Raw genomic sequence first — 42,266 nt, forward strand, 5'->3', positions numbered from 1 at the left:
TGAAGAGTGTGTCACCGGTCAAGAAGTTTCGGTTTTGGCTGTTACCGATGGCTTGACGGTTCGTCCCTTACTACCAGCTCAGGACCATAAGCGAATTGGGGAAGGGGATACCGGTCCGAATACCGGAGGGATGGGAGCTTATGCTCCTGCACCGATTGTTACCCCAGAGCTAAGCACACGGATTGAAAAGGAAATTCTTAATCCTACCCTTGAGGCTTTAAAGGTCAGGGGAATTGATTATCGGGGGGTTCTCTATGCAGGATTGATGATTACTCCAGAAGGAAACCCAACGGTTCTGGAATTTAATTGTCGCTTTGGGGATCCAGAAACTCAAGCTATCCTACCCTTGCTAGAAACTCCCCTAGATCAAGTGCTTCTGGCTTGTACCCAACAGCGACTGGCGCAATTACCAACTATTACCTGGAAGCAAGGGGCTGCGGCTTGTGTGATTGCTGCCTCGAAGGGGTATCCGGGAGCTTACGAAAAGGGTAAGGTAATTACTGGTATCGAACAAGCTGAGCAACACGGAGCAGTAGTTTGCAGTGCTGGTACTACCTTGAAGCAGCAGGAGCTAGTTACCAGTGGTGGTCGGGTTTTGGGGGTTACCGGCACCGGTGAAACAATAGCGCAAGCTTTATCAGTTGCTTATAGCGCTATGGATTGTATCCAGTTTGAAGGGATGTATTACCGTCGGGATATTGGTTATCGGGTTTTGCAGGATGTTGATTGATGCGATTAGCCCGAAGGGCGTTGGCTAGCGTTCGCCTTTGGCGTGGCCTACGGCCAATCGCATTCCAGAGTTATTGCTGAGTTATTGCTGCCATTGATACCACCAACACCAGACCAGCAACACTTCCTCAACGGCTATTACCCATGCTCAACCCATTAAGGCATACTAATATCGCACACTACCCGAAAACCAATGTTGACGTCGATATCGTCTGCTGGGATATAGCTGAAGCGGCAAGCCGAGCGGCATATCCCAGGAATGATATCCCAGGAACCACCACGTAAAAGCCTGGAATGATGATCATACTCATTAATACTATTGAGCCAAGCACTACCATCAACCGGAGCGCTTAGGTAGTTTGGGTACCAATGGTCACTACACCACTCCCAAACATTCCCATGCATGTCATACAAACCAAAGGAATTGGCTACACCAAAGCTACCTACACCAGTAGTTTGTTTTCGATATACCCCTTCTGGCTCAGAGCTGTATCTACAGTTGCCATCGTAATTGGCGACATCGGTGGTAATAGTTTCACCAAAGTGGAATGGGGTACTGGTACCAGCCCTACAGGCATATTCCCATTCCGCCTCACTCGGAAGCCGATAGTTTCGTCCAGTCAGCTTAGATAATATAGCACAAAATTTCATCGCCTCATACCAAGACACCTTTTCCACTGGCAGAGTATCGCCTTTGAAGTTGGAGGGCTGGGGGTTTAGGGAAGGGGAGACTTGGAATAAGGTGGCTACAGCGCGCCACTGAGCCTGGGTAACCGTAAACTTTCCCATGAAGCAGGGAGAGACTCTGACCCAATGCTGTGGACTTTCATCATCGCTATGTCCCTTCTCAGTTTCTGGTGAACCCATCAGGAATCTTCCTCCAGGGATGTACACCATATCTAGCCCTAAACCATTGCCTAAGTCTTCTGTGAAATATTTGGCTTGGTGACAGCGGCGCTTTACAATGTCACCGTATTTATCTAGAGTTACCACATCGAAGTCAAAGGATTTTAAGATTACTCCCATGACAGATGAGGGGTCAGAGTTTTGAAATTGGTTAAAAAATCCAGCTACAGCTATTCCTAAACTGCCAAACCCCCCCACGTGATTTGATGGCGGTCTATTAACAGTAGAATCATCTGGTTTCTGGGATGGCCGTGGAGGATTAAGTTCGGAGTTTATTGCTTGTAACTTTTCCCAAAGAACCTGAGTATCCTTAGGACGTTGATAAACTCGCACCATCAGACTATCCAGAAAATCCCCTAACTCCGAAGAAATTTGTGGTGCATGGGGTCGCCACATTAAGATATCATTACCAGCATCATACAAATTTGAGGGTTCTTGCCCTGTCAGCAAATAAACAAATGTCCGTCCTAGGGCGTAGAAATCCGATTGGGGTACTGCTTGACCATGGATTTGTTCTAGGGGAGTATACCCAGGGGAAATCATACTGGTAACATTCCCAGCAGATTGTTTTATAATATAGGTTTCGGTAACTTGGCGCGCTGTGCCAAAATCAATTAATACTAGTTGTCCATCTGGACGCAAAATAATATTAGAAGGTTTGATATCTCGATGGAAAAAGTTTTCCTGATGAACTGCTTGGAGAATATCAACGATTTGAAATAACCAATCCAAGGCTAATTTTTCATCAATTGGGCGATTTCCTCGTTTTTCTTGATACTCCTCTAAATTAAGCCCAGAGATTTTTTCCATGACCAAACAGTATAGGGGGGTTTGGTGGTTTCTGGGAAAGAAGGTAAAATTTTCCTCTGCTTTAGGAATACCTGGATGATTGAGCTGACTCAGAACTCTGGCTTCTTGCTCAAAAAGTTCCACAGCTTTGGGTTCATCGTTAATCAAAATTTTGAGAACCTTGGGAATTCCCTTGTGAGTCACCTCATAGATTCGTCCAAAGCCACCTTCTCCGAGTAATCGGCTGACCCGATAACGTCCCGCCAGCAATAACTCAGAACCGCAGCTTGAGCAGAATAGGTCTGTATCAGGGTTACGGGGCTGAGTACACCCAGGATTTATGCACAGGCTCATTGGGGTCAAAGATGGGTCGATCTACTTGAAAGTTTAGCTTTAAGTTTGTTAAGTATAAGTTTGAAGTAGAATGCGTTCGCGTAGCGGCTCGTACCGAGCATCGCGTAGCGTGGCTTACGGCCAATCGCTTTTAGTATAGTTAAGGGTTACACAGTGGTTTTTAGCCTAATCAGGTACACAGGATTTTTTCCCTGTTCCCTAAAACCAGGAATTATGTACCTCACCAAATTGAAAACTGCTATAGCAAGTCTAAATATTAGCCTAAATATTACAACTTAATCGTTGGTCATGAATACTGCCACGAACAGATAGCTATGGGCAAGATAGCTATGGGCAAGATACTTATAGGCAAGTCTACAGACTAGATTGTCCGCAGCTCGATGCCGGGAAACCAGCACCTGCGGTTCTAACATCCCAGGAAAAGCGCGATCTATCGCGATCTATACAGTGATATCTATAACAGTGCGATCGCACTCCCATCCAATTGGTGATGAACCCTATATAGAAAAACAATAGCGATAGAGCTATCCTAGCAATGCTTTAGATCTAGGATAGACAAGGAGTGATTGGGTGATGGGGAGAAATTCAGCTCTCAAGTATATACTAGACACTGAAGTTCTCAAAAAATCTTCATAAAGAAACTTATACCCACTGATACCAGCGGTATCGATGGTCTCAATGATAACCTTCATGGGAAAATATGAATCCAGGAATTGACCTCCAAAGCAGTTTTATTCAATCGCTGAGTGATCTAGGCATCCCCGCTGGTGCAGCTAAAGCCATTTGGATGCCATTACCCCTATTTCTAATGATTACCGTTGCCACCGTAGGGGTTTTGGTAGTGGTCTGGTTAGAACGAAAAATTTCTGCTGCTGCTCAACAGCGCATTGGTCCAGAATACGCTGGACCTCTAGGGGTACTCCAGCCTGTAGCAGATGGCATCAAACTGGTCTTCAAAGAAGATGTTATTCCAGCCAAATCTGATTCTTTATTATTCACCCTCGGACCAATCCTGGTTGTACTGCCTGTATTTATCTCCTACCTAATTGTACCGTTTGGACAAAACTTGGTAATTACCAATGTGGGCACAGGGATATTCCTGTGGATTGCTTTGTCGAGCATTCAACCGATTGGTTTGTTAATGTCTGGCTACGCCTCTAATAATAAGTATTCCTTACTCGGAGGCTTAAGAGCTGCAGCTCAGTCTATCAGCTACGAGATTCCTCTAGCATTAGCGGTTCTAGCTGTTGTCATGATGTCCAACAGCCTCAGCACCATTGACATCGTTGATCAGCAATCCGGATACGGCATTCTCGGTTGGAATGTCTGGCGTCAACCAGTAGGTTTCCTAATTTTTTGGATTTCGGCCTTGGCAGAATGCGAGCGACTCCCCTTTGACTTACCCGAAGCAGAAGAAGAACTGGTGGCTGGTTATCAGACAGAATACGCCGGGATGAAATTTGGTTTGTTCTATGTTGGTTCCTACGTCAATCTCGTGTTGTCTGCCTTGCTCGTAGCAGTGCTCTATCTGGGTGGGTGGGAGTTCCCCATTCCTCTGGATAAACTCGCCGGCTGGCTAGGGGTGAGTGAAACCAGTTCCTGGTTGCAGGTGATTACTGCTTCTTTAGGGATTACCATGACCCTGCTAAAGGCTTACTTCCTGATCTTTACAGCTATTCTGTTACGCTGGACACTGCCTCGGGTTCGGATTGACCAATTGCTTAACTTAGGGTGGAAGTTTCTACTACCAGTAGCTTTGGTAAATCTTCTATTAACTGCTGCTCTTAAATTGGCATTCCCAATTGCATTTGGTGGTTAGTTACTAGTTATATCAAGTCCGTTTAATTGCTACTTTTTTATTGAAAAAAAGTCAAAAATAAGGATAAATCCATACTAATAAGAAGTAGTCAAACGGACAGGGTATAATTGAAAAAAAAAGATATAAATCACAAATCAGAGCTCAGGACTAGAATCAAGAGAGAGACACTAAAATATTATGCTAAAGTTCCTCAAACAGGTTGGCGACTACGCTAAAGAAACTGTGCAAGCTGCTCGCTACATTGGTCAAGGGATATCGGTGACTTTTGATCACATGCAACGGCGTCCAATTACAGTACAATACCCTTACGAAAAACTAATCCCCTCTGAGCGCTATCGCGGTCGGATTCATTTTGAATTTGATAAGTGTATTGCCTGCGAAGTTTGTGTGCGGGTTTGTCCGATTAACTTGCCAGTGGTAGATTACGAATTTGATAAAGCTACTAAGAAGAAAAATCTCAAGCACTACAGTATAGATTTCGGAGTTTGTATTTTCTGTGCTAACTGCATTGAATACTGCCCCACTAACTGTCTATCAGCGACGGAAGAGTATGAAATTTCTACCTACGACCGTCATGAGTTGAACTATGATAATGTGGCTCTGGGACGCCTGCCCTATAAAGTTACCCAAGACCCGATGGTAACTCCTCTACGGGAATTGGCTTATCTACCAAAAGGGGTTATGGATCCTCATGATTTGCCAGCAGGTTCTCAACGGGCTGGTATGCGTCCAGAGGAAATTCTCGAGCAAATGGAATCAAAGGAAGAAGACCTTAAGAGTTAGTTCTTAGTCATTGGTCTTTTCAAGCTTAAACGCGATCGCGTGGCCTATTGGCCAAGGTTGACAGTTAATGGTTAAAGGTTAAGGCTTGAATGTTGAATGTTCAAGCTCCTAGTTGAAAGCGCTGCCGTGGGCTATGGGCCAAGGTTTTTCGCCTTTGGCGTTCGGTGAAGGGTAGGTTGGAAACGCTCCCGTGGGCTATGGGCCAAGGTTAACTATCTAAATAGTTAATACTAACTGTTAACTAGTGGCGCTTAACTAGTGACTGTTGACTGTGACCAATGACTTATCACTAATCACGATTAGCAAAAAATATATCACGAGGAGATAAGTTAAACATGAATCTAGCCCAAGGGGTTCAGTTAATTTCTGTTGCCATACTATCGGTGATGATGATTGGGGCGGCTTTAGGGGTTGTCCTTCTTTCCAACATTGTATACTCAGCGTTTTTACTGGCTGGTGTTTTCATCGGTATTTCTGGATTGTATATTCTCCTAAATGCTGACTTCGTGGCAGCAGCACAGATATTAATCTATGTTGGGGCGGTCAATGTCCTAATTTTATTTGCCATCATGTTGGTGAATAAGCGAGAGGATTTTACACCAATGACTAAGCGCTGGGTGCGCACTGGGTCAACGGCTATAGTCTGTATTGGTTTGTTTGCTCTTCTGAGTACAATGGTTTTGGTAACGCCATGGTCAGTCGAAATTGATCCAGCTATGGTTGTTACTAATACTGCTGTGGAGATTGGTCAGCATTTTTTCAGTGACTTTTTATTGCCGTTTGAGCTAGCTTCTGTACTTTTGTTAATGGCAATGGTAGGGGCAATTATCATAGCTCGTCGGGATTATATTCCTGAGGAATTGGTGTCGAGAGATCAGGAAATTGCTACAGCTTTGACATTACCTGAGCGTCCTCGGGAGCTTGCTTCTGTCCCAGGTGATTCTAAATAAGACAACAGTTTAGTGTTTGTTAGTGTTTGGTTGAAGGTTGACTGTCAACGAGCAAGGAGCAAAAACCAACCATTAATTACCCATTGAAAAGCTACTATTACCTACATAAAACATCATAATTTATGGAACTTCAACTCCAATACTTTTTACTGCTTGCTGCGGCTTTGTTTTGCATCGGTATTTATGGTCTAGTGACTAGCCGCAATGCCGTGCGGGTGCTGATGTCCATTGAGCTAATGCTGAATGCGGTGAACCTGAATTTAATGGGGTTCTCTAATTTTCTAGACTCAGCAGGGATTAAGGGTCAAGTTTTTACTGTGTTTGTAATTACCGTAGCAGCTGCAGAAGCGGCGGTGGGTTTAGCTATTGTGCTGTCGATATATCGTAATCGGGATACGGTGGATATGGAACAATTTAATCTGCTGAAGTGGTAGATTCAACAAAAGCTAAACATAGGGCGTTGCTAAATTATGGAATGATTGAGGGTAAGTGGTAAGTGGTAACTGGTAACTGACCCAACTAGACTTGATATTATTCCTTAGATCAGCAACGCCAAAATCTAGCATTCATCAATCAGCTGACCTATTCTAGTTCACCAATCAAATTGGATTGCTATCTCAGCGGACTTACGCACCCAGACTTGTAAAATGTGTGTAATTCTCTATTTCCCCTTCCCTGATCGGAAGTTCCCTATTGGCTACAACCTTGATTTTCCGTTTCAGCTGCGTAAGTCCTATCCAAGAATCAACATCACATTGACCTAAAGATTTCTACAATAACTTTGGCTAAAAGTATTCCACATCTTATTCTAAATCTTAACTGATGTCACTGGACTCATCCTTAACACCAGCCCAGATCCGTCATCTATGTCGCTTGGGCGAATTTAACACACCTACCCCCGGTGTAGGATCAGGATATGTCCAAGCCAATTTAGTCGTATTACCCAAGTCTGTAGCCTTCGACTTTCTGCTATTTTGCCATCGCAATCCAAAGCCTTGTCCTTTATTAGATGTGACTGATGTAGGACAATATGAAGCCCGGATAGTTGCTCCTGGCTCTGACTTGAGAACCGATTTACCACGTTATCATATTTTCCGTCACGGTGAACTGGTAGAGGAGGTAACAGATATCAGGGGATATTGGCGCGATGATTTTGTGGCTTTTGTAATTGGTTGCTCGTTTTCCTTTGAATCGGCTCTGTTGAAAGCTGGTTTACCTGTTAGACATATCGAAGAAGGCAAAAATGTTCCGATGTATACAACTAGCCTTTCTTGCTTGTCCGCAGGAGTTTTTTCCAGTTCCTTGGTCGTCTCAATGCGTCCTTTATCGGCGGATGAAGCGATTCAAGCGGTGAAGATTACCAGTCGTTATCCGAAAGCCCATGGCGCACCGGTTCATCTAGGAGAACCGGGTTTGATTGGCATTTCTAACCTCAATTCTCCTGATTTTGGGGATGCTGTTACAATTGAGGAGGAGGAAATTCCAGTATTTTGGGCTTGTGGTGTGACCACTCAAATTGCCCTTGGTCAAGCAAAACCAGAAATAGCAATTACCCACGCTCCAGGACATATGTTGATCACGGATATTCAAGATGATTCTTTAGTCGTTCCCTAAACTGTCAGTTCTATAATCAGAATACTGCTGATTTTTAGTTAACTTGAGAAAAGTGTGATCATAGACGGGGGTTTAAAACTGACTGCTTAGCAAAAACTCAAAGATTAGTTAATTTTGTAAATTGGCTTGAGAATCTGGTGTGACTATTTCGGTGAACTCATAAAATAAAAACGACTTATGGTACCCCTAAGAGACGAAAACCCAATCACAATCACGCCATATATTACTATCCTTCTGATTGTTATTAATATTTTAGTCTTTATCTATGAACTTAGCTTAAATAAACTAGAACTCGACACGTTTTTTAGGCTTTATGCTGTGGTACCTCAGGAGTTAACCGCTAGCTTCGAGGGTTTTCCAGTGGGCCAGCCTGTGCCAGAACCCTTGACTCTCATCACATCCCAATTTCTCCATGCTGGCTTTCTTCATGTTGGCTCCAATATGTTATTTTTGTGGATTTTTGGTAACAACATTGAAGAAAAACTTGGGGGGATAAGGTTCTTAATTTTTTATCTCACTTGTGGGGCTTTAGCCGCGTTAGCCCAATGGTTTTTTTCAGCTCTATCTCCTATCCCTGCTTTAGGAGCTAGTGGAGCAATTGCTGGAGTGATGGGTGCCTATATTCTCAGGTTTCCTAATGCTAAAATCCTGACTCTAGTGCCCCTATTTTTCATATTTTTCGTAGCTAGGATACCAGCTGTATTTTATCTAGGGTTTTGGTTTCTACAGCAAGCGTTTAATGGCATAGCTAGTCTGGGAGCCCAGGCTCAAGTGGGAATGGAGGGGGGAGGAATTGCTTACTGGGCTCATGCTGGTGGATTTGTGTTCGGAGCTATCCTTGGTCCAATCTTAGGTTTATTTGATGATTAGTGATTGGTGGGGACGCTGTTAATTTTTTTAGCAAGATTGTCAAATATGTGTTGAAAATAACATATTTTAGAATAAAATGTAGAATCTGGGGATAAAATACATTACCCCTGTCTTGGATTCCAGGTAAGAAGCCTTTTCTAAATGAGCGCGAGAACACTGTTTGACAAAGTTTGGGATTTACATAGTGTTGGCACGTTGCCTTCGGGTCAGACTCAACTATTTATTGGTTTACACTTAATTCATGAAGTTACTAGTCCCCAAGCCTTTGCGATGCTGCGGGAACGGGGATTGAAGGTGCTGTTTCCGGAACGAACTGTGGCAACGGTAGACCATATTGTTCCGACGGAAAACCAAGGTCGTCCGTTTGCTGATGTCTTGGCAGAGGAGATGATGCAAGCGTTGGAAAACAGTAGTAAGGAGTTTGGGATTCGATTTTATAATATCGGCTCTGGGAATCAGGGCATTGTCCATGTGATTGCTCCGGAACAGGGATTGACTCAGCCAGGCATGACGGTGGCTTGCGGGGATTCCCATACTTCGACTCATGGTGCGTTTGGTGCGATCGCATTTGGAATTGGTACCTCTCAAGTCCGTGATGTCTTAGCTTCCCAAACCTTGGCATTGTCTAAGCTTAAGGTTCGCAAAATTGAGGTGAATGGTAGTTTACCCCCAGGCGTTTACCCGAAAGATGTGATCTTACACATCATCCGTAAATTAGGGGTCAAAGGTGGCGTTGGCTATGCCTATGAATATGCTGGTACTACCTTTGAACAGATGTCAATGGAAGGACGGATGACTGTGTGTAATATGTCCATCGAGGGGGGCGCTCGGTGTGGCTATATTAACCCGGATCAGGTAACCTTTGACTATCTTAAGGGGAAAGATTTTGCTCCCAAAGGTGCAGATTGGGATCAGGCGGTAGCTTGGTGGAACAGTATCCGGTCCGATGACGATGCCGTGTATGATGATGTGGTTAAATTTGAAGCGGCAGACATTGCGCCTACAGTGACCTGGGGGATTACACCAGGTCAAGGAATTGCGGTTAATGAAACTATTCCGATACCGGAGAATTTGCCAGAAACGGAAAGAGCGATCGCACAACAAGCCTATGAGTACATGCAGCTAACTCCAGGCACAGAGATTCAAGGCACAAAGGTGGATGTGTGTTTTATCGGTAGCTGCACCAATGGTAGACTGACTGACCTGCGAGAAGCGGCTAAATTTGCTCAAGGTCATCATGTGGCTGAGGGAGTCAAAGCCTTTGTGGTTCCAGGTTCGGAACGGGTCAAGCAAGAAGCGGAAGCAGAAGGACTCGATCAAGTCTTTGTGGAGGCTGGGTTTGAGTGGCGAGAGCCCGGATGCTCGATGTGTTTGGCAATGAATCCGGACAAACTCCAAGGGAGTCAGATTAGTGCTTCCTCTTCTAACCGTAATTTTAAAGGTCGTCAGGGGTCTTCCACAGGACGGACGTTGTTGATGAGTCCAGCAATGGTTGTAGCCGCAGCGGTTAAAGGGGCAGTGGCTGATGTTCGGGAGTTGATGGTATAGGAGCAGGTCTGATGAGTAGTGAAGTAAAGATGATTACCGGAACAGGAATTCCTGTAGTAGGGAATGATATCGACACCGACCGGATTATCCCAGCTCGATTTTTGCGCTGTGTGACCTTTGATGGTCTCGGACAACAGGTTTTTGTTGATGACCGCGCTCAAGCTAATGGACAACATCCCTTTGACCAACCCCAGTATCAAGGTGCAACGGTTTTAGTAGTAAATGGTAACTTTGGCTGTGGATCTTCACGGGAACATGCCCCTCAAGCGATCGCAAGATGGGGCATTCAAGGTATTGTCGGAGAAAGTTTTGCCGAAATCTTTTTTGGTAACTGCTTGGCGATGGGGCTTCCCTGTGTCACAGCTGACTCAGAAACCGTGAAGCAATTACAAACAAGCCTCCATCAGAATCCTGAAATCCCGATGACCTTGGATTTGGAAGAGATGCAAGTCTATTGTGGTGAGTTGCAGGCTTCTGTGTTTATGGACGATGGACCAAGAAACATGCTGCTGACTGGGACTTGGGATACTTGTGGACAACTGGTTGGTCAAGTAGAAGCGGTTCGGGCGACAGCGGCTAGGTTGCCTTATATGGATTGGGGAGTTGTTTCCTAGTAGCCGATTAACTAGTAGCTGGTTAACTAGACATCACTTGAGAATAGATCACAACATTTTGATCTATTGTTGTATAAACTCAAGTGATGTCAACTATTATACAAATGTTAAATTAGTTCCTAGCCAGTCACAAGCCTCTAAAGCAGAATATCTAAACAATGAAAGAACAACTAGAGAAACGTCTTCAACAACTCAAAGCTGAGTACGAATCTGGTCAAAAAGTTTTGGCTGAATTAGAAACTAAGCAAGCTAATGTCAAGCAAACGTTGCTGCGCATCGCTGGCGCGATTCAAGTGTTAGAAGAAGAATTGGCAAACGTTGAACAGGAAAATAATTTTGTGGATTCTAAAGTTGCCAGTGAAATAGTTAACAGTGACCAGTGAATAGATATGGGTTAACAGATCAAAAGTGGTTCTCCCTTGGCGTTCGGTTTAGGTTAGGTTTGTAGGTTGAAGAATGAAAAAAAGCTTGAGTCTAGCTGCGGTTTTGTATATACTCACCTGTTGTGTGGCTTCTGGTTTAGTATCTCAAGCTACTGTTGAGTCGGAATCTCGTCAACTAGGCCATAAACGATTAATTACTAGCAAATTAATTACTAGCACTATATCCGAATCATTAAAGGATAGGGCTGAGTCACTGATGATAGCCCAATTTCCCCTACCAGAAATTAGTGACCCAGCCGATAAAAAGCGTTTCGACCAGGTGATGGAGTATACGATCGCAAACCACTTGTCTGAGCGTCCGCTCCCAGAGATCATGCAAGCGATCGCACAGCAATTTCTGGGCGCAAGCTACAAAGCTCACTTATTAGACCAAGCTAGCCAAGAAACCCTAGTTATCACTCTCAATAAATTTGACTGCGTCCTGTTTGTCGAAACCATTCTAGCCCTAGCGCGAGGGATAGCCGTAAAGGATTATTCTCAGCAGACCTTTGTCAATCACCTTCGTGACCAGCGTTATGGGGATGGTAATCTCAATGGCTATTGCAGCCGATTACACTATTTCTCTCAATGGATTGATGACAATCAGAGAAGGGGCACAGTTAAAAACATAGCGCTAGAGTTAGGAGGAGTATCCCGCCAGAAAACCCTTAACTACATGAGTAAACACAGGGGTAAGTACCCATCTTTGGTCAGGTATGAGTCAAATTACCAGTGTATTGTAGCCATGGAAGCTAATCTGAAGCAGACAACTGTTAATTTCATTCCCCATGATCAGATTAGGAAAGCCTACAATCAACTGCAACCAGGGGATATCATTGGCATTGCTACTACTATTCCTGGTCTAGATGTCACCCACACTGGGTTAGTGTATCGTACTGCTGACGGGAATATCGGTTTTATTCATGCATCACCTGCTGGTAGAGTCACCATTGCCCGTGATTTACAACGGTATGCCAGACATGTTAGACATTCCCTTGGGATTGTAGTTGCTCGACCTGTTGATCCAAGTTTTTGATCCAGGTTTTCCGATAAAACTAGCGAAACTTTCACCAGGGGCAATCTAGCCTCAAATCCTTGCACCATAAGCACTCCAAAATCTAAATTAAGCAGCCAACTGAAAATACGGCGTTGCTGATTATGGGTATGGTTTTGCCCCCCTAGCCCCCCAATTTTGGGGGGAATAAGACGTTCAAGCGATGCAGCGCGGTCTTGGGGAGGCAGCGCGGTCTTGGGGGTTCCCCCCATGAGCGACTGCCGTGGTTTCCCCCATGAGCGACTGCATCAAGACAAGTCCCCCGAGCGAGGGATTGCTCGCTCGGGGGATTTAGGGGGCTTTAATAAAACCAGATTATCGCGAATTCATTCCTTAATTCAGCAACGCCGAAAATACTTGAGTAATACCGCTATTCCCAGACGATTAATAGCTGTTTTCTTGGTTAATAAGTTTAATTCAGTAGGAAGAATTGTCCAGTGTTCGATTAGTTCTTCGGATAGTATATAGTTTATAGTTCATCTGTTCTGCAACGCAAGACCTGCTCCCTAAGCTAGAGAGAGCTTATTGCCCTCAACCCGACCAAGGATTCTCTCACAACCAATAAATTCCCTTGTATCGAACTTACTAGACGAGTTAAACTATCACAGTTTCCGTTCTACAGTAAGGTATTAGATAAAACTCGATGATGATACCTGCTGGTGTAAGTGAATTAAAACAAGCTTTTCATCAGCATCTTGCAGCTCATACCTCTGTTACTGGTCCTTCTTCCTATCTTTTGCTGTTTTATGCCGCTGAATGTGGACTCAAGAGTATTTGGTTGAGAAGAAACAACTTACGAAGCACAGACAAGATTCAAGATCGGACACTTTTAATAAAAGATGGTCATAATTTAGATAGATGGCGTAAAGAGCTGGGAATTCCTGCTAGTCGATTTACCGCGAAAACCCAAACTAAAAATAAATCAACTCCTTCGTTCCATCTCGCCAGTGGTGGTTCTAGTCTAGATCTAGAAAAAGCTCATCAAGCTTGGCGATATGGCCTTCGCATAGAGAAAGAAGATGAAGAATACTTAGTCAATTGGCTCCATCAGCTTTGTAATTGGATTAAAGAGAATATATAACGATGATTCCATCAGATATTCGATTATACACCTGGGTAGATGTAGAAGAAGTTTTGTTGCGATCGCAAGAGCAAGAGCAATGGCCAGAAGACTTAGTTTGGGCTAGAGGGTATTGGGATGAATTAGTTCTCGGTATTCGTCCTGGTACTCAAAGCTCAGTCAAAACATGGCTCCAGGAAGTCTACGATCCTCGATTTCAAGACAATGGCCAACAGGGTAATGATTGTATTATCCTCGAAAGTTCTGAGGGCAATCAGCGCACCTTACCGATTATTTTAGAAGAAACAGAGGAAGAACCCCCAACTCCTAAACTTATCCCCAATCTAGCTAGACCTACTGTTATTTGGCAACGAACTGAGAAGCTTCAACCACCGGATATTTTCCCAGATGATTTACCTCCGGTGGTTACTTTTCATTCTTTTAAAGGTGGTGTCGGTCGCACAATTCATGCTCTTGCCCTAGCACAAGCTTTAATCAACGCCAAGCAACAAGTTCTTTTAATTGATGGAGATTTAGAGGCTCCTGGAATTAGTTGGTTATTAGAATCTAGGTTGCCTTCTCCTCCTATTTGTTTTGCCGATTTTATTGCCTTAATTCATGGAGACCCTTCTCCAGACCCAGAGCAAACCATTGAGTTAGCAACCCAAAAACTTCAGAATGCTTTAGTAGACGGAATCTATATCTTACCTTCCTTTCGTGTTAATAGCAGATTAACTGGTTTAGCCATTAAACCAGAACATCTAATTAAAGGCCATAAAAATCCTTTTATATTAACGGATAGTTTAGCTCGTTTGGGAAAAGCCTTAGGAGTCAATGTTGTTTTAGTGGATTTGCGAGCAGGACTCTCGGAATTAGCAGCAGGATTAATCTTAGATCCGCGAGTCTATCGGATCTTTGTCTCTACTTTAAGCGGACAATCAATCAGCGGAACTGCGAAGCTTTTAGAATTAATTGCTAAACTAGCACCCTCAACGCGAGAGCAAGACCCTTCCCCTGCTTTGATTTTGACTAAAGTTCCTAAAAATGAAATAGATAAAAATTTAGCTATCGAATCAGAACAAAAACTTTTAGAAGCCATTCAAACCTTGCTAGGGGAAGATAGTGAACCAATTAGAATTACCACCCCATTTACTGAAAGGTTACAGATTTTATCTAATTCTTGGCAAGAGGTTTGGCAGCACTTGGGAAGTTCTCAATTAATTGATTTACTACATCCTTTATTGGAATGGCTGCCTGATAATTTAAATAAATCCAATCAAGCAGATGAACCTATAAGTTCACAGCCTCAAAGAGAAAGCTTGAGAAATATAGCAGATAAAATGATTTATGCAGAGGGTGCTGAGACTGCTGAGTTTCTGGTTACTGAGTCTTTAGAAAATTTAGCTAATGATTATCGAAACCAGATTCCAATCACTGTCGTTATTGGAGCAAAGGGTTCGGGTAAAACTTATACGTTTATGCAAATCATACACAGAAAAGAATGGCAAAAATTTATAAAATATGTCGTAAAAAATAATGTAGATAACAATAATGTAGATAACAATAATGTAGATAACAATAATGTAGATAACACAGTATCTAGCACAGCATTGATCGCACCGATTATTGCTTCAAATAATCTCAAAGGTAAAACAAAAGAAATAGTAGATGAGGCCCGGAAATATTGTGCTGAACAGATAGGGTTGACGCCTCCCGTCGATGACAGTGAGATTAAGGACTATATTCGTGAAGGATGTCAACAGAATTTACATGAAGGTGAATGGCGCGATCGCTGGTTGGATGTCATTGCCAAGAGTCTAGGTATGACAGGTAAAGGTCGCGATTTACCTAAGTATATAGCAGAGAAAAAACAAAAGATAGTAGCTGTAATTGATGGCTTAGAAGACTTATTTCAACAATTTGATCAAGACAAAGCTCAACAAACTGCTTTACGAGCGTTATTGCAAGAGGTTCCTCAATGGCTAGAACAACAACCCTTTCGTTGTTTAGGAATTATTATTTTTGTCAGACAAGATATTTTAACCGCTTCTGTCCGTCAAAATTCCGGTCAAATGATGTCTCGCTATAAGCCTTATAGGTTAAGGTGGAATCGAGAAACTGTATTGAGATTAGTTGCTTGGGTTGCCGATAAAGCTAAGATTTCGTTAAAGTTAAAGCCAGCAGGAATTCAAGATATGAATGAAGCAGAACTGACGGAAGCATTAACACCTTTGTGGGGCAAAAAGCTAGGAAGCGATCGCTCTAGACAAGCACGTTCTGCTCCCTTTGTCATTGCCGCATTATCTGACTACAATGGACAAATTCAGTCTAGGGATGTAGTGCGTTTTCTTAAAATTGCGGCAGAAAACTCCATTGATGATGATTATTGGCAAGACCGAGTTCTAGTTCCCAAAGCAATTCGAGATTCTTTGGCTGATTGTAGCAAAGAAAAAATTGAAGAAATAGAGAGCGAAAATGAACCGTTAAGAACGGTATTTAAGAAATTACGTGAATTACCTAAAGTACAGAAAAAAAGCCCTTTTCAACTAGAAAGTATTAGCTTATTTCCAGAAGAAATTAGCCTCCTTAAGCAAAATGGGGTCATTATTGCTGACGGGGATGACTATTACATTTCAGAAATATTTCGTTTAGGATTAGGGTTTTCCCAAAATGCTGGCAAACCAAAAATTATGGCTTTATATCGTCGAGCTAGACAAAGACTCTAGATGATCATTATTAAGGGATTATTGACCTCTCCCCTCCTTCAAAGAAGGTGATTGAAACGGTTAAGGGGGCAGGGCTGTTTCAAAATTCAATAACTTAGATTCAATAACTTAGAGCGAGAGAGGGGAATAGGTTAAACGTATTGGTTCAATAAACAATGAACCCTAACGAATCAACACTCTTCCCCAGACTCTTGCTTTACGAACTAGGCTCTAACAACTAATTCGACCATTTTTGGGCAACTAACTCAGCCAAATCTACAACCCGCTGAGAGTATCCCCACTCATTGTCATACCAGGCAACAACCTTAACCATATCGCCACCCATGACCATAGTTAAGCTAGAATCCACAATTGAGGAAGCATCATGACCCCTGTAATCACAGGAAACAAGAGGTTCATCGCCGTAAGCCAAAATTCCCTTGAGTGGACCTTCAGCTGCTTCTTTGAGCACTTGATTGACCTGCTCAGCAATGGTACTTTTCTCCACTTGAACTACCAAGTCAACGATAGATACATTGGGAGTTGGTACCCGCAGAGCAATACCATTGAGTTTCCCTTTCAGTTCGGGAATCACTAGAGCTACTGCTTTAGCCGCACCAGTAGAGGTAGGGACAATGTTGAGCGCTGCTGCCCGAGCCCGACGTACATCCCGGTGGCTGGCATCAAGAAGCCGCTGGTCACCAGTGTAGCTGTGGGTTGTGGTCATTGTTCCTTTGATAATGCCAAACTGTTGATGCAGTACTTTGGCAAAGGGAGCTAGACAGTTGGTAGTACAGCTAGCATTGCTAATCACATTATTTCCTTCGTCCATGTAGTCTTCGTGATTAACACCCATGACGTAGGTGGGAACGTCTCCTTTGCCAGGAGCAGTGATGAGCACTTTCTTAGCACCAGCAGCTATATGCTTGCCAGCCCCATCCTGATCTCGGAAAACACCAGTCGCTTCGATAACTAGGTCAACACCCCAAGAGTCCCAGGGCAAGTTCAAGGGGTTCCGGTCGGATACACACTTGACAGTTTTTCCATTAGCTGTTATGGAATTTTCATCACAACTGATATCTGCATCAAGTTTGCCCAGCATGGAGTCGTATTTGAGCAGATGGGCATTTGTCTTGGGATCAGAGGTATCATTGATTCCCACTATCTCTAACTGGCTATTCTCCCGAGTCAGCCAGCATCTCATAAAGTTGCGTCCGATGCGTCCAAAACCATTGATCGCTACTCTAATCACTGCTTCTTGCCCTCTGTAATTCAAAGTAAATATTTTCTTAATGATCCCAATAATATCGCAAAGGCTGAAACAATTTGAAACTTTTACTGAACTAATCTGGTTTGATGTACTCGTTTTGAAACTAGATGGGTATACTTATCTCCAAAGCTGGAGGTTTTGGGAGCACAGTCTCCTTTGGGCATGGCACAGATCTGATATTGCCTCGGCAACCTGATTTTACTCACGCCATGTCTTCATGCAGTCGCTCCCAAAGCCCCTCTCCCCTAACCAGTCTCAACCGATTAGTTTGGTATGTAAGTCCTAAACCCCCATGGTTAGGAGTGATGGAGATCAGCTCAAAAAATCACCACTAGCTCTGCTCTAGTGCTATTTTATGGGTGTTTATGGGTCTTAGGACGTTTTTCCGGATTGAGAACTCTTGTTGACGTGTAATATATACGACAATCGAGGTACTCAAAAATCAGTTATGTAACAGTTACGTTATCAAACTTCAGGTATTATTCTCTTAATTTACAGTACATATGTACTTATTTACCAAAAATTATTCCTGGAATTGTTTTTTCCTGATATGATAGCGCGTGTTATTGGCAAATTAGGCGTGTGCGGTGTGGTGTGTAAGGAGTTAAAATGCCAAAGACTGTTGATTTCAGTAATAAACCATTTCATTTCATTGGTATTGGGGGAATTGGGATGTCAGCTCTTGCCTACATCCTAGCCAAACGCCAATTCCGAGTATCTGGCTCGGATACTCGGACAACCCATATCACGCAACGTTTGCAAGCAGTAGGTGCTCATATCTTCAAACAGCAGTGTGCTGCCAACTTAGAATTTTTCCAATCAAGGAACGCACCAGCTTGTGAAGACTTAGCAGCTAAAAGGGTTAGCACGACTTTGAACCCAAAAGCGATCACAGAAATCTCACAATCAAGTCCGACTATATCTTTAGCTGAACCCTGTTTAGGCTTGCCTCAAGTTATCTGTTCCACAGCAATTAACCCATTAAACTCTGAGTATCAGGCAGCTTTAAAGCTAGGTTGCCCGATTTTCCATCGCTCAGATTTACTAGCCGCGTTGATTGAAGACTATTACAGTATAGCAGTCGCTGGAACTCATGGGAAAACTACAACTAGCAGTTTGCTCGGGTATCTACTGTGGCAAGCCGGTTGTGACCCCACCCTGATTATCGGTGGTGAGGTGGATGCTATCGGTGGTAATGCCAGGCTAGGAAATGGCTCATTACTGGTTGCTGAGGCTGATGAATCCGATGGTTCATTGGTTAAGCTCTCCGCCGAGATAGGTATAGTAACCAATATTGAGCTGGATCATCCAGACCATTACCAGAAGTTAGAGGAGGTTGTTGAAATATTCCAGGCTTTCGCGAAGCGCTGTAAGAAGTTAGTCGGATGTATTGATTGTGAGACAGTGCGTACGCAACTAAAACCGAATATCAGCTATAGTCTACGGCGAGATATGGGAGCCGACTATAGCGTTGATGATGTAACTTATGAAGCTAATGGCACTACCGCCAGAGTTTGGGAAGGCAATCAGGTTTTAGGTCGGTTGGAGCTGAAATTGCTGGGTAAACATAATCTCAGCAATGCGTTAGCCGCAGTAGCAGTAGGACGAAATTTGGGATTGGAGTTTGAGGCAATTGCCTTGGGTATCGCTAGCTTTGAGGGAGCCAAACGCCGATTTGAGCTGCGGGGCAAGTGCAATGATATTAGTTTTGTGGATGACTATGCTCACCACCCCAGTGAAATTAAGGCAACCCTAGCTGCCGCAAGAATCCAGGTCAAAGCTGACCAGCGAATAATTGCAATTTTCCAACCTCACCGATATAGTCGTACCCTGAGGTTTCTTCCCGAGTTTAGTGTTTCCTTTAGTAACGCTGACTTAGTTGTTATCAGTGATATCTACAGTGCTGGAGAACCAGATTTAGGAGAAATTAGCGGGGAAAACCTTTATCAGGCGATCGCATCTAACCATAAGGATGTGCATTACAAACCAACTCTCGAATCAGTGGTAGAGTTTCTCAACCAAATTCTTCGTCCTGGGGACTTAGCCCTATTCTTGGGAGCCGGTAATCTGAATCAGATTATTCCTAAGGTCATGGGGTTTTACCAACAGCCTGACAATGGCTTAGTTAACCAAAATTTAGCCCAAAAGCATCAATAATTGTGAATCAAGCTAGGGAATCTTAACTATAGACCTACCTCAGAAGGTCAGTATGATCTCAAGGGTCTACTATACTCGTGAATCAACTTTCCACGAACTCCTCTGGGTACTCTACCCCCTAGCAACTTCAGCCAATGTGACTGCCAAAAACCGATCGGCATTATTTTCATTGCCTGTAGCTCCTAATCTCTACCCTGATTTTCCTGATGATAACTAGCGTGCTAACCCAGAAAAAAACTCCTTCCCAGTTAAAGTTGTATATTCCAGGAACCAATTGTCCACTTCAGTCCCAGGTATCCTTAGCCAAACTCACCTCATTTCGTGTGGGAGGTCCAGCTCATTGGTACGTCGCCCCTCGGAGCCTAGAAGACCTACAAGCTAGTTTCCAGTGGGCTCACTCCCAAAAATTACCCCTAACCCTGTTAGGGGCTGGTTCCAACCTTCTAGTCAGCGATATCGGTTTGCCGGGTTTGGTAATTTGTACTCGCTATCTGCGCCATACTCACTTTGATGCAGATACAGGGAGAATTACCGCTAGTGCTGGTGTACCGATTGCCAAACTGGCATGGCAGGCTGCCAAACGAGGCTGGGAAGGGCTAGAGTGGGCTGTGGGCATACCTGGAACCGTTGGTGGTGCTGTGGTGATGAATGCTGGTGCCCACAAAAATTCCACAGCTGATATTCTATTTCATACAGATGTTCTATCCCCTGATGGCTCAATAGCCCAACTCAGATGCCAAGACCTAGGCTTTAGCTATCGCACCTCAATCCTTCAAGGTAGCGATCGCATAGTCAGCCAGGCAACATTTCAGTTAAAACCGGGTGCTGACCCAAAACAGGTGCGCTCATTGACATCGGATCATTTGGCAAGACGACACACTACCCAACCATACCACCTACCTAGCTGTGGCAGTGTGTTCCGCAATCCTGACCCCTATGCTGCTGGCTGGCTAATTGAACAAATTGGTCTAAAAGGCTACCAAATTGGTGGTGCTAGAATCGCTGAACGCCATGCCAACTTTATACTTAACTGTGGTGATGCTAAGGCTAGTGATATCTTCCGCATGATCCACCATATACAGGAGCAAGTAGAAAAGCACTGGTCACTGTGTTTAGAGCCAGAAGTGAGGATTTTAGGTGATTTTACCAAAAAACTAGCAGTTGAAAGCCCTATGTCTTTAGAGCAGGGATAAAAACCAGCGAGGGGATTTATCCCCTCCTATCGTTCCAGTGGATATCCCAAAACCGATCCTGTTGGGGAATCAGTTCAAAGCTGATCAGCTTGGTGATCAATTTTTAGTTGTTGAACTTCCCCAACCTAAGAGGATGGGGATTCCCAGGCACAACCTAACGGCTGTTAACTCCATGGGCGTGACTTTCCCTCGTTCCGTTCGCGTAGCGTGGCCTATGGCCAGGGTAGCCGGGTAAGATCGATACCCAGTTTTTTCTATATTAACGCCATTGAGGGAAAAATTCATCCCCACCTTAAGAAGGATGGGGTATTCTTTTTCCGTCAAACTCCCTTCTTCGATAAAAAATCGACGAAGCTGAAAATCCCGTCTATGGGCGAGCTTTGACACAACCGCCGGATTGTGGAGCCAATGAGCGTCGGCAGGTTATGAGTAATAGTTTTAAGTCACTTGAAATAAGGCTCGACTCTCCTTAGGGCAATTCAAGGGATGAAAGCGAGATAGTGGCTAAAGCCACTGTGAAAAAAATATTTCTAGAGTTCTGGAATCTTTACCGCAATTCATCTAGAATTAGCTATAGAGTACAGGCTGAAAAACCGCTAGGACAACTGGAATAGGGTTAGTAAACAGCACAATAAAATGTCGCAGAGTCTACCAAAAACTCTTATTATTTGTTAGACTTAAATTAGGGTAACACCGACAGGGATTATTATGTAACTTAAATTAAAGCCTAAAACCAAGGTAAGATAGTTGCGCTCTCTATCCCGGTGGAACAAACTTTTTTGACATTTACATTTTTATGGCGCTCGCGGGATATTCCGTCAGAGCTTTGGGAGATACCCCCTGGCTGACAAATCAGCTTGCATTGGCGGGCTAGGATCTGCCTTGGTAGATTCTGGTAGCTAAAAAGTATCGGAAAAGTCAAATAGCATCACAATAGATAAACGATAGATACAGAATAGATAAGTAAGCATATGCGCTACGCGCACGCGTGCGCGTTCAGCAGTCAGCAGTCAGCCGTCAGCCTTGAGCTGATAGCACCTCAAGTAGCGTGGCACAGGCTTTGGCCTTGGCCTTGGCCTTTGGCCACGCGGGGCGCGTTTGGCCACGCGGGGCGCGTTTGGCCACGCTGTGGGAACGACGCTGGGACGTATCCCATAGGCTGATAGCTGACCGCTGATAGCTGATAGCTGATAGCTGATAGCTGATAGCTGATAGCTGATAGCTTACATAGATAAAGGTTAATCACCACAAGATTTATAATGTCAGCGCGCCCCTTGCCCACAGACTGGGCTTAGTGCCAACCTGGGCAGCGGTTAAAACCGCGCTTGACGTTTGTTTTTCCTCCCCGGTCATTAGACAGGGGGTTTCTAAACTTAACTGGGATTTTTTATGACACAAGACAAAGGAAAAGGATTTGGTCTCGGTCTCGGCAAGATGAAAGAACTAGCCGAAGCGTTCAAAAAAGCTCAAGAAGTTCAAAAGGGTGCCAAAGAGCTCCAGGATCAGTTGGAGCAAATGGAAATTGAGGGAACATCAGGGGAAGACGGTAAGGTGAAGGTGTTTCTCAGTGGCAATCAGGAACCCCTACGTGTAGAGATTTCTGAGGATGCTATCAATCAAGGAGCTGAGGCTTTATCTGAACTGGTGTTAGCAGCCATGAAAAATGCCTATGAGACCTCCACAGCCACTATGCGGGAGCGCATGGAAGAACTTACCAGTGGGTTAAATTTGCCAGGTTTATAACCTCTTCGGTCAATTCCCGATCGGGATTCCCTAGGAAAAAACTAAGGGCATGAGGACATTAATCATTCTCAATGGTTCCAAACCTCATGCCGAATATCCCATTAATACGTGACTATTGATCAATATTTGAGTAAAACGAAGCTACCTGTAGCTTTGGCAGTGAAGTAAGTCCATAATATAAGCTCTTAGCCACCTGTATATTGGCTGCTTCTGTCAAGTTAATGGCATCATGAAAGGCGAGTTCGGGAAAGTTTTGATAAATTGTGTACAAGTTTAAAACCTTGATATTTTTGGGAAAGCCTTTCTCCAGTTGCTGACCCGCTATTACCAATTTGGGATAATTGGCTTGCACTTGTTCCTGGTAAACCTTTCCTAACTGCTGCAAAATTTCCTTCTCTGCTGGTTTGATCTTGTTCTTGCCACGACCAGTGATTTCTGGTTGGACAGCAACTAGTAAAGGAATTCGCTGTCCTGCTGTTAAACGCAGCATATGTCTGAGGTTATTGCGATAGCGCGTCAATCGACGTTCCAGTTCATCGGATTTCTGAGGAAGATACTTCTTCAGTGGCATAACGTCCCCCCTCACCACTAGAGACCGCTGACTCACTGACGGCTGAGGATCAAAGACCCAGTATGTGATTGCTTTAGCGAGATAAGTTTTTGTAACTAAATGCTTCAACTGCTGGGTGAGATGAGTCCAAAAATGCCCAGTCGCATTTTGCAAGAAGGCTTCTGTGTTAGGAATATCCGTTAAATTTTGGTCACTGGGGGTCATCAAGTCTGTGTATCCACCCAACACTATTACTGCATCTGGACTGTAAGGTAAAATCTTGAGAGCTAACTGAGCTAGTGTATTGCCAGAGGTATACCCTGGTACGGCGGCGTTGATGACACGATACTTACCATTTCGAATCTTTGGCGGCAGAGCAAGTGCTTGCTTTAATTCCGGTTCAGAAGGGGGTAAGGTCATCGGTCGGTATTTCTGTGGGGAACGCCTTTGCTGTGTGATTCGTTCATTGAGACGAGCTTCTAAGTAGCTGGCTATGGTAACTTGATTATTGGCATTCCCTTGACCGAAGGCTGTCGAGCCACCTAACAAAAAAATCCGAATTTCATTTTTGGGTTTGACCAAGGGAACGGGGTCGTCGTCCCGGAAACCCTGCTCATTAATGCGCCAGAAATCACTTTGTTGCTTCCCCAATAAACTATAACCTACAGCTAGATCCCGTTGGACAGCTAGATCACCAAGGTCTGGTAATCCATCATAAAGCTGCTGTGTCTGGTCAACGAACTTGGGACGGTAAACAGTGAAATCTCTGGGTGCCCCCTTGTAGGTAGCTATATCATTAATTTTGCCGACCGCAGCCACTAATAAACGAGCCAACAATTCCACAATCATCAAACTTAGAACTATCCCTGCGAGAATTGTCAGTAGGTTAAACCGTCGGCGGCGCTTGCGGTAAAGGCTACGGCGCGACTTAAATATTACATCTCTTCCTTGCATAACCGTTCTTGTTAGGAGGTATCCCTTTACAACTTGGTGTCTTTGGTGTCTTTAAATCACTGCGTTGCTAGACATTGAACCATGAAGCGACATCGGACCACATGGGTTCAACTATCCCATAGAGCCATTTCGTTGCTAAACTTAACACGGCCCAGCTCGTAGTTGACCAAATAATATACCCATGCCCTGCAAGTTACTCTTTGTCTGCCTTGGTAATATCTGCCGTTCTCCCTCAGCCGAGAACATCATGAATCACTTGATAGCACAAGCAAATCTTTCTGACCAAATTGTCTGCGATTCCGCTGGTACTTCGAGTTATCATATCGGTTCTGCCCCAGATCGGCGTATGACAGCAGCTGCCAAACGTCGGGGGATTGTACTGCAGGGGCAAGCACGGCAGTTTAATCGGTCTGACTTGGAAGAATTTGACCTGATTTTGGCTATGGATCAGCAAAACTACGAAGATATTATCTCAGTTGATCCAGTTGGGAAGTATAAAGATAAAGTAAGGCTAATGTGTGATTTTGCCCGTCATCACACCGAGCGCTCAGTCCCCGATCCATACTACGGTGGACCAGAGGGTTTTAATAAGGTGATTGATTTACTGCTAGACGCTTGCGAAGGTCTGCTGGAACACGTTGTTGAAAATTACACCAAGACTAGGCAAAACTAAAAACTGCCAACTACTAATTGCCAATGGTGAACTTAGCATTTGTGCCATTGGTGGTTAACTGGATGAATTCATTTGATTAAATGGTGTTCTAAGGCAAATCGTAAGAGTTCGGCTCGGTTACTCGTATCAGTTTTTCTGAACAGACGACTAACGTACTTCTCGATTGTCCTCGGACTCAGGTGTAGTTGGTTACCAATTTCGACATTGGATAAACCAGTAGCCAGTAAATTCAAGACTTGCTGTTCTCGCTTGGTCAGCTGTAGACCATGAGCTTGGGTATTATTCCCTAATTGATGATTAATCTCTACGGAGTTGATTGATCTCGATCCCGGTTGCTCAACCGGCTCTTTTGTAGTCTGTGGTGATGAGAATCGTAACTCCGTATGAATCATTTGCGATCGCACTAGTAAACTTTGAATGACTGCACCCAATTCTTGCATCTCAAAGGGCTTAGGTAGGTAGACATCACACCCCGACTGATAACCCTTGATGCGTTGATTGGTGCTATTGAGTTCGGTTAAAAATACAACAGGTAACAACCGCAATGGGGGCTTCTGACGCACTTTTCTCACCAGTTCATAGCCATCTATTCGCGGCATATTAATATCTGTAACCAGAAGGTGAGGGTGATAAGTCTCAATCATAGACAGCGCTTGCTGACCATTTTCAGCAGTAATAACTGAATAACCTGACATTTCCAGATAATCGCTTACAGACAGACGAGTGCCCAGGTCGTCATCTGCAACCAGAATAATCAATGGCATGGGATAACTATAGTACTGACATTTAGCTAGATCCGCGAGAAGCCTCACATCTCAATGCTACGCCATGAGTGTGAGATGAATCGCGGACAGAAGCTTTGATAAACAGCCCTTAAGACGGTATAATAGAAATAGCAGGGAAGACAAAATAAGAGCTAACCGCCACCTGCATATGTGACATACTCCCACACTGACCTTTACAGGTTCAGTGTGGGCTTCTTACCAACTCCACCTATTGGTTCGGATACTCGGTAAGCTTTACTACTGGCAGGATGCCCCACCGCCAAATTTAATATATTGATCGCTGCGTTTACATCTCTATCAGCTACATAGCCACAATGAGGACAAGAGTGAGTGCGATCTTTTAGTTTTTTCGGCACTTTTTTGCCGCAGTTAGAACAGTTTTGGCTAGTGTTTCGGGGATTCACTGCTTTCGTTGCCAGTCCAGCATTTAAGGCTTTGACTGACAAGATTGAGAGGAATTGACCCCACCCAGCAGTTATAGTCGATGTCCCCTATTACGGGGAGCACCTCTACTTCAGAACCGTGCATGAAACTTTCGCCTCACACGGCTCCTGGGTAAACTCGGTCTGTGACCGGCCTTTTGGCTTGCTCCAGTGTATCTGTTGATGGCAGCTCTGATGAACTGCTAGTAAGTTCTTTTTTGACCAATTGTCGTGGTTTTCATCTATATGATGAAGGTGTACAGATTCGCCTTCCAAGAACTTCAATCCACAGTGTCCACAGGAATGGTTTTGCTTTTTCAATGCATCAGATGTAGCATCGGAGTAAAGGCGGTTATTCCTTTGACTCCAGTAGACTAAGTCGCCGTCATAGGGTGACTTAGTCCCCTTAACGTTCACGTGTTGGTTTTGTTTGTATCCTACTTTTGGGAAGGCCTGTTTGCATAGTTCATTTGCTCTGTACCGACTTACTTTCTTTTCCTTTCGGAACTTTCGGTGGGCAGTGTGATTCATGAACCATAGGGAATCCCTAGAGCTGCTCATATCGCAGCTGCTATGGTAGTTGCGCCATCCGCGAACGATTGGGGCTAATTTCTTAGCTTTTACTTCAGCACCATAATTCGAGCAGTTGACTACGGATTTAATCTTCTTACGTATGTTCCGGTGGTTTTCCTCTGAGGGAATACACGAGAATTTACCGTCTTTTCTGACGCGGAACTTCCACCCCAGGAAGTCAAATCCGTCTGTCGTTTTGGTTAGCTTGGTCTTTTCTTCACTGATTTCCATTCCTCTTTTTGCCAAAAATTGTTTGACTTTATTGAGGATTTTTTCAGCGTTATCTTTTGGCTTTAAGATGAACACCATATCGTCTGCGTATCTCAAACTTGGGTGTATGTCTTCTATTCCGTTTAGTGCCACATTTGCTAATAGGGGACTTACCACACCGCCCTGAGGGGTACCCTGGTCTGGAAATTCAACGGATACTCCTGCTTTTAAGCATCTGAATATTCCGTTTTTGACTTTCGCTGGTGCTATTAGTCTTTCCATTATGGAGGTGTGGCTGATTCGGTCAAAGCACTTTTTGATGTCCAGTTCTATAATACGCTTGTTAATGCCATTTCTGTCTGATTTCAAATGTAGAAATAGACGTTTTTGGACATCTTGAGCGCATCTGCCGGTTCTGAATCCGTAACTATCACCACTGAATGTAGCCTCGTGGGCTGGTTCGAGGGCTAGTTTCACTAGACATTGCCATGCTCGGTCTGCGATGGTTGGTATCTTCAACATCCGGATTTTCCCACTCTTTTTAGGGATTGGTACTTCACGTAGTCGGCTGTGTTTCCAGTCAAAGACACGGTCGTTCAATGTTTCTACCAATTCCATTCGCTCTCTGTAGTTGAGGCTTGACTTTCCATCAACTCCAGCCGTTTTTTTTCCAATATTAAGCTGTGTCACCTGTTGGACTGCCAAGAGCTGTGCTGAGCGGGATTTCAGTATCAGTTTTTGTAGTGACCTAGCTTTCTTCACGTCACCTGCTCGAACCGCTTTGTACACTCGTTTTTGTAGGCGGAAAAGATTCTTTTTGTGCTGTTTCCAGCTTTGACCTTTCCAAAGTTCACTATGGCTTCCCATGTGTCTAACTATGCTCTTCTAGAACTTGTATACTCTGAATACCCGCAGCCAGTTATTCGGCTGCATCCTACCCGGCAGTGAGGATTAAGTTTGACATAACTTACCTGGGGTACGACCTATCCCTGGACTCATAAATTGCTGCCGTTTTTTCTCGTTCCATTCATCGGATTGTTATGATGATTTAGGGCAGTCCGGAGATGAAACCTTAGAATAGTGGAGCCTTACACCAAAATTTTTAACCCTTTTACCCATAGCCGACTAACTATAAAGGCTCCACTATTCTTGCGGTAACTTCGTTCCCATTTTGCCTATTCCCTTCTCGGAGGTTACAACTGTCATTAGAAAAACGTTGTGAGAATAATCGGGAATCAAGTCTCGCATATACTAGTCAGATTGCGGCTTATCTATTAGACACTTTTTCAGGACTTTTGCTACTGTTACCCGTATCATCTTCCCTTTAGCGGCAGTGTGGCACATCTGATTTACCTCTGATTCCGCCCTGATGCCAGCGTCACTCTGCTGGGTTGTCGCCCGCTCGGTGTGGCCAGGTAGGGTGTCACTTGTCTCCTCAAGGGGTCGGGTTTGCACCGCCATCCTGATGAATAGTTATAACTTTTGGGGTTATCCCGCGAGTTACCTGAGTCATACCCCTCCGGTTTCTGGAGGCTCCTACTCAGAACGAGCCGCACTCTAATATAGATTTAGCCAATTTGGTCTTAGCCAGACCTTTAATATTGAGCTTCTCATGAGCTACTAGATCATGTTCATCCAGTAATCCCTTTGCAGTTTTAAAATGAAAATCTTTCCTGGTGTCAGCAACCTTCTTGTGAGCTTTCCCTAGTTTAGTGACAGCTTTTTTCCTATTATTACTCCCTTTTTTAGATCTGCTGACAGCTTTTTGAACTTTCTTCAGTCGTTTCTGAGCCTTTCGATAATACTGAGGAATTGGCACCTCTGAACCATTTGACTTGACCAGAAAAGACTTGAGACCCATGTCTATTCCAATAGGATTTTTAACACTATCTACTGGGATGACATCTGGGACAGTATCATCTTGTATTGACAACGTAACATAATAGCCGTCAGCTTTTCGGGTTACAGTGGCCGTCTTGATTTTAAAACCTTCTGGAATAGGTCTATGGTAAATCAGCTTGACTTTTCCAAATTTCGGAAGAGTCAAATTATTGCCATCTATAGGGTTTGTGCCAAGAGAAGGAAATGTAAAAGATTTATATCTGTTTTTCCCTTTAAAGCGAGGTCTTCCGCTCTTTCTTCCGTTACTATCCCCTTTGAGGTACCGCTTAAAAGCTAGATCTACTCTCTTGACACAGTCTTGGAGAACTTGGGATTGAACTGCACTGTACCAAGGTCTATCCTTCTTTAACTGGGGGAGGGTTTTCTTTTGGGAAAAATAGTCTGGATTGTTCCTTAAATTTGGTAAGTGGCAAACAAGAGGGCAAGAGTTAATGGAACAGCGATTCTGTTCGTACCAGTTAAATCTATCAGCCAATAGATAGTTATATTGATGGCGAAGCATGTCTAGCCATCTTTCTATTTCCATTTCCTGTGATTTGGTTAGTCTTAACCGGTACTGATACGCTGATCTCATTGTTGCTATCTCTTGTTTATCGACCTATTATTAGGTTAGCAACCGTATTTACAAGTGTCAAGGCGAAATGAAAGATAAAAACTTAATGATCAGATTGACTAGTTTTGAGAAAAAGCAACTCAAACAGGAAGCTGACCGGAGAGGAATGACTTGTTCGGAATTACTTAGAAGCTTGATAGCTCGCTTCCCTATGCCGAAAGACTCTGTGTAAAATTCATCCCACGCCGACTTTCAGTTCGGACGTGGGGCTTCTTTTACCGGACAGCTAAAAAGAAAGAACGAGTTGTATTGTTCCGGTGGGTCGAGGCATCCCGGAGAGGAAACCTTAGAAGAGTGGAGCCTTAATCATAAAGTTTTAACCCTGTTATGCATAGCCTGCTAACCATAAAGGCTCCACTCTTTAAGCGGTAACTTCTGACCGTATGGTTAATAAAGCTTGCTGAGTATCCTAACCCATAGGTGGAGTTGGCAACAAGCCCACACTGAACCGATAGATCAGTGTGGGAGTATGTCACAACAAACCTACTCCTAAGCTAGGTCATCTAGTGCTAAATTGGTGACTAAAAATACTTCGACACCAGCTCCATCAGAACTGTCTGGAGATAGGAGTTGCCTGGTAAAATTAATATAGATACCTAGACAACAACATAGGTCAGGGTTCACAAAGAATCACCCTTGTGATTAATTAGTCAGTCAGCCCCCCCCTCTTGCCTAGACCAGCCACTAGTCTGATAATCCTTGCATAGCACTTAACGCTTTCCCCAAGCGCTTGACACCATCAGAGCAATCGAGCCGAGCTAAATGAACTTCGATAAAGGAGACACTATTATGGTTAACTTTTGCCTGTTCTAAGGCTTGTTCTAACTCACCTTCAGTACGCACTTGGCAACTCCAGCTATTGCCAAAAACCTGGGGTAACTGATGATATTTCCAAGGTTGAATATTGTTGTACGAGCCTTCATGGATAGCCCGCTCAATAGTGTACCCGTCATTATTAATTAAGAAGATAATCGGGTTAAGTTGATGCCTAATAATCGTAGAAAGTTCCTGACAGGTCATCTGGAAGGCACCATCACCAACAAAAACAATCGGTCTACGGTTAGGAACAGCCAAAGCGACTCCTAGGCAGGCAGGAACTGAGAAGCCAATAGAGGTGTAAAGCGCCTGTCCAATGTAGTCGCTGTCTCCTTGGAGTACCAAATCAACGGTAGCAATTAAAGCATCACCAGTTTCAGCAATCACGATTGAGTCATCATCAATAAAGTGAGTAATCCGCTCATAGAATCTGGCATTAGTTAGCTTTTGCTCAGGTTGTGATTCAAAGCGTTTAGACAAAGACTCTATAGCTGGCTTGATATCCAAGACATCAGATTTTTTCTTCTGAAGTTTGGCAGTTAGACCAGCAATGAAATCCGGTAGATAAACGGGAGAATAGAAGTGGTGTTTGATTTTAACTTTGTCAGAATTAGCATTAATTAATCGCTCTTCGGGAAGTTGGGCAGTGAAACCACCCAGATTAATGTCTGACATGAAGGCACCCAGGCACAAAATACAGTCTGCTGTTTCAACTCGTTGGCGTACATACTCCTGACTGAACGCTCCTGCATAGCTACCAATGAATTGTGGGTGGCTTTCGGAGATGATTGACTTGCCTAACAAAGTGGTAGCGAAGGGATATCCTGTCTGCTCCAGCAGGTTGGTAAGTTGGTCTGCTATACCGTAGCGGTGGAGTTCAACCCCAGCTATAATAACGGGATGCTGGGATTGCTCTAGCAAACTTACCGCCTCTTCAACTGCCTCTGATAAAGCGTGGATATCGATAATTGGGGCTTCTGGTAAGTCACGCTCCCCAGTAACAGGACAAGGTTGATTGACTAAGTCTGAGGGAATTTCAATGTATACAGGTCTGCGGTGGCGCAAACAAGCAGCAATGGTCTGGTCGATTTGCCTTGCCGCTTGACTAGGGCTGGTAAGCCTCACGGCTGCCACTGTAATTTTTTCAAAAATTTCCAGCTGTAGATTGTAATTACCGGCAGTGTGATGTAGGAGTAACTTTTGCTGCCGCTGGGAACTGTTAGGTGCTCCACTAATCACGATCAAGGGGACTAGCTCAGCGTAGGCACCCGCCACAGCATTGACTAGACTGAGTCCACCGACATTATAGGTAACGCACAACCCACCAACACCATTAAGGCGAGCATAGGCATCAGCTGCATATCCGGCATTGAGTTCGTTACAGGTGTAGATTAACTCTACAGAACTGTCTAGCAAGACATCCATCAGACCCAGGACGTAATCTCCCACTACGCCAAAAATATGCTTGACACCAGCGGATTGCAGGCGTTGAGTAAGGTATTGACCGACAGTTACTACATCAGACTGAGCCATTGCACCTCTGACCTCTTTAATTAAGCTATCTTTATGGCCAGCATAACCAAAATTTTAAAAAACGTTAATTTGTTTGTAAAAAACGTTACATTTAAGATATAATCTAACTTTTTATGATTTATATTCTAGCAAGTTTCTTGAGTTGACTAGGAAGCCTAACGTGTTTTTTGTTAACTAGCCTTAAATTTGACAGTTGGCTGTCAATGATTAACAGTCAACTGTCAAGAAAAAAGGTCAAATATCTATTAGCTTATACAGGAGAAACTTTTAGACTACTTGGCTGGCCCAGATTCCCTTCTAAGACAATACCCCGCTGGTTATAAGCCAGATGACGCAGCAATTTGTAAATCCCTTCAATTTGGTCAGGGGCTCCCACTTTCTCAGCTAACTCCGAAACAGATATGGCAGCACTTTCCTGGTGTAGTACCTCCATCACCTTTTTCTGTAAATCCAGAATGGCAGCGGCGGCTTTTTTACCCGCTTCTACCCCAGGTTGGTGATAGGCATTGATATTTACCAAGGATGCATAAAGACCAACAGCACGTTCATACAGGGCAATCAATGCCCCCACGGTTCTAGCATTGACCTGACGAATGCTTACGGTAATGGAATCCCGTTGATTTTCATACAACGCTTGCCGAGTACCTTGTAATAAACCTGATAGATAGTCTCCCGTAGTTACACCAGGTTCTACTTCTGGAGACTTCCCTTGTCGGTCTTCTAAGACTTCAATGAACGTGACAAAGAAATTGGGAACACCTTCCCGAAGTTGCTGTACGTAGGCATGTTGATCCGTTGAGCCTTTGTTACCATAAACCGCAATGCCCTGATAAACCGTATTGCCCTCTAGGTCTTTTTCCTTACCTAGAGATTCCATTACCAGCTGCTGTAAGTAGCGGGAGAATAGCAATAGACTGTCTTTGTAAGGCAACATGACCATATCTTTCTCCCCCTTGCCATTGCCAGCAAAGTACCAGCATAGAGCAAGTAACGCTGCTGGATTGCTTTTGAGCTCGGGGCTACCGGTAGCGCTATCCATATCTTTAGCACCAGCCAGCATCTGACGGATATCAATCCCTTGTAGTGAAGCTGGAAGTAGTCCTACGGCTGACATTTCAGAGGTACGTCCTCCTACCCAATCGTACATGGGAAAGGTGGCTAGCCAACCTTCGGATTTTGCCAATTGATCTAGTTTGCTGCCAACACCCGTAATGGCAACAGCCTGGGCAGCAAAGTCTAGATTCTGAGACTCGTAGGCTGTTTTAACTTCCACCATGCCGTTACGAGTTTCTGGTGTTCCCCCAGATTTGGAGATGACTAATACCAGAGTGCTAGACAATCGATCTTGGAGTCGGGTAAGCACAGCATCAATGCCAGCTGGGTCAGTATTGTCAATAAAGTGAATGGCTAAAGGAGGAGAGTCTAGCGCGAGGGCTTCAGCGACAAACTCAGGACCAAGGGCAGAGCCCCCAATACCAATGGAAAGAACATCTGTAAATTTTGGTGCCCTAGGGGGATGGATGGCACCCGTGTGGACATTTTGGGTAAAGGTTTCAATCTTTTCGAGAGTGTTGACAATGTCTTGTTGGAGTTCTGGAGTTGGGGCTAAGTCCGGGTCTCTTAGCCAGTAGTGACCGACCATGCGGTTTTCATCAGGGTTTGCGATCGCACCGTTGACTAGGGCATCCATATCCTTAAATGCCTTTTCAAACTTAGGCAGCATCGCCTCCACAAAGGCATCATCAAACCCCATACGGCTGATATCGAGGTAAAGCTCTAACCCTTCGTGGTAATAAAGCCAATCCTGATAGCGTTGCCAGAGTGCAGCGGCGTCCATAAGTAGCTCTCCAACTTCTTTTATTGTCCACTCACAAGTTTAAGGCAAGCACATAGCGTAAACTACCCCGACTTAGCTAGCCCTTGGGGTCGGGGCTATGCGCGACTTTTACCAAAACGTTTTTTGGATTTTTGAGCAGGTCTTGAACCCACTCAACTGGTTGAAGCGACAGGCTGTGGGAAAATGATCGAATCCCGGAGCAACTTACTAGCAGCTATAGTTTCCTGTCTTGCCCATTGATCTGCTGCCAAGATATCCTCTAAGGAAGGATTGGAACAGTTATCAGCTTGGTGGCGATCGCATACAGATTCAATACAACGAGCAATATCCAAATAACCAATTTTCTCCTCTAGGAATAGGGCAACTGCCTGCTCATTGGCTGCATTCAATACCGCTGGCATCGACCCCCCAGCCCGACCAGCCGCATCAGCGATGTTCATACAGGGATATTTCTGATGATCCGGTTCCCTAAAAGTCAAATTACCAGCTTTGACCAAATCTAGTGGTTCCCAATCGGTATAGATCCGCTCCGGCCATGACAGGGAATAGAGTAAAGGTAAGCGCATATCTGGCCAACCTAACTGAGCTAATACTGAAGTATCTTGTAGTTCAATCAAGGAGTGAATAATACTCTGGGGATGAATCACAATGTCGATGTGGTCATAATCCATGCCAAACAGGAAGTGAGCCTCAATCACTTCCAATCCCTTATTCATTAGGGTGGCAGAGTCCACAGTAATTTTACGTCCCATGGACCAATTGGGATGCTTTAGGGCATCAGCCACCTTCACTGAAGCTAACTTGTCCACAGACCAATCTCGGAAAGCCCCCCCGGATGCTGTTAGGATAATCCGCCGCAATCCCCCTGCTGGCACTCCCTGAAGACACTGAAAAATTGCCGAATGTTCTGAGTCAGCTGGTAGCAGCTTAATACCATGTTTTTCGACTAACGGTAGTACCACTGGACCACCTGCAATTAGAGTTTCTTTATTCGCTAAAGCAATGTCTTTACCCGCTTCAATAGCAGCAATAGTAGGCAACAAACCCGCACAGCCGACAATGCCAGTAACTACAGCTTCCGCATCACCATAGCGTGCCACTTCTACCACTCCAGCTTCGCCCCCTAAAAGAATAGGTTGGGGGTCAAGGTCAGCAATTGCTGCTTTGAGTTCTGGTAATTTCTCTTGATCACGAATTGCAGCAATTATCGGTCGAAATTGCCGAATTTGAGCCGCTAACATTTCCACATTGCGCCCAGCTGCCAATCCCACTAACTGGAATTGATCGGGGTATTGATTAACAATATCGAGAGTTTGGGTACCGATTGAGCCAGTGGAACCTAAGAGTGTAATTTTTTTCACAATTTTTTTATAATTACCAACAACTCCCCTATCATACCGGGGCAATGGGAAGCCCATAAGTAACTCAACCCCATTAAAACAATTGGTAAATTTTTCTTATGGTACTGGCAATTTGGCAACAAACCTTACTGATTATAGGTTTTGATTAAGTTTTACCCCTATTGTCAGTGATAAGCAAGTCTTATGTAATCAATCACACAATGCAGACGGGATTAATGGGGCATCATATGGATAAAATCTATATATATAGCAGCTCTCAATTGGGTGAGGTACATCGTCCTTGGTTTTAGGGAGTAGGGATGCAGCTTGGTCTTGGGGAAAACTCCTAAGAGCGACTGGCGTCTACCCTTAATAAGGAGGGTTAGGGGGGATTGCTAATGCCCCACGGGGTTTATCAGGTTCAAACCCTTGGGTCCGCAAACAGCCGTTCCCGATGAGCGACTGCATCAAGACATTGAATCTACCTCATAAGTATGATAAAAGCTAGATGTAATCAGTGATAAGCAAGTCTTATGTAGTCAATCACACAACTTAGATGGGATTAATTCAGGATCGTATGGCCAACATCTATATATATGTAGATGATGTGGTCTCTTTCCTATGAAAAGGTATTATCAGTGATTTGAGCAAAAGGTTGCATGAAAATTGAGACACTGGCAGTGCATGCTGGCCATAATATTGACTCAGCCACAGGGGCAGTAGTGTCCCCAATTTATCTATCTACTACATTTGAACGTCAGCCAGACGGCAGCTACCCTCAGGGTTATAACTACAGTCGAGACAATAACCCGAATCGGGATAGTCTGGAAAAATGCCTATCTAAATTAGAGGGGGGAGCAGCCGCCGCCGCTTTTTCTTCTGGTTCAGCTGCTACCTTGAGTATCTTCCAGGCTTTGTCCCCTGGAGACCATGTAGTGGCACCTATAGATAGTTACACAGGAACTGGGTTTCTCTTGCGAGAAGTTTTTGGCCCTTGGAATTTGGCGGTCACTTTTGTAGATATGGCTAATCCTACCACAGTGATGGAAGCAGTTCAACCCAACACCAAGCTGATTTGGATAGAAACGCCTTCCAATCCAATGTTAAGGATTACTGATATCAGCAAGATTGCCCATATTGCCCATAACCATAATGTCTATTGTGTTTGCGATAACACTTGGGCAACACCGATTAGCCAACGTCCATTGGAGTTGGGTGCAGATTTGGTTATCCACTCCACAACCAAGTATCTCGGTGGACACAGTGATGTCTTAGGAGGTGCCGTGATTACTAAGGTTAAGGATGAATTTTTTCACAAAATTAAAACAATTCAGATGGCTGGCGGTTCAGTAGCCGCCCCTTTCGACTGTTGGTTACTCCTGCGGAGCATTCAGACCTTACCCTACCGCATGAGAGCTCATTCAGAAAATGCCTTGAAGGTGGCACGATTTTTAGAAGAACACTCTAAAGTAGAAGCTGTTCATTATCCGGGATTGCCAAACCATCGAGGACATGGGATTGCTGCTGCTCAGATGAACCTGTTTGGGGGTATGATTTCTTTCCAAGTTAAAGGAAACAGGGAAGATGCCTTTGCCTTTACTGGCAAGGTTAAAGTATTTACACGAGCCACTAGCTTGGGTGGTGTCGAGAGTTTAGTCGAACATCGTGCTTCGATGGAATTTCCTGGTACCCGAACCCCAGACAATCTGTTACGGATGTCTGTGGGTCTTGAACATACTGATGATCTACTAGAAGATCTCGCCCAAGCTTTAGGTTAGTCAGGGGGCGTTGCACACTTGTAGGATTATACCATTTTTTGCACATAACTGAAAGTGGTTTATAGTCTACAGTTCAAACTTCGGCAAATAGGTACATCATCCCGTTATTGTGCAACGCCAGTAAGGCAGAAGCGTAATCCCATTACTAATTTAGAGATTTATGAGGAGTTATCGATTCTCTAGCGGCAGCACTCACCCAATCAACGAAAAAAGTCAAAAAGACAAAACAAACCAGCGTCATGCCCACACTGCGATAATCAAAGCTGCTCAGTTGTTCGGTCAACAACACCCCTAATCCTCCAGCCCCAACTAATCCTACAATGACCGTCTCCCGCATACACACCTCCCAGCGATAGAAAATATAAGCCAGAAAACGAGGTAAATTCATCGGGAATATCCCATAGAGAAACAAGAGTGCTCCTGGAGTTCCTTGTGCTTTTAAGGCTTCTAAGGGAGGCTTTTCCAAATTTTCATTTATTTCTGCCATCAACCTGCCAAGGATGCCTAGATTATGCAATCCTAGGGCGATCGCACCAGGTAAAACTCCCGGAAACATGACAAACATCACCACTAATGCCCAAATTGGGGCAGGAATAGCTCTGCAAAACAGTAGTATGATCCTGGTGAATACTAAGATAGACCAGCCTTGTAAGACAGCTAATCGGGAAGCTTTTGGACTGGGATTGAGCAATCCCCCTGGTAGCAAAAAATTATGGGCTGCCGGAAAAGACAGAACAATCCCTACAAGACCAGAACCAGCACTGGCCAGGACAGACATAATTAGAGTTTGTAGTGATAACTTCCACAGCTGCGACAAGGGCACAGTCTTAAAATCGAGGGGAAATGATGCTTGGGCAATGTCACCCAAGAGTTTTTGAGTTCGGGGAGACCAAAACTTGCTCAGATCAGGACTGACATACAAAAACCCCAAACAGCACAAAGCCACTAAAATTAAAACTACTCTCAAATTAATCCGGCGGCGCAAGATGACACTACTGATGTCAATCGCAGCGCTTAATAAAACTAGGGCATAGAAAAATGTCCATAGTTGTTCGTAACGCAGAGACTGTAAACTCAGCAAGATCTCATAGCCCAACCCACCAGCCCCAACCAGTCCCAGTACAGTAGCTGAACGAATGGAACACTCAAAGCGATAGAGGGTGTAGGACAGGAGATTTGAAAAGGCTTGCGGAATGATACTGTAAAGAAAGGCCATCAAGGGGGACACGCCACTACTGAGTAATGCCATCAAAGCACCCCGGGGCGTTTCATCCAGAATTTCTGAGAAGACCTTCGCGACTATTGCCCCATAGGGAATGGCGATGGCCATAATGGCCGCCAGAGGATCTAAACCCCAGATACTGACAAAAAAAATGCCCCAGATCATCTCATGAATTGCTCTGGGGAAGGCCAGCAGTCCCCGAATTCCCAGCCAGATGGGTTGTCGCAGAGTCCAGTGAGGCAAGACTGTCAACCACCAAACCTGGGAGGTGATAACTCCTGCCACCACGCCGAGCAAGATACTCAGAAAAGTGCCGCAGGCGGCATAAGCTAGGGTCGTGAGGGTAGCCTTCAGGGTCAGCTGCAGAAACTCAGGACTCACTTCGGGGTGCAAACTCGCCCGCAAGAACCGCAACAGTTGGTAAAATCCTCCCACATTAACAAGATCTTGCTCAAAGATACCAGCTTTAACAACCGCCATCCCGATAAAAATGACAAAACAAATTCCCCACAGCAGGCGGCGATTCAGTAATGGTGGACGAGATAAACTTTGAGTCATCTAAGTTATCGCAACGGATTTTAATAGTATTTTGGTTTCAAGGGAACAGTAGATAAAGGAACAGGGAATATAAAACGGGTAACAGCGAACAAAAATAGATATTTATATAATACCATAACACCCTAAAAATATAGTTTAATGGACGGAATTAGCCATAGATAAATGGTAAAAATGGTAGTGGTAAAGATGTAAGTATTTAGCTAGGGTGTAGTCAAGGTTTCGGGAGTTAAAATCACTACTTTTGTAGCGCTAACATCGTTCCTACGGTTCAAGTTATCATCAATTTTTGACCCGCTTAGTTTGATTGCTATGACTCGATTAAAGATTATTTGGAGATGTCTAATGTGTCTTCAACTTTACTTCAAATGCTATATAAGTTTAGACGGAACGGTTCCTAAAAAATTAAAACTATACATTCATCAGATCAGGTAAGTTTAGGACAGCTATTACTTGGCAAATTCCGGTATTTATTGGTAAAAGCCGTAAGTGTATCCATCTTTTCGGTGTATTGCCGATATATCTTGAGGTTTACAGCTTTTGTACCCTTTCATTCCTAACGGGGTAAATCCAAAACTTCCTTTACTTCTGGGAGTAACTTTGCCTATCCCTAGTTTTTGATGTTTGGCTATGTCTCCGGTTACCCAGCCTTTAATCGGCTTCAATGGGTTATGTCTAATGGGGTAGCCGTACTTGTTGAGTGCCGCTTTTTGCCTTCCTCCTTGCCCAAAGCAGGTTACTAGAAGAGGTTGAGAGGTTATCAAAGTTAAAGTCTCAATATCCCCAACACAAGCGGCATCAATAAGCGTGCTGTTTAGGGAGTCCTAGCTTCGTTCGGTTGTACTTAGTTTGTGCTCCCGTCCCAGTTACTACTGGTCTTACACTTTGGAGCATTTTTACTAGCTTTTTACGGGTTGCATTAACCGCCGCCGCATCCTTTAGGGGCTGTTTAGCTTTAGTCTTAATCTTCTGAAGTAGACTTGGCTTCTTTTTTAGAAAATCCTCTATAGGCTTATTTCCTTTTCGTTGGTTGCACTTTTTGCAAGCCAAACAAAGATTACTTACGCAATCGCTTCCTCCTTTCGATTTTGGATGGATATGTTCAATCTGCAAGGGGACATTTTGCTTTCCACAATAGGTACATTCCCTTTCCCATTTTTCAAGCAAATACTCTCTGACTTCATAGCCAGCTAGTTCCCCCTGCTGATACTCAACGCCACTAATTTCAGGATTCTGCATTTTTTGGGTATCAAACTTAACTCTTTCAACCCAAATCTCATTGACCGGACAGAATTTTATCAATCGTTTTACCCAAGTCTGGGTAGTCAGAATTCTGTGCTCTAGGCTAGGGGGCAGCCATCCCTGTGGGCGTCTACGGTTAAGGAATCGAGGTTTTCTGTAGCGGGTGTGGCGATTGCGCCTTCCGCTTCTTACAGCTCTTCTAGACTCTAGTTTTTTCTTGATTAATCCTCCTCTGTGTTCTAATTCCATCCCCCAAATAACTTGACCATTTTGGACTAAGGCAAATCCAGTTACCTTGCTGCCAGGATCGATCTTGATTTGACAGGGTGAGATAGTTGGATCATCGATCGCCGTTTTTAGGATGATTGTGAATGGATACATCCTAAAGACCGCCGCTTTACCTTTTTTCAATAATCGGCGTGCTTTCTTTGGCGAAATGGGATTTAGTGGTCGTTTGTTAGTGTCAATGATAAATACGTAATTTTGCATTTTTAGTGCGTCTCAAGTCGGTTATGTGTTCCGAGTGCTTCGCACACGCTTACGCGAACGGCAATGTTGAAATGGCTTGTTAGGCTAACCACACATTTTGCCTTCACCTTAATGATTAGCGACAGAGCCAGGAACTGGAGGTCATTCCTGGGTGTCATAACCAAATCAACGTAGGACTCAATCCTTAGCCTGCATCCTAGTTGGCAATTCCAGGAGTTACCGGGAATTACCAAGGCTTAAACTAGGAGTCTCTGTAGCATATAATTTGTCGATCATGCTCTGAGACAAAACCCCTGGAGGAACATCAAAGACAATCTTTCCCCGTTGCAATCCCACCAAGCGATCGCAATGACTGCAGGCGAATTCGATAGAATGCAGACTAGTTACTAATGTCTTTCCCCCTGTTTCACTTATCTCCTTTAGCAAATCCATAATTTCCCGACTCATTTGCCTGTCCAGGTTAGAAATCGGTTCATCAGCAATAATCACGTCAGGATTTTGCACCAGCACTCTAGCTAAGGCAACCCTTTGTTGCTGTCCTCCAGACAGTTCCTCGGTTGGTGCATAAAGCTTTTCGGGAATTCCTACCTGAGCTAAAGCCTTGAGAGCAGTGTCTACCTCTTGGGGAAACAATAAAGAAACAAGAGCTTTCATTAATGACCAGCGTCCTAAATGACCCGCATTAACGTTATGAATCACCCGGAGGTTATTGACTAGATTGAACTGTTGGTAAACGGTGCCAAGGCGACGCTGCACCTGACGCAATTGGCGCGGGGAGATTCTAGCTAGATTACGACCTAAGACCCAGACTTCTCCTTGACTGGGGAGTAAAATGCCATTGAGCAGGCGGATCAAGGTACTTTTACCTGCACCACTCGCCCCCACTAGGGCAACTCGTTCCCCAGGATAAATCTTGAGGTTAAGGTTAGTCAATGCCCGAAACTGGCCAAATTGCTGGGATACCTGTTTGAGTTTAAAGATAGGAATTTTAGTCATTGGTGATTAGTGATAAGCTCTTCAGCATTTGGCGTTGCTTAATATTGGAATGATTTTAAAAGTTTTTAGGTGCGCTTTCCGCATCTAATTATTAAATTCGCCACGGGTCGCACCTGTGGAATGGGCATCTTGCCTGTTCGGCGATCTTTTCTGGCTGGCAGGATGCCCACCCTACTCCTATTCAGCGCGAAGACACGCAACGCCACCTAAATTGCTCAAAGGTAACAGGGAACAGCGGATAAAGGAACGGGGAATAGCCAATTTAAATGTACATCAGCTTATTTACTTAATCTTGCCAATTTTCCGTCCAATTTTCTCAATTTGGGCATAGTTGTCATTTTTTGTAGAAATAAATTTAGTAGCTCCAAATAAGTCAAGAATTTCTTTTTGCTCGGGAACATTAGGATCTAGCTTTAATAAGGCGGCTTGAACCCGCTCGACAAAATCATCCCCGTAGCGTTCTTTGACTTTAGGATTAATCACCCAGTGATAATCATAGTAAGCTGGAGTTCGCCAAATCAACTCTACTTTTTTTAAGTCCACATTTCCAGCTGCAACGCGACTCTTCCAGACCTGTTCGTTCAAGGCTCCTACCTTGTAGCTCCCTGCCTCAACCAATTGAATCGTGGCATCGTGGGATTTGGAAAACCCAACTTCACCTTTAAAATCGTCTAAGGTTACCCCTGCTTGTTCGAGAAAATACTGGGGCATCAAGCGTCCAGAGGTAGATGACTCACTGCCAAAAGTTAAGGTATGACCTTTCAAAACTTTTAAATCTTTAATATCCTTAATCGGTTTTAGCCCGCTGCTTTTATTGGCGATAAAAACGGTGTGAAATTCAGCATCAATATCCCGTTGAGCGATCGCTTCAGCCTCTTCTACCTGTAACCGTGCTTGAACCCCAGTCAGTCCACCAAACCAGACCAGATCCAAGTCCCCCACCCGAAAAGCTGTTACCGCTGCTGCATAGTCAATCACAGGCTTGTATTCTACCGGAACCTTTAATTCTGCTTCTAGGTAAGCTGCAAGCTGGCCGTAGAGTCGCTGTAACTTTTCAGGATCTTGATCGGGGATTGCTCCAGTGGTAAAAGATTGCACCTGAGCCCCATTTCCAGACGAGGATGTAGAATCGGAGCTAGGGGAACAGGCAGTAACCGGTAGTAATAGGACTAAAAGAAAACCTAGTAAGATTTTTT

At 44.2% G+C, this 42,266-nt stretch carries 32 protein-coding genes and 3 pseudogenes; 19 read left to right on the forward strand and 16 right to left on the reverse strand.

Annotation, left to right across the window (positions count from 1 at the left end; all coding sequences use genetic code 11):
- A partial coding sequence (gene purD, locus F6J99_RS11120; RefSeq protein ID WP_293112979.1) for a phosphoribosylamine--glycine ligase occupies positions 1-730 on the forward strand: 730 nt, incomplete at its 5' end.
- Positions 731-885: 155 nt separating this feature from the next.
- Here purD and F6J99_RS11125 read toward each other — a convergent pair.
- Entirely contained in the window at positions 886-2,778 is a 1,893-nt protein-coding gene (locus F6J99_RS11125) for a bifunctional serine/threonine-protein kinase/formylglycine-generating enzyme family protein (RefSeq protein WP_293112980.1), read from the reverse strand.
- A gap of 275 nt (positions 2,779-3,053) precedes the next feature.
- Positions 3,054-3,191 (reverse strand): hypothetical protein, encoded by a 138-nt coding sequence (locus F6J99_RS11130; protein WP_158517058.1) that lies wholly within the window; start codon positions 3,189-3,191, stop codon positions 3,054-3,056.
- Between the two features lie 287 nt (positions 3,192-3,478).
- Here F6J99_RS11130 and nuoH point away from each other — a divergent pair, with 287 nt between their 5' ends.
- The 12 genes from nuoH (at position 3,479) to F6J99_RS11190 (ending at position 16,238) form a co-directional block, all read left to right on the forward strand.
- Positions 3,479-4,597, forward strand: a complete 1,119-nt coding sequence (gene nuoH, locus F6J99_RS11135; protein ID WP_071103183.1) for an NADH-quinone oxidoreductase subunit NuoH — start codon at positions 3,479-3,481, stop codon at positions 4,595-4,597.
- Positions 4,598-4,774: 177 nt separating this feature from the next.
- Entirely contained in the window at positions 4,775-5,380 is a 606-nt protein-coding gene (gene ndhI / locus F6J99_RS11140) for an NAD(P)H-quinone oxidoreductase subunit I (RefSeq protein ID WP_293112981.1), read from the forward strand.
- 335 nt (positions 5,381-5,715) lie between these two features.
- Positions 5,716-6,330: an NADH-quinone oxidoreductase subunit J gene (locus F6J99_RS11145; RefSeq protein WP_293112982.1), complete on the forward strand. Its 615-nt coding sequence runs from the start codon at positions 5,716-5,718 to the stop codon at positions 6,328-6,330.
- 122 nt (positions 6,331-6,452) lie between these two features.
- Positions 6,453-6,764: an NADH-quinone oxidoreductase subunit NuoK gene (nuoK, locus tag F6J99_RS11150; protein WP_071103186.1), complete on the forward strand. Its 312-nt coding sequence runs from the start codon at positions 6,453-6,455 to the stop codon at positions 6,762-6,764.
- Positions 6,765-7,152: 388 nt separating this feature from the next.
- Entirely contained in the window at positions 7,153-7,944 is a 792-nt protein-coding gene (locus F6J99_RS11155) for a putative hydro-lyase (RefSeq protein WP_293112983.1), read from the forward strand.
- Positions 7,945-8,121: 177 nt separating this feature from the next.
- Positions 8,122-8,814, forward strand: a complete 693-nt coding sequence (locus tag F6J99_RS11160; protein ID WP_293112984.1) for a rhomboid family intramembrane serine protease — start codon at positions 8,122-8,124, stop codon at positions 8,812-8,814.
- Between the two features lie 141 nt (positions 8,815-8,955).
- The gene (gene leuC, locus F6J99_RS11165) at positions 8,956-10,362 is read left to right on the forward strand and encodes a 3-isopropylmalate dehydratase large subunit (RefSeq protein WP_293112985.1); all 1,407 of its coding nucleotides are present in this window, start codon (positions 8,956-8,958) and stop codon (positions 10,360-10,362) included.
- An 11-nt stretch (positions 10,363-10,373) separates the two neighbouring features.
- Positions 10,374-10,976, forward strand: coding sequence for a 3-isopropylmalate dehydratase small subunit (gene leuD, locus F6J99_RS11170; RefSeq protein WP_293112986.1), 603 nt, complete (start codon positions 10,374-10,376; stop codon positions 10,974-10,976).
- A 158-nt stretch (positions 10,977-11,134) separates the two neighbouring features.
- On the forward strand, positions 11,135-11,359 hold the full coding sequence (locus tag F6J99_RS11175) for a hypothetical protein (protein ID WP_293112987.1): 225 nt from the start codon (positions 11,135-11,137) through the stop codon (positions 11,357-11,359).
- 73 nt (positions 11,360-11,432) lie between these two features.
- Positions 11,433-12,434, forward strand: a complete 1,002-nt coding sequence (locus F6J99_RS11180; protein ID WP_293112988.1) for an N-acetylmuramoyl-L-alanine amidase-like domain-containing protein — start codon at positions 11,433-11,435, stop codon at positions 12,432-12,434.
- Between the two features lie 661 nt (positions 12,435-13,095).
- Positions 13,096-13,533 (forward strand): hypothetical protein, encoded by a 438-nt coding sequence (locus F6J99_RS11185; protein WP_293112989.1) that lies wholly within the window; start codon positions 13,096-13,098, stop codon positions 13,531-13,533.
- A gap of 2 nt (positions 13,534-13,535) precedes the next feature.
- Positions 13,536-16,238, forward strand: coding sequence for a ParA family protein (locus F6J99_RS11190; protein ID WP_293112990.1), 2,703 nt, complete (start codon positions 13,536-13,538; stop codon positions 16,236-16,238).
- 217 nt (positions 16,239-16,455) lie between these two features.
- Here F6J99_RS11190 and F6J99_RS11195 read toward each other — a convergent pair whose 3' ends face one another.
- Complete coding sequence (locus F6J99_RS11195; protein ID WP_070396528.1) at positions 16,456-17,469, reverse strand: type I glyceraldehyde-3-phosphate dehydrogenase; 1,014 nt, start codon at positions 17,467-17,469, stop codon at positions 16,456-16,458.
- 627 nt (positions 17,470-18,096) lie between these two features.
- Here F6J99_RS11195 and murC point away from each other — a divergent pair.
- Both murC and murB read left to right on the forward strand, forming a co-directional pair.
- Positions 18,097-19,644: a UDP-N-acetylmuramate--L-alanine ligase gene (murC, locus tag F6J99_RS11200; RefSeq protein WP_293112991.1), complete on the forward strand. Its 1,548-nt coding sequence runs from the start codon at positions 18,097-18,099 to the stop codon at positions 19,642-19,644.
- 206 nt (positions 19,645-19,850) lie between these two features.
- Positions 19,851-20,837 (forward strand): UDP-N-acetylmuramate dehydrogenase, encoded by a 987-nt coding sequence (gene murB / locus F6J99_RS11205; RefSeq protein ID WP_293112992.1) that lies wholly within the window; start codon positions 19,851-19,853, stop codon positions 20,835-20,837.
- Positions 20,838-20,933: 96 nt separating this feature from the next.
- Here the strand turns inward: murB and F6J99_RS11210 are convergent, their stop codons facing one another.
- Positions 20,934-21,224 (reverse strand): hypothetical protein, encoded by a 291-nt coding sequence (locus F6J99_RS11210; RefSeq protein ID WP_149030845.1) that lies wholly within the window; start codon positions 21,222-21,224, stop codon positions 20,934-20,936.
- Positions 21,225-21,885: 661 nt separating this feature from the next.
- On the opposite strand from F6J99_RS11210, the gene F6J99_RS11215 reads away from it, so the two are divergent.
- Together F6J99_RS11215 and F6J99_RS11220 are read left to right on the forward strand one after the other, a co-directional pair.
- Entirely contained in the window at positions 21,886-22,014 is a 129-nt protein-coding gene (locus F6J99_RS11215) for a hypothetical protein (protein ID WP_293112993.1), read from the forward strand.
- A 212-nt stretch (positions 22,015-22,226) separates the two neighbouring features.
- On the forward strand, positions 22,227-22,580 hold the full coding sequence (locus tag F6J99_RS11220) for a YbaB/EbfC family nucleoid-associated protein (RefSeq protein ID WP_008180753.1): 354 nt from the start codon (positions 22,227-22,229) through the stop codon (positions 22,578-22,580).
- 112 nt (positions 22,581-22,692) lie between these two features.
- Here F6J99_RS11220 and F6J99_RS11225 read toward each other — a convergent pair whose 3' ends face one another.
- On the reverse strand, positions 22,693-24,084 hold the full coding sequence (locus tag F6J99_RS11225) for an SGNH/GDSL hydrolase family protein (RefSeq protein ID WP_293112994.1): 1,392 nt from the start codon (positions 24,082-24,084) through the stop codon (positions 22,693-22,695).
- Positions 24,085-24,265: 181 nt separating this feature from the next.
- Between F6J99_RS11225 and F6J99_RS11230 the strand changes: the two genes are divergently transcribed.
- Positions 24,266-24,757, forward strand: a complete 492-nt coding sequence (locus tag F6J99_RS11230; RefSeq protein WP_070391719.1) for a low molecular weight protein-tyrosine-phosphatase — start codon at positions 24,266-24,268, stop codon at positions 24,755-24,757.
- Between the two features lie 68 nt (positions 24,758-24,825).
- Here the strand turns inward: F6J99_RS11230 and F6J99_RS11235 are convergent, their stop codons facing one another.
- The 7 genes and pseudogenes from F6J99_RS11235 to dxr all read right to left on the reverse strand — a co-directional run bounded on the left by F6J99_RS11235 (position 24,826) and on the right by dxr (position 34,809).
- Entirely contained in the window at positions 24,826-25,521 is a 696-nt protein-coding gene (locus F6J99_RS11235) for a response regulator transcription factor (RefSeq protein WP_293112995.1), read from the reverse strand.
- Between the two features lie 194 nt (positions 25,522-25,715).
- Positions 25,716-26,027, reverse strand: a pseudogene (locus tag F6J99_RS11240) (transposase); the annotation flags it as partial.
- A 24-nt stretch (positions 26,028-26,051) separates the two neighbouring features.
- On the reverse strand, positions 26,052-27,614 hold the full coding sequence (locus tag F6J99_RS11245) for a reverse transcriptase domain-containing protein (protein ID WP_293112996.1): 1,563 nt from the start codon (positions 27,612-27,614) through the stop codon (positions 26,052-26,054).
- A 688-nt stretch (positions 27,615-28,302) separates the two neighbouring features.
- Positions 28,303-29,223, reverse strand: a pseudogene (locus F6J99_RS11250) (transposase); the annotation flags it as partial.
- Positions 29,224-29,946: 723 nt separating this feature from the next.
- Positions 29,947-31,611, reverse strand: coding sequence for a thiamine pyrophosphate-binding protein (locus F6J99_RS11255; RefSeq protein WP_293112997.1), 1,665 nt, complete (start codon positions 31,609-31,611; stop codon positions 29,947-29,949).
- Positions 31,612-31,861: 250 nt separating this feature from the next.
- Positions 31,862-33,448, reverse strand: a complete 1,587-nt coding sequence (locus tag F6J99_RS11260; RefSeq protein WP_293112998.1) for a glucose-6-phosphate isomerase — start codon at positions 33,446-33,448, stop codon at positions 31,862-31,864.
- A 152-nt stretch (positions 33,449-33,600) separates the two neighbouring features.
- Positions 33,601-34,809: a 1-deoxy-D-xylulose-5-phosphate reductoisomerase gene (gene dxr, locus F6J99_RS11265; RefSeq protein WP_293112999.1), complete on the reverse strand. Its 1,209-nt coding sequence runs from the start codon at positions 34,807-34,809 to the stop codon at positions 33,601-33,603.
- A 638-nt stretch (positions 34,810-35,447) separates the two neighbouring features.
- Here dxr and F6J99_RS11270 point away from each other — a divergent pair.
- Positions 35,448-36,566, forward strand: a complete 1,119-nt coding sequence (locus F6J99_RS11270) for a PLP-dependent transferase (RefSeq protein ID WP_070391723.1) — start codon at positions 35,448-35,450, stop codon at positions 36,564-36,566.
- 145 nt (positions 36,567-36,711) lie between these two features.
- Here the strand turns inward: F6J99_RS11270 and F6J99_RS11275 are convergent, their stop codons facing one another.
- From F6J99_RS11275 to F6J99_RS11290, 4 genes and pseudogenes are all read right to left on the reverse strand, one after another.
- Positions 36,712-38,346, reverse strand: coding sequence for an ABC transporter permease subunit (locus F6J99_RS11275; protein ID WP_293113000.1), 1,635 nt, complete (start codon positions 38,344-38,346; stop codon positions 36,712-36,714).
- Between the two features lie 467 nt (positions 38,347-38,813).
- Positions 38,814-40,074: pseudogene (gene iscB, locus F6J99_RS11280) on the reverse strand (RNA-guided endonuclease IscB).
- Positions 40,075-40,290: 216 nt separating this feature from the next.
- On the reverse strand, positions 40,291-41,070 hold the full coding sequence (locus F6J99_RS11285) for an ATP-binding cassette domain-containing protein (RefSeq protein ID WP_293113001.1): 780 nt from the start codon (positions 41,068-41,070) through the stop codon (positions 40,291-40,293).
- Between the two features lie 282 nt (positions 41,071-41,352).
- The coding region (locus F6J99_RS11290) for a putative selenate ABC transporter substrate-binding protein (RefSeq protein ID WP_293113002.1) at positions 41,353-42,266 on the reverse strand (914 nt) is incomplete at its 5' end.

It is taken from the genome of Moorena sp. SIO4G3 (genome assembly GCF_010692305.1).
Taxonomy (GTDB): domain Bacteria; phylum Cyanobacteriota; class Cyanobacteriia; order Cyanobacteriales; family Coleofasciculaceae; genus Moorena; species Moorena producens_A.

Coding starts and splice junctions, on each gene's coding strand:
- F6J99_RS11160 (WP_293112984.1), top strand. CDS start 8,122: ATGGTACCCCTAAGAGACGAAAACCCAATCACAATCACGCCATATATT.
- nuoH (WP_071103183.1), top strand. CDS start 3,479: ATGAATCCAGGAATTGACCTCCAAAGCAGTTTTATTCAATCGCTGAGT.
- leuD (WP_293112986.1), top strand. CDS start 10,374: ATGAGTAGTGAAGTAAAGATGATTACCGGAACAGGAATTCCTGTAGTA.
- F6J99_RS11225 (WP_293112994.1), bottom strand. CDS start 24,084: ATGCAAGGAAGAGATGTAATATTTAAGTCGCGCCGTAGCCTTTACCGC.
- F6J99_RS11235 (WP_293112995.1), bottom strand. CDS start 25,521: ATGCCATTGATTATTCTGGTTGCAGATGACGACCTGGGCACTCGTCTG.
- F6J99_RS11180 (WP_293112988.1), top strand. CDS start 11,433: ATGAAAAAAAGCTTGAGTCTAGCTGCGGTTTTGTATATACTCACCTGT.
- F6J99_RS11185 (WP_293112989.1), top strand. CDS start 13,096: ATGATGATACCTGCTGGTGTAAGTGAATTAAAACAAGCTTTTCATCAG.
- F6J99_RS11255 (WP_293112997.1), bottom strand. CDS start 31,611: ATGGCTCAGTCTGATGTAGTAACTGTCGGTCAATACCTTACTCAACGC.
- F6J99_RS11230 (WP_070391719.1), top strand. CDS start 24,266: ATGCCCTGCAAGTTACTCTTTGTCTGCCTTGGTAATATCTGCCGTTCT.
- F6J99_RS11190 (WP_293112990.1), top strand. CDS start 13,536: ATGATTCCATCAGATATTCGATTATACACCTGGGTAGATGTAGAAGAA.
- leuC (WP_293112985.1), top strand. CDS start 8,956: ATGAGCGCGAGAACACTGTTTGACAAAGTTTGGGATTTACATAGTGTT.
- F6J99_RS11275 (WP_293113000.1), bottom strand. CDS start 38,346: ATGACTCAAAGTTTATCTCGTCCACCATTACTGAATCGCCGCCTGCTG.
- F6J99_RS11270 (WP_070391723.1), top strand. CDS start 35,448: ATGAAAATTGAGACACTGGCAGTGCATGCTGGCCATAATATTGACTCA.
- F6J99_RS11220 (WP_008180753.1), top strand. CDS start 22,227: ATGACACAAGACAAAGGAAAAGGATTTGGTCTCGGTCTCGGCAAGATG.
- F6J99_RS11175 (WP_293112987.1), top strand. CDS start 11,135: ATGAAAGAACAACTAGAGAAACGTCTTCAACAACTCAAAGCTGAGTAC.
- murB (WP_293112992.1), top strand. CDS start 19,851: ATGATAACTAGCGTGCTAACCCAGAAAAAAACTCCTTCCCAGTTAAAG.
- F6J99_RS11260 (WP_293112998.1), bottom strand. CDS start 33,448: ATGGACGCCGCTGCACTCTGGCAACGCTATCAGGATTGGCTTTATTAC.
- F6J99_RS11145 (WP_293112982.1), top strand. CDS start 5,716: ATGAATCTAGCCCAAGGGGTTCAGTTAATTTCTGTTGCCATACTATCG.
- F6J99_RS11130 (WP_158517058.1), bottom strand. CDS start 3,191: ATGTTAGAACCGCAGGTGCTGGTTTCCCGGCATCGAGCTGCGGACAAT.
- murC (WP_293112991.1), top strand. CDS start 18,097: ATGCCAAAGACTGTTGATTTCAGTAATAAACCATTTCATTTCATTGGT.
- ndhI (WP_293112981.1), top strand. CDS start 4,775: ATGCTAAAGTTCCTCAAACAGGTTGGCGACTACGCTAAAGAAACTGTG.
- F6J99_RS11245 (WP_293112996.1), bottom strand. CDS start 27,614: ATGGGAAGCCATAGTGAACTTTGGAAAGGTCAAAGCTGGAAACAGCAC.
- F6J99_RS11125 (WP_293112980.1), bottom strand. CDS start 2,778: ATGAGCCTGTGCATAAATCCTGGGTGTACTCAGCCCCGTAACCCTGAT.
- F6J99_RS11155 (WP_293112983.1), top strand. CDS start 7,153: ATGTCACTGGACTCATCCTTAACACCAGCCCAGATCCGTCATCTATGT.
- nuoK (WP_071103186.1), top strand. CDS start 6,453: ATGGAACTTCAACTCCAATACTTTTTACTGCTTGCTGCGGCTTTGTTT.
- F6J99_RS11285 (WP_293113001.1), bottom strand. CDS start 41,070: ATGACTAAAATTCCTATCTTTAAACTCAAACAGGTATCCCAGCAATTT.